A 56,820-nucleotide genomic window follows, 5' to 3' on the forward strand; every position below is an offset into this window, starting at 1 on the left:
AGGTCGCCCGGCCGGACCGGCACCCTGTCGCGGAACACGGCGCGCACCGTATCACTGCCGATGGCGCCATAGACGTGTGTTTCCGAGCCCGTCGGCTCGACGACATCCACTTTGAGCGCCATGGCGTCGGCGGCCTCACCAATGATGAAGTGCTCAGGCCGAATACCGGCCTCCACGGCGCTGTCCGCCGGTACCGCCTTGCCGGCAAGCGCGAGCCGGCCGCCGCCGGCCGACTCGAACCAGGTTTTGTCAGACGTCGACTTGAGGGCCCCGGACACAAAACTCATCGACGGCGAGCCGAGGAAGCCGGCGACGAACTTGTTGGCCGGTTTGTCGTAGAGCTCGAGCGGTGCTCCGACCTGCTGGATCCGGCCGCGGTCCATCACGACGATGCGGTCGGCCATGGTCATGGCCTCGATCTGGTCGTGGGTGACATAGACGATCGTCGATTTCAGCCGCTGGTGCAGCGCCTTGATCTCGGTGCGCATCTGCACGCGCAATTGCGCGTCGAGGTTGGACAGCGGCTCGTCGAACAGGAACACCGAGGGCTCGCGCACGATGGCGCGGCCCATGGCGACACGCTGGCGCTGGCCGCCCGATAGCTGGCGCGGATAGCGGTCGAGATAGGAATAGAGGTTGAGGACGCCGGAGGCCTTCTTGACCTTCTGGTCGATCGCCGCGCGGTTCTCGCCACGGATTTTTGGGCCGAAGCCGATATTGTCGGATGCCTTCAAATGCGGGAACAGCGCATAGGACTGGAACACCATGGCGATGTTGCGCTGCTGCGGCGGCAAATCGTTGGCGCGCGTGCCGCCGATCAGCAGATCGCCCGAACTGATCGTCTCCAGGCCGGCCAGCATACGCAGCAGGGTCGACTTGCCGCAGCCGGACGGGCCGACCAGCACCACGAACTCACCGCTCTTGATGTCGAGGCTGATGTTTTCCAGGATCTTGTGCTGCCCGAACGATTTCGACAGGTCGCGAAACTCGACGTCGGTCATGATCACGCTCCCAATATGTCGTCGATGAACGGCAGGCAGCCGGCGGTCAGCCCCGCATCCACGGGCATCACCACGCCTGTTATGCCCGATGCGCGGTCCGAGGCAAGGAAGGCCACGGCTTCCGCCACTTCCGCGGCATTGACGATGCGGCCGAGCGGATAGAGCCGCTTGAGCTTGCCGAGGATTTCCGGGTCCTTGGCCAGGCGATGGTCCCAGGCGGCGGTGCGGATCGATCCGGGGCAGACAACATTGGCGCGCACACCGCTGCGGCCGAGCTCGACGGCGATCGACTTGGCATAGGCGTTGATGCCGGCCTTGGCCGCGGCATAGGCAGGGTTGCCGAAATGGGCGATGGCGTTGACGGAGGAGATGAAGACGACGCTGCCTGAGCCGCGCGCCGCCATCGCCTTCGCAATTGGGTCGGTGAACATCATCACCCCGGTCAAATTGAGGTCGAGCTCGTGCTTGATCTTGTCGGCGTTGAGCGCGGAAATCGTCTCGGCGCGCGTCCAGCCGGCATTGTTGATCAGGATGTCAGGCACGCCGTCCTTCTCGATCACAGAAGCGATCCCCGCCTCTATCGAAGCCCGGTCGAGAAGGTTGAAGACATGGCGCAAGGCAAGGTGCGGGCTTGCCAGCGCCTCCTGCGACTGGTCGCAGCCGACCACCCGTGCGCCTCTGCCGGCCAGCAGTGCGACGATCGCCGAGCCAAGGCCGCCGCCGGCGCCGGTGACAACGACAGTGCGGCCCTCGAATTCGGCTTTCGAAACCACGGCGCTCGCTCCTCCGGCAGGTCAGGCAGATGTCGGCAGGCTAATGAATGGAATGTAATTAAGCAACATGATAATCTGCTTGCATGCCGTAAATTCCTCGATAATGTAGGAAAGTCACATAAATCTTGCGCCAGCCATCGGCACAAGGAGCGCTAATGCGCGGAACAATGGGAGAGTTAAGATGAGCCTTGCCAAATGGACTGTCGGCCTGATGGCCGGAATGAGCATGCTGGCCTTCGCCGCGCAGGCGAATGCGGGTGAAGTGCGCGTCACCGTCGCCGAATACAGCGCCAAGACCGGCCCGTATTTCGAAGCGGTGAAGAAGGAATTCGAAGCCAAGAACCCCGGCATCACCGTCAAGTTCGAAGTCGTGCCGTGGGATGTGCTGTTGCAGAAGCTGACCACCGACATCACCGCCGGCACCAATGCGGATCTCTCGATCATCGGCACGCGCTGGCTGATCGACTTCGTCCAGCAGGATGTTGCCGAGCCGCTCGACGGCTATATCACGCCTGAATTCAAGGGCCGCTTCATCGACACCTTCCTGTCGCCCTCGATCATGAGCGGCAAGACCTACGGTCTGCCGATCGCCGCCTCGGCGCGCGCCATGTACTACAACAAGGAGCTGTTCGAGAAGGCCGGCATCGCCAAGCCGCCGGCAACCTGGACCGAGCTGCAGGATGATGCGCGCAAGATCAAGGCGCTGGGATCCGGCACCTTCGGTTTCGGCCTGCAGGGCAAGGAGATCGAGACCGACGTCTATTACTACTATGCGATGTGGTCGCAGGGCACCGAGATCCTCAACAAGGACGGTACGTCGGGCCTTGGCACGCCGGGTGCGCTCGAGGCCGCCAAGCTCTACAAATCGATGATCGACGAGGGGCTGACCGAACCCGGCGTCACCTCCAACAACCGCGAGGACGTGCAGAACCTGTTCAAGCAGGGCAAGGTCGGCATGATGATCACCGCGCCCTTCCTGTCCAACCAGATCAAGGATGAGGCGCCGACCCTGAAATACGGCGTCGCCGCCATTCCGGCCGGCCCGACCGGCGCGCGCGGCACCTATGGCGTCACCGATTCCATGATCATGTTCAAGAACTCCAAGAACAAGGATGAGGCCTGGAAACTGATGGACTTCCTGTTCACCACCGAGCAGCGCGCCAAGTTCACGCAAGGCGAAGGCTTCCTGCCGGTGAACAAGGAAGAGGCCAAGATGGATTACTACGTCAACAACGCCGATCTGGCCGCCTTCACCGCACTGCTGCCCGACGCCCGCTTCGCGCCGGTCATTCCGGGCTGGGAAGAAGTTGCCCAGATCACCTCGGACGCGATGCAGAAGATCTATCTCGGCGGCGACCCCGAGGCAGGCCTGAAGGAAGCGGCGGCCAAGGCCAACGCGGTCCTCAAGAAATAGGGCGTATCTCCCTGCGCCCGTGGCGCGCCCCAGACTCAGGCGGGGCGCGCCACTCCCTTGGTTTCCCGCCCGGTGCGGTGGATCCGAAATTCGCATAGAAACTTCTGATCCACGCGCCGAGGCGCAGGCCAGCCGATGCAAAATCGCTTCTTGCCCTATCTCCTGACCTTGCCGAGCCTGTTCCTGGCGGCGGTCGTCATCTTCTGGCCGGTCTGGGACCTGATCCAGATCTCGACGCATGACGTCAACCGCTTCGGCCAGTTGCGCGAGTTCAGCGGCCTTGCCAATTTCGCGGCACTTGCCGCCGATCCCGACTTCGTCGCCGCACTCTGGCGCACCGGCCTATGGACCGTGCTGGTGGTCGGCGGCGCGCTGCTGCTGTCGGTGCCGGTGGCAATGATCCTCAACACCGACTTTTACGGGCGCGGCATCGCTCGTGTCATCATCATGCTGCCCTGGGCGGTGTCGCTGACCATGACGGCGGTGGTCTGGCGCTGGGCGCTGAGCGGCGAAAGCGGCATGCTGAATTCGGCGCTGCTTGGCCTCGGCATCATCGACCACAACATCCAGTGGCTGGCGCAGGCCAGTACCGCGTTCCCGATGCAGGTGCTGATTGGCATATTGGTGACGGTGCCGTTCACCACGACGATCTTCCTCGGCGGCCTGTCGTCGATACCGGACGATCTCTATGAGGCGGCGGCGCTTGAGGGCGCCACGCCGCTGCAGCAGTTCCGCGAGATCACCTTTCCGCTCTTAAAGCCGTTCATCAACATCGCCATCGTGCTCAACACCATCTACGTCTTCAACTCGTTCCCGATCATCTGGGTGATGACGCAGGGCGGGCCGGCCAACTCGACCGACATCCTGGTCACCCACCTCTACAAGCTCGCCTTCCGCATCGGCAAACTGGGCGAGGCGTCTGCGGTGTCGCTGGTGATGTTCGCCATATTGCTGGTCTTCACCATGATCTATGTTCGCCTCGCCATGCGGGAGCAGCGCGCATGACAAGCAAACTCAAGCGCACGGTCATCGCCTGGCTGCTGCTGGCGCCTTTGATCGTGGTGACGATCTTTCCCTTTGCGGTGATGTTCCTGACTGCGGTCAAGCCGCGGCAGGAGGTGCTGTCGCCGACCTGGTGGCCGAGCGAGTTCCGCTGGTCGAATTTTGCCGACATGTGGGTCGCGACCGGCTTCGGCCAGGCGCTGGCCAATTCGCTTTACGTCTCGATTATCGCTACGGTCGGCGCCATCCTCATCTCTGTGCCGGCGGCCTACGCCATGTCGCGCTTTCGCTTTGCCGGCTATGGTGCCTTCCGCCAGTTCCTGCTTATCTCGCAGATGATCTCGCCGATCGTGCTGGTGCTCGGCCTGTTCCGGCTGATGGCGGCCTGGGGGCTGGTGGAAAGCACTACGGCGCTAGGCTTCATCTACATGGCCTTCAACGTCGCGTTCACCGTGTGGATGCTGCAGAGCTATTTCGACACCATCCCGCGCGATCTCGAGGAGGCCGCATGGATGGAGGGCGCCGGCCGCTGGCTGACGCTGCGAAAGGTGTTCCTGCCACTCTGCCTGCCGGCGATCGCGGTGACGGCAATCTTCACCTTCATCAACGCTTGGAACGAATTCGTCGTCGCGCTCACCATGCTGCGCAGCCAGGAGAGCTACACGCTGCCGATCCAGGTGTTCTCGCTGGTCGCGGGCCGCTACACGATCGAGTGGCATCACGTCATGGCGGCGACACTGCTGGCGACCTTGCCGGTGGCGATCCTGTTCATCTGGTTGCAGCGCTATCTGGTCCGCGGGCTGGCGCTCGGAGCCGTCAAATAGCCGTTACATCTTTGGAGCTTTCATGCGCATTTTCACCGCCTCGCTGGCGACGGAAACCAACACCTTCTCGCCGGTGCCGACCGACCGGGCCTCGTTCGAGATGGCCTTCTACGCCGGGCCGAGCAAGCATCCTGAGACGCCCACGCTGTGTTCCTCGCCGATCGTCGCCTTGCGCCGGCGCGCGGCAAAGGAAGGACTGACCGTGATCGAGGGCACCGCCACCTGGGCGGAGCCCGGTGGCCTGGTGCAGCGGCAGACCTATGAGGCGCTGCGCGACGAGATTCTCGAGCAGCTCAAGGCGGCACTGCCGGTCGATGCGGTTATCCTGGGCCTGCATGGCGCCATGGTGGCGCAAGGCTATGACGATTGCGAAGGCGATCTGCTGGAACGTGTGCGCGCAATCGTCGGTACTAAAGTGGTGATCGCCTCCGAGTTCGATCCGCACAGCCATTTGACGCCGAAGCGCGTGGCGGCGTCCGATATCATGGCCTACTTCCTCGAATTCCCGCACACCGACTTCTACGAGCGCGGCGAACATGTCGTCGAGCTTGGGCTGGCTGCCGCGCGCGGTGAGATCAAGCCTGTCATTTCGACCTTCGACTGCCGCATGATCCAGGTGCTGCCGACCAGCCGCGAGCCGATGCGCTCCTTCGTCGACCGCATCAAGGCGCTGCACGGCAAGGACGGCGTACTGTCGGTCTCGGTCATCCACGGCTTCATGGCGGCCGATGTGCCGGAAATGGGTACGCGCATCCTGGTCGTCACCGACAATGATGAGGCCAAGGGCGACGCGCTGGCGGAGCGGCTGGGACGCGAACTCTATGCCTTGCGCGAAAAGACGGCGATGACAATGCTGAGCACCGAGGCCGGTATCGATCGTGCCTTGGCCGTACGCGCCGAAAATCCGAGCAAGCCGGTGGTGGTCGCCGACATCTGGGATAATCCCGGCGGCGGCGTTGCGGGCGACGGTACGGTCGTGTTGCGCGCCATGCTGGAACGTGGCCTGAACAATGTCGGCATGGCGACGATCTGGGATCCGATCGCCGTGACCTTCTGTCAGGCGGCGGGCGAGGGCGCCGTCATCGATCTGCGCTTCGGCGGCAAGGCCGGGCCGTTGGCGGGCGAGCCGATCGACGCGCGCGTCAAGGTGTTGAAGGCCGTTCCGGAGGGCTGGCAGAGTTTCGGCCCGAGCCGGGTGACGCTCGGACCGACCGCGCTGGTCCGCATCGAAGGCACCGAGGTCGATATCATCCTCAACACCAACCGCACGCAGACCTTCGAACCGGATATCTTTTCCAATATCGGCGTCGATCCGATGAGCAAGGATATCCTGCTGATCAAGTCGACCAACCATTTTTATGCCGGTTTCGAGCCTATCGCCGCCGAGATCATCTATGTCACCGCGCCGAGTTCGTATCCGAGCAATCCGGCGGTAACCGATTATAAGAAGCTGACGCGGCCGGTGTGGCCACGGGTGCCGGATCCTTGGAAGCTGCCAATCTCCCCCCTTGTGGGGGAGATGCCCGGCAGGGCAGAGGGGGGCGCGAAGGATCGCGACCTCTCTTAGTTTGGATGAGCAAGGATATTCGACGGACCGGAGGGATTGTCATCGACTGACAGGCCAGCGGGACAGCGCCCCCCTCTGGCCTGCCGGCCATCTCCCCCACGAGGGGGGAGATCGGCTAATCACACCAATCCCCGCTTCACCATCATCGCTTCCGGCGACGGCATCTTGCCGCGAAACGCCGTGTAGAGCTCTTCGGGGTCCTTCGAGCCGCCGGCGGCGTAGATGTTCTTCCTCAACCGTTCGGCCAGCGCCGGGTTGAAGGGATCGCCGGTCTCCTCGAAGGCAGCGAAAGCGTCGGCGTCGAGCACTTCCGACCACATGTAGGAATAGTAGCCGGCCGAATAGCCGTCGCCCGAAAAGACATGGCCGAAATGCGGGGTGCGGTGGCGCATGGCGATGGTGTCGGGCATATCGAGTTTTGCCAGCGTTTCGGCTTCGAAACGAAGCGGTTCAGCCGGAGCGTCGGGCCGAGCGTGATAGGCCATGTCCATCAAGGCGGAGGAGGTGAATTCGACCGTGGCGAAGCCGGCGCCGAAGGTGCGCGTAGCCAGCATCTTGTCGAGCAGCGCCTTCGGCATCGGCTTGCCGGTCTTGACGTGCAGCGCATGCTTTTCCAGCACCGCCGGCACCGTCAGCCAGTGCTCGTAGAGCTGCGAGGGCAGTTCGACGAAATCGCGGCTGACCGAAGTACCCGCAACCGACGGCCAGGTGACGTCGGTCAGCATGCCGTGCAGCGCGTGGCCGAATTCATGGAACAGCGTTTTCGCCTCGTCGACCGACAGCAGTGCCGGCTCGCCTGCCGGCGGCTTGGCGAAGTTCATGATGTTGTAGATCACCGGCTTCGAGCCGCCACCCAGTCTGTAGCCGGACTTCAGCGCGCTCATCCAGGCGCCGGAACGCTTGGAGGGCCGCGCGAAATAATCGGCGAGGAACAGGCCGCGCTCGCTGCCGTCGGCATTTTTCACCACGAAGACACGCGCGTCGGGGTGCCAGGCGGCAATACCCCTCTTCTCCTCGAAGGTGATGCCGAACAGTCTGGTTGCCACGTCGAAGCAGGCGTCGATGACGCGGTCGAGCTGCAGATAGGGCTTCAGCTCGGCCTCATCGAAGGCGAATTTTTCCGCGCGCAGCTTCTCCTGGTAGAAGCGCCAGTCCCAGGCGGCGAACTTTTCGTTGCTGCCGGCTTCCGCCGCCAGCCGTTCCAACTCCTTCTGGTCGGCGGCGGCCTTTTCAAGCGCCTTTTCCCAGACCGGGTCGAGCAGGTCGTGCACCGCCTTCGGCGTCTTGGCCATGGTGTCGTCGAGCTTCAGCGCAGCGAAGGAGGCGTAGCCGAGCAGTTTGGCCTTTTCGGCGCGCAGCTTCAGCATGTCGCGCACAACTGACGTGTTATCGGTGGCGCCGCCATTCTGGCCGCGCATGGTGAAGGCTTTGAAGGCGATCTCGCGCAGGTCGCGGCGTTCCGAGAAGGTCGAGAACGGCTCATAGATCGATCGCGACAAGGTGACGGCGTAGCGGCCCTTCTGGTCGCGCATTTCGGCCGCTTCCGCCATCGAGCTCTTGACGAAGTCGGGCAGGCCGACAAGGTCCGCTTCGTCGAGGAACAGCGCCCAGTCGCGTTCGTCGGCCAGCACGTTCTGGCCGAAAGTCGTGCCGAGTGAGGACAGCTCTTCGCTGATCTTCGCCAGCCGCTTCTTGCCGTCGGCATCGAGCTTGGCGCCGGAACGGACGAAACCCTTCCAGGTCTTCTCCAGCACCCGCAGTGTCTCCGCGTCGAGGCCCAGGCTCTGGCGGCGCTGGTAGAGGTCGTCGATGCGGGCAAACAGTCTCTCGTTCATCGAGATCGCCGAGAAATGCCTGGACATTTTTGGCGAAATATCGCGCTCCAGCGCCTGGATAGTGTCGTTGGTGTAAGCGCCGGCGCGGCACCAGAAGATCGACGAGACGTGATCGAGCGCCTCGCCACCGAGTTCCAGCGCTTCAAGCGTGTTCTCGATGGTCGCTGCATCCTTGTTGCCGGCGATCGCCTCGATCTCGGCCTCATGCGCCTTCAGCGCCGCATCGAAGACCGGGGAGAAATCGTCGTCGCCGATATGAGCAAAGTCGGGCAGGCCGAGCGGCCCTTGCCACGTGGTCAGCGGATGGGCGGCGAGATCGATGGCTTGTTTGGAAGTCATGAGCTGTCTTTCGAATATGACGGCGAGGGGAAGGGTGGTCACCACCGATGTAGGGCGCTGGTTTGCCGCGCGCAACAGCGCCGGTGGTCAGGCTTTCGTCAGTAGCCCTCGCAGTTTTCGGCGATTGCCGCCTGCGAGCTGGCGGTGATGCGGTTGTCGGTCACCGCGAAGGTTTCCTGCATCAGCATGTCATTGTTGGGGAAGTCGTAGCAGGCGATCACCGTGGTTACGCCGCCCTCGCTCTTCTCGATGCGGTGGCGGATCGCAGCACCGGCAACAGCACCTTTCCATTCGTCGAGCGAGGCGATGAATTCCTGCTTGCTTTGAACGACGCCGAGGTCATCGAGTTTGATGCGGACATCGTCGGCAAGCAGATCTGCGAGTTCGGTGCGGTCGGCGACGAGCAGCGCCGAATACCAGCGGCTGATGATGGCGCCGTCATCGGCGCGGGCGGCAATGATCGCTATCAGCAGCGCGGCCGCCGTGAAAACGACCGAGCGGACGTTCATCACCTGGCGCGCCTTGCCGTTCATTCCAGCACCGGCCGCTCGAAATCGCCGGTTTCCTTGTTCATCACCCAGAGCTCGCCGGTCGAGATGTCGAACCAGGCCCCATGCAGCGACAGCCGTCCCTTGCCCTCGAGGATCGAGACGCAAGGAAAGGTCCTGAGATTGGCGATGGAATAGCGGATCGAGATGCGTTCCAATGCCGTCTGGCGCTCCGTTGCCGTCATGAAGGTGCTGGAGGAGACGGTTTCGGCAGCCGGGGCGATCAGGCTCATCCACTTGCCGATGAAGTCGCCGGGAGACAGCGGCGCCGAATTGGGGTCGAGCGCGGCGCGGATGCCGCCACAGCGGCCGTGACCCATGACGACGATGTTCTTGACCTTGAGGCTCTGCACCGCGAATTCGAGCGCGGCCGAGGTCGAATGGAACTCGCCATCCGGCTCGTAGGGCGGCACCAGATTGCCGACATTGCGCAGCACGAAGAGCTCGCCTGGCCCGGCGTCGAAGATCGCTTCGGGGGCCGATCGGGAGTCACAACAGGCGACGATCATGGTTTCCGGGGCCTGGCCCTCCCGGGCGAGCTCGCGATAGCGGCCGCTCTCGGTGAGGTAGCGGCCATTCATGAAATTGCGGTAGCCGGCGAGGAGGTGGTCGGGAAGATGAGGCATGGGCGGCTTTCCAGGTTGGAGGCGGCAGCTCTTTGCGGTCGAGAAAGGCTCTAACGGTAAAAGCCTGTTACGAGCAATGCAGAATTGCGGGGGCTGGCCATAAATGCCATGCGCCAAAGCGGGAGGTCCGCCGACTCTGTCACGCCCAGATGGCGACCGGTATGCCAAAACCGTCAGCGCGTGGCGGGTCCGGAAACGGCATGGCCTGGCCGCCGGCGATGCGGCCGGCGATCAGCATCATGACGGCCGCATCGAGGAAATCGTCGGCGGCCGCGCCACGCGGGGGCGGCTGATCGAGGAAGTCCATGTCATAGCCGTGCCGGTACAGCAGCGCCTTGCGCTCCGCCATGCCGGCCGGATTGACGCTGCCCTTGATCTTCTTCGGCAACTGCATCGCCTGATCGCCATTGAGGCGGCAGAAGGCGACCTCCGGATGCGATTCGAAGATGCGGCCACGCAAATCGGGCCGCGCGATCAGCAAGGTGTCGATCTCGCGGATTTTCGAAAAAATGCCGAAGGCCTGGATGGAAACGCTGCGCGGCGGGTCGGATGTGGTTTTGGCCACGTCGCTCGCCCGGCGATGCGCAGCGTACCAGGCTTCGACGGTGGTGAAGTCGCTGGTGTCGGCATAGAGCGCGGCCCGGGACGGGATCGAAAAGACGCTGGACTGGCGTGTGCCGAGCAGTGGCCTGACCAGCGCCTCCGGCCCGCGCCCGCCTTTGCTGGAAAATTCGGGCAGGCCGATTGGCATGTCGACGGCGACAATCGCATTGTCGGGAATTGCCGAAAGCAGCGCTGCGAAGCTGACGAAGACCTCGACCGAAGGCATCGAGCCTGGAGCGCGTCGCACGGCGATCCAGCCGGCCTTGCAGCCGTCGGCGCCGACCAGGACGACTTCCGTCGAGGTCACGCCCGGCGGTCCCGCCCCGGATGCGTGAGGTGGCGCAGCTGCACCATGGCCATCGGGTGCGACAGGCTCTGCGCGTCGGTTTCGAGCTGCAGCTCGTCGCCGCCGCGTTTTGCGGTGCGCGCCAGGATTTCGTAGACCGCCGCCGTGGTCGACTGCAGCGCCTTGATCGGCGGCTGGCCGGAGAGGATGCGGGCAAGGTAGACGGCCGCCGTCAGATCGCCCAGGCCATTCGGCGGCTTGTCGATCAGGCGGTGTTCGGCGAGCAGCGCCTGGGTGCCGTCGAGCAGCAGGTTGCCGGTGCCGCCAATCATCATCGACTGTGCCGAGGTGACCAGCATGGTCGACGGTCCGGCGTGGAGTGCGGCCGAGATCACTGATTTCAAATCGGGCAGCGGCGCGCCAGCCATCCATTCCAGCTCGAAACGGTTGGGGGTGGCGATGTCGGCGATCGGCATCAGCCGGTCGCGCATGGCGACGGCGGTTGTTTCAGGCACGTAGAGGCCGCCGGAATCGCCCATCACCGGATCGCAGATGTAGACGGCATCAGGCGTCCTGGCCTTGACGGCGGCGACCAGCGAGGCGACGGCCTCGGCCTGGCCGGCTTCGCCGAGATAGCCCGACAGCACGGCGCCGACCTCGCCCAGCCATGGCGCGCGCTCGAGATCGGCCATCAGCGCCTTGAACTGGTCGAGCGGCGGCACGATGCGTGTCGCTCGCCCATGGCCGGGATGCCAGGGCAGCGTGACCGTGGGCACGGCCCATACCGGAAAGCCCAGCGTTTCCAGCGCAAACACGGCGGCACGGTTGCCGACCGAACCGCGCACGACATGGCTGGAAATGACGATGACCGCACGCGGCGCGTCGGTTTGCTCGGCGCTCATTGTTCTTTGATTCCTAACTGCCCCGGATGACGTAAAGCACAAGCCAGACCATCAGGCCCAGCGTCAGAAGCAGGCCGAGTGTTCGGCCAATGCGGGTGCCCCAGACTTCGATCGGATCGTCGCGGTCGGCATCGGCCGCGGAGACGTGGTCGCGCACGCCTTTCGTGGTCCGCGCCACAAACGAGGTGCCGGACGGATCCGTCTCGCGCGCAACGCGCTCGAGGATGCGGCGCGATTCGCTCTCGCTGTCGTGGCGTTCCGCCATGATGATGTCCCGTTTCGACCGGACCTTATCGCGTTCGCGCGGCCAATCACAGGGCCTTGCGACAGGGCAATGGATGCCGGGCCTGCTCAAGAGGTAGAGGCCGTTTTCTTGCGCGCTGATTGTGGTAATGCTTCGCATGCAACTTCTACCGAGGAACCCCATCATGCTTGCCCAGCGCCTTGCCAGACCATCGACATTCCGCACGCTGCCCGCCTTCCTGATGATGGCAATCGTGCTGCCGCTGCTTGCCGGCTGCGGCTACAACACGATCCCGACGGCGGAGGAAAACGCCAAGGCGGCCTGGAGCGAGGTGCTGAACCAGTACCAGCGCCGCGCCGATCTCATTCCCAATCTGGTCGAGACGGTCAAAGGCTATGCCTCGCATGAAAAGGACACGCTCGACGCGGTGGTCGAGGCACGCGCCAAGGCGACCCAGATCACGGTGACGCCGGAAACGCTGAAGGATCCCGAAGCCCTCAAGAAGTTCCAGGATGCCCAGGCCGGGCTGACCAGCGCGCTGTCGCGGCTGATCGCGGTGTCGGAGGCTTACCCCGACCTCAAGGCCAACCAGAACTTCCTGGCGCTGCAGGCGCAGCTCGAGGGCACCGAGAACCGCATCGCGGTGGCACGGCGCGACTACATCCAGGCGGTCAGGGACTATAATCTGACGCTGAAGACCTTCCCGTCGGTGCTGTGGGCGACCTTCTGGTTCCGCAGCAACGAGCCCTACGCCAATTTCACCGTCGACGAAGACAAGATGCAGCCGCCGAAGGTCGATTTCGGCACGAAGCAGGGCGGGTGATCGCCGGAGCCAAGCGTCGTGATGTTGCAGGCCGATGAGGGGCGGCACCGCATTCGCGTTCTCGCGTTTGCGCTCCTCATCCTTTTCCTCCCTCTAACCGCCTTCGCCGCCGATCTCCCGGCGCTCACGGGCCGTGTCGTCGACAATGCCGGTATCATTGATGCCGCGACCGAGGCGGCGCTGACGCAAAAGCTTGCCGACTTCGAGGCAAAGGGTTCCGACCAGATCGTCGTCGCCACGATTCCCAGCCTAGACGGCGAGGAGATCGAACCCTATGCCACCCGGCTGTTCCGCTTATGGAAACTCGGCCAAGCCAAGGAGAACAACGGCGTGCTGTTGCTGGTGGCGCTGAACGATCGCAAGATGCGCATCGAGGTCGGCTCTGGTCTGGAAGGCACGCTCACCAATCTGCAGAGCAAGCGGATCATCGAAAACGACATGGTGCCGGCTTTCCGCGCCGGCGATTTCTCCGGCGGCATTTCCAAAGCCGTTGACGACATTGTCATGGTGCTGGGAGGCAGCGGGTGACGACATGACCGCCTCCATCATCAGCCCCTCCCGGCACAGCCGTTTCGTGACCCTGACAGGCGCTGCCTTGTTGGCCATGGCGGTCTTGCTCGTCGGCTTCACAGCCTTCGCCGCGGACCTGCCGGCGCTCACGGGCCGCGTCGTCGACAATGCCGGCATCATCGATGCCGGCACCAAAGCGGCGCTGACGCAAAAACTCGCCGACTTCGAGACCAAGGGCTCGGACCAGATCGTCGTCGCCACCATCCCCAGCCTCGACGGCGAGGAGATCGAGCCCTACGCCAACCGGCTGTTCCGCTTCTGGAAACTCGGCCAGGCCAAGGAGAACAACGGCGTTTTGCTGCTGGTCGCGCCGAACGACCGCAAGATGCGCATCGAGGTCGGCTACGGGCTGGAAGGTACGCTGACCGACCTGCACACCAAGCTGATCATCGAAAACGATATGGTGCCGGCCTTCCGCGCCGGCGACTTCTCCGGCGGTATCTCGAAGGCCGTCGACGACATGGTCATGGTGCTGGAAGGCAATCCTGAGGAATTGGTGGCGCGCGGCGAGCGCAACCAGAAAGCACCGTTCAATACCGACAATCTGTTCTTTGCGGTGTTCATCGGTATCTGGGCGATCATCTTTTTCGGTAGCATGGCAGCCTCCATCCTGCCGCCGATCTTCGGCCAGAAGCTCGGGCCTGGACGCTATCGCTGGCTCGGCATGACCTTCGAGCCTGGCCGGCGCTCCTCAAGTGGCGGCTGGTCTTCTGGCAGTTCCGGCGGTGGCTGGTCTTCGGGCGGCGGTGGCGGTGGGTTTTCCGGCGGCGGCGGTTCGTCCGGCGGTGGCGGCTCCTCGGGAAGCTGGTGACGGCATGACGGCACGCAGCAACAGCCTGTCGAGGCCCGGCCATTTCACCCCGGCGATCCATGCTCTCCTGGCCGCGCTGGCGCTGCTTTCGTCCTGCTTCGCTGTTTTCGCCGCCGAGTTGCCGGCACTGACCGGCCGCGTCGTCGACAATGCCGGCATCATCGATGCCGCGACCAAGGCGGCGCTGACGCAAAAACTCGCGGATTTCGAGACGAAGGGCTCCGACCAGATCGTCGTGGCCACCATCCCCAGCCTCGATGGCGAGGAGATCGAACCCTACGCCAACCGGCTGTTCCGTTTCTGGAAACTCGGCCAGGCCAAGGAGAACAACGGCGTTTTGCTGCTGGTCGCGCCGAACGACCGCAAGATGCGCATCGAGGTCGGCTACGGGCTGGAAGGCACGCTGACCGACCTGCACACCAAGCTGATCATCGAAAACGACATGGTGCCGGCGTTCCGCGCCGGCGATTTCTCCGGCGGCATCTCGAAGGCCGTCGACGACATGGTCATGGTGCTGCAAGGCAATCCCGAAGAGCTGGAAGCGCGCGGCAAGCGCAATCCCGCCGACAGCAGCACCCCCATCGACCCGATCGTCGCGGTGTTCCTGATCCTGTGGGGCACGATGTTCTTCGGCGGCATCGCGATGGCGTTCCTGCCGCCGATGTTCGGCACCAAGCTTTCGCCGGGCGTGTATAGATGGCTGGGCATGACGTTTCGTTACGGTCGGGGGCCCAGCGGTTCGTCTGGCAGCAGCGGCTGGACAACGGGTTCGTCGGGCGGCGGCTGGTCGTCGGGAAGCTCCAGTAGTGGCTGGTCGTCCGGGTCAAGCAGCAGCGGCGGTGGGTTTTCGGGCGGCGGCGGCTCGTCCGGTGGTGGCGGTTCTTCAGGAAGCTGGTGAGACAATGGCAACACGACCGATCAGCCCGCAGGATCATGAGCGCATCGCCGATGCGATCCGCACCGCTGAAACCAGGACCGATGGCGAGATCTACTGCGTCGTCGCGCATGCCAGCGATGGCTATTTCGCCCCCGCCGCCTTGATGGCGACGCTTGGCATGCTGGTCGTCAGTCTCGCCGTTGCCTACGGGCTGGAGGCTTGGTGGCTCACCATCCGCCTGCCGCATTTCGTCATCGCCCAATTGCTGGCGCTGGCTTGCGTGCTGGCCCTGTTGTGGGCGTTGCCCGGCCTGCGCATCCATATGGTGCCGCGGCGCCTGCGCTATCAGGCGGCGCACGCCAATGCGATCAAGCAGTTCCTTGCCCGCAACGTCCACCGCACCACGGCGCGCACCGGCGTGCTGGTGTTCGTCTCGATCACTGAGCGCTACGCCGAGGTGGTCGCCGATTCGGGCATCGACGCCAAGGTCGGCCAGCATGTCTGGGACGGTGTGGTGCGCGATCTCACGGCGCACGCCGGCGACGACCGGCTTGCCGACGGCTTCGTCAAGGCGATCGAGCAGGTGGGGGCGGTGCTGGCCGAGCATTTCCCGGTTACCTCGGGCGATGCCAACGAGTTGGACGACCATCTGGTCGAAATCTGAAAAGCCTGCCTGCAAACGCTGCTCAGCCGGGCGCCTGACGCGGCTTTCTGCGCTTCCGATGCTCACGGACCCAAAAGTCCGCTGCGCTTCGGTTCTCGAAAGCCACGCCATCGGCCTCGGCTGAGCGCGTTTTCAGGCAGGCTTTCGCACGATGTCAGCAGTGTCATGATCGGCTGTGAGAAAGCGGTCGGCGAGCCGCCCGGACTCTTGCAATCGGGCGATGCGGGTTTATGGTTAACAAATCATGAATACGCTGACGATCGACATCCGAAAAGCCGACCCGCGCGACGCTGGCGCCATCGCCGAGGTGCACCTGGAAGCCTGGCGCGGCGCCTATTCCGGCATCATTCCGCACCGCACGCTGACATCGATGATCAACCGTCGCGGCGCCGATTGGTGGGCGAATGCGATTCGCCGCGCCGCCACCGTTCTGGTCGTCGAAATCGGCGGCACCATCGCCGGCTATGCGACGATCGGCAAGAACCGTGCCCGGGAGCTCAAGCAGCAAGGCGAGATCTACGAATTGTACCTGCGCCCGGAGTATCAAGGCATCGGTCTCGGCCGTCGCCTGTTTTCGGCAGCCAGGGCGCGCCTCGCCGACCATGGCCTGAAGGGCATGGTGGTCTGGGCACTGGAAGACAATCAGAATGCGCTGGCCTTCTATGAGGGTGCCGGCGGCCGCGATGTCGCCGAGGGTGTCGAGATCTTCGAGCAGAAAGCGCTGAAGAAGGTCGCCTTCGTCTGGGAATGACAGCTTGGGGATGATCGCGGAAGCCAAAGCCGATACGCCGTGCGTATCCCAGTGAAATCACGACGCTGAAACATCTTGTGCCGATGATTGAACGCGTCGGATGGCATCGCGTCTCGCCTGACGTCTTCGAATACGATTCGCCGCATTGCGCCATTCTGCGCCGCCCGCTATCTCCTCCCCAACCGAGAGAGGGACAAAACCATGCGCATCGAAGCCATAGCCATCGGAAAGAATCCGCCTGAGGACATCAACGTCATCATCGAAGTGCCGATCGGCGGCGAGCCGATCAAGTACGAGATGGACAAGGAGGCCGGCACGCTGTTTGTCGACCGCTTCCTGCACACCTCGATGCGTTATCCCGGCAATTACGGCTTCGTGCCGCACACGCTGTCAGGTGACGGCGATCCGATCGACGTGCTGGTCTGCAACACGCGCGCGCTGGTGCCGGGCTGCGTCATCAATGTCAGGCCGATCGGCGTGCTGGTGATGGAAGACAATGCCGGCCAGGACGAAAAGGTCATCGCGGTTCCGTCGCCGAAGCTGACGCTGCGCTACGAAAACGTCACCGAATACACGCATCTGCCTGAAATCACGCGCCAGCAGGTGCAGCACTTCTTCGAGCACTACAAGGATCTCGAGCCCGGCAAATGGGTCAAGATCGAAGGCTGGCACGATTCCAAATATGCCAAGAAGATGATCGTCGACGCGATCGCACGGGCGAAGGCGAGCAAGTAGCGCTCAATTATCGACCCGGCCGAAAGGCGGCACATTGCCGATGACGGTGTGCCGGTCCTTGCCGCAGGCGAAGGTTCGCGCCTTCTCGTCGGCAAGTTTTCGCGCCTGGTCGTTGGCTTGCGGGTTGCCGGTGGCCAGGACAAGGCCGACCGTGCAGCTTTCTCGCGCATCCATCTGGCCGACCTTGGCGACAAGCAGCACGTCGGTCGATTTGTTCGCGTCCTCGCCATTGCTGATTGAGCGGCGGTGGATGACCGCGAAGGGCACGGCCTTGTCGCCTGTGGTTTCAATGCGCCATTCGACCTTGGTTCCGGACGAATTGAAGCCTGAAAAACTCTCCCACGCCGACGTCATGTCGCCACCGGGCGGAAACCCGTAGAACAGCGATTCACGGGCGTCGTCATAGGCGATCAGCACCGGATAACCGCGATAGCCCGAGCAGGCTAGCTCGGCCCAGTCACCGTCGCCTTCCTCGGCCTGCGCGTAGGTCACGCAATCCTTCTTCGAGTCGAGATCGGTGTAGGCGCTGGATATGTCGCCGGCGTGCGCCACCTGGCAGAGACCGGCGAGGGCAAGCGGGATCAGAATGGCACGCATGACGGACACCTCCGGTTCGGGCCGGAGCAGCGTACCGCCAATTGCTATTTCTTCAAACTCGCTTCGATCAGCAGATCGGCGTTGCGGGCCACCGACTGCGCCGGTCCGCCGAGGCCGAACAACTGGCCGCTGATATAGGCGCCTTCGATGAGGAGCAGCAGCCCGTCACCCAGCGTGTCTGCGTCTTCCGCCCCCATCGCGGCGGCCATGGCGCGCAGCCGGCGGCGCAATTCCTGCTTGTTGGCCTCGCTGACGACGCGGGCCGGATGGCTGTGTTCGGGATACTCGACCGCTGCATTGGTCATGCCGCAGCCGCGATAGTCGGCCACTTGCGTGCGCTTGCCGATGCGGGTCAGGAAAGCCTTGATCTGCGTGCGCGGGTCGCCGGGATGGGCTTCCACCGCCTCGTCGAAACGCTCCCAGTATTCAAGATCGTATTGCCGGAGATAGGAAGCGGCCAATTCGTCCTTGGAGGGAAAGCTTCGATAGAGGCTGGGTTTGGTGACGCCGGCGCGCTTGACGATCTCGTCGACGCCGATCGCCCTGATGCCGCGCCGGTAGAACAGGTCATAGGCGACATCGAGGATCTTCTTGGCGGCCTTGGGTGGCGCCGATGCATGACCTTCGCTGATGGTTAGTTCAATATTTTTGTCCGTTGGCATCATGTGACTCGATTGACGTGTACCGATCGGTACGTGTACACGTTCCCATCTTGCAACGTACCGGTCAGTAACATGATAGCTCAGTCCCGTCCCTTTGGCCAGCGCTACGCGTTCGTCGTGGTCGGCGTCATCTTCCTTTGCCTGCTGGTCGCGGCCGGGCTGCGCTCCGCACCCTCGGTCATGATGCTGCCGCTCGAAAACAGCTTCGGCTGGCGGCGCGACATCGTCTCGCTGGCCGCCGGCGTCGGCATCCTGCTCTATGGTCTGACCGGTCCATTCGCCGCCGCGCTGATGGAAAGGATCGGGCTGCGCCGCACGCTGCTTGCCTCGCTGGTGATCATGTCGGGCTCGACGGCGCTCAGCCTGCTGATGACCAAGCCCTGGCATCTCTTCATCACCTGGGGTGTGTTTTCCGGCATCGGCTCCGGCGCGGTCGCCAGCGTGCTTGGCGCCACCATCGTCAATCGCTGGTTCAAGACCAATCGCGGTCTCGTCATGGGGCTGATGTCGGCCTCCAGTGCGTCGGGCATGCTGGTGTTCCTGCCTCTGATCGCTGCTTTGGCGCAATCGGGCGGCTGGCAGCCGGTTGTCATTGCGGTCGCGATCGCCACTGCAGCCATGATACCGCTGGTCTGGCTGCTGGTGCCGGAGCGGCCGGCCTCGATTGGTATGGTGCGTTATGGCGCCGAGGCCGATGACGTGCCGCCGACATCGCCGGCATCGCAAGGCAATTTCCTCGCCCACACGCTCAACACGCTGCGCCGCGCCGCCGGCACAAGGGTGTTCTGGTATCTGTTCGCCACCTTCTTCGTTTGCGGCTTCACCACCAATGGGCTGGTCGGCACGCATCTGATCGCCTTCTGCGGCGATATGGGCATCGGCGAGGTGCAGGCCGCCGGCCTGTTGTCGATGATGGGCATTTTCGACCTGATCGGCACGACATTGTCGGGCTGGCTCACCGACCGTTTCGATCCGCGCAAGCTGCTCGGCGTTTATTACGCCATCCGCGGCCTGTCGCTGATCTACCTGCCCTATTCCGGCTTCTCGGCGACCAGCCTGATCATCTTCGCCGTGCTCTACGGCCTCGACTGGATCGCCACCGTGCCGCCGACACTGCGGCTCGCCAATGAAGCATTCGGCGACCGCAGCGGCCCGATCGTGTTCGGCTGGATCGTTGCCGGCCATCAGGTGGGTGCGGCCACGGCTGCTGCCTTCGGCGGCACCATGCGCGAGCTGCAGGGCAATTACGAACTGGCCTTCCTGATTGCAGGCATGACGGCGATCGCCGCGGCCTGTATCTCGCTGCTGATCAACACCAGCCGGCCGGCCTTCGATCCGGAACCGCAGGCGGCTTGAGGCGCATCAATATTCAGGTGAGGCCGGCCTGCAAACGGCGGCTTCCCTGCGCTTCCGGTGCTCACGTACGAAAAGTACGCTCCGCTCCGGTTCTCGGAAGTCACCGTTTTCGACTCGGCCTGACCTGAATCTCAACGCGCCTCAGCGTGTAAGCACAGGCGCGAGGCGTCTCAATCCGGGTAGCAGACCATCGGAATGTTCGGCCACACGGCGCTGTCGCAGTTGGCGCTGGCTTGTCTCTGCTTGAAGGCGGTACTGACCGGTCCCGTAACCATCGGGTCAACGCCATCAGGCGCATCGGCATAGGCCTGTTCGGCGGTCTGGGTGTCGGCCTGCCCAACAGCGCGCGCGCCCTTCTGCGTCGCGGCAGCCGACTGCGCAGCGTTGGCCGCCAGCAGTAAGGCAAAGGCCACGGATGCGATGAGTGGCCAAAATCGGTTGAGTTTGTCGGTCATGATGGTCGAACTGCCCGGGCCCTCAAAGGTTCCCGCCTTGGTTAACAAAATCATCTCACACGCAGATGCTTAAGATTTGATGAGTATTTGGTGTCGCGCGTCCTCTTTCGCAACTGCGAAAAACCCTGTATGAGCCGCGCAACCGAAAGAGGCAGCGCCTTTTGGCCTGCTGCCTGCAACGCTTCCGAGACCAGAACATGAAAATTCGTAATATCGCGATCATCGCGCACGTCGACCATGGAAAAACCACCCTCGTCGACCAATTGCTGCGGCAATCCGGCTCCTTCCGCGACAATCAGCGCGTCGCCGAACGCGCCATGGATTCCAACGACCTCGAAAAGGAACGCGGCATCACCATCCTGGCCAAGGCGACCTCGGTCGACTGGAAGGACACGCGCATCAACATCGTCGACACGCCCGGCCACGCCGATTTCGGCGGCGAAGTCGAGCGCATCCTGTCGATGGTGGATTCGGCCATCGTGCTGGTCGACGCCGCCGAAGGGCCGATGCCGCAGACCAAGTTCGTCGTCGGCAAGGCGCTCAAGGTCGGCCTGAAGCCGATCGTCGTCATCAACAAGATCGACCGTCCGGACGCCCGCCATGTCGAGGTGGTCAACGAAGTGTTCGACCTGTTCGCAGCGCTCGACGCCACCGATGACCAGCTCGATTTCCCGATTCTCTACGGCTCGGGCCGCGATGGCTGGGTCTCCGAGAACCCGGAGGGCCCGAAGGATCAGGGCCTGGCGCCGCTGTTCGACCTCGTCATCAAGCATGTGCCGGAGCCGACCGTTCATCCCGGCCCGTTCCGCATGATCGGCACCATCCTGGAAGCCAACCCGTTCCTTGGCCGCATCATCACCGGCCGCATCGAGAGCGGCACGCTGAAGTCGAATCAGGCGGTCAAGGTGCTGCACCATGACGGCACCCAGATCGAAACCGGCCGCATTTCCAAGATACTTGCCTTCCGTGGCCTCGAGCGCCAGCCGATCGAGGAAGCCCAGGCGGGCGACATCGTCGCCATTGCCGGCCTGTCCAAGGGCACAGTCGCCGATACGTTCTGCGACATGGCGGTGACCGAGGCGCTGCATGCGCAGCCGATCGATCCGCCGACCGTGACCATGTCCTTCCTCGTCAACGATTCACCGCTCGCCGGCACCGAAGGCGACAAGGTGACCAGCCGCGTCATCCGCGACCGCCTGTTGCGCGAAGCCGAAGGCAATGTCGCGCTGAAGATCGAGGAATCGCCCGACAAGGATTCGTTCTTCGTCTCCGGCCGCGGCGAATTGCAGCTGGCCGTGCTGATCGAGACGATGCGCCGCGAAGGTTTTGAAATCGCCGTGTCGCGTCCGCGCGTCGTCATGCAGAAGGGCGAGAACGGCGAATTGCTGGAGCCGGTTGAGGAAGTCGTCATCGACGTCGACGAGGAGCATGCCGGCATCGTCGTGCAGAAGATGTCGGAGCGTAAGGCCGAGATGGTGGAACTGCGCCCCTCCGGCGGCAACCGCCAGCGCATCGTCTTCCACGCGCCGACACGCGGCCTGATCGGCTACCAGTCGGAACTGTTGACCGACACTCGCGGCACCGCCGTGATGAACCGGTTGTTCCACGCCTATGAACCGTACAAGGGCGAATTGCCGGGCCGCACCAATGGCGTGCTGATTTCCAACGAACAGGGCGAGGCTGTGGCCTACGCCATGTGGAACCTGGAAGACCGCGGCCCGATGGTCATCGATCCGGGCGTCAAGGTCTATCAGGGCATGATCATCGGCATCCACTCCCGCGACAACGACCTTGAGGTCAATGTCCTCAAGGGGAAAAAACTGACCAACATCCGTGCCGCCGGCAAGGACGAGGCGGTCAAGCTCACCCCGCCGATCCGCATGACGCTGGAACGCGCGCTGGCCTGGATCCAGGACGACGAGCTGGTCGAGGTGACGCCCAAGACCATCCGTCTGCGCAAGCTCTATCTCGACCCGAACGAGCGCAAGCGTTTCGAGAAGTCGGCCAAGGTGGTCGGCGCGGCGTAAATTTTCTGACTTCTGATTGTGTATGAGAGGGGCGGAGCATTTGATGCTTCGCCCCTCTCTCGTTCACCCGCCGGCCGCGCATATGATGGCTTGGTGATCCGGCTCGCCAGCCAGATCGATGCGGATCGTTGTTCTGGTGCGGGCCGGCTTGCGCAAGGCTTTGGCTCCTTCCGGATCGACGGCCAGCAGGTGCCGCTCCTCCAGCGCCTGAAGCCGCGACCGCGAAATGCCGAGTTCATTGGCAAGCAAGCGGTCGAGCCGGAGTGATGTCGGCATTTCCAGTCCAAGCTGGAGTTCCAGAACCGCCGCGCTTTCCCTGGCGCCGAGCAACCGCTTATGCACGGAGACATCGGCAAACTCCTCGACCCGCCCCACCTGGTTGCGCAAGGCGACGATGTCGAAGGCGTGGCGCCGCGCCAGTCCCGGATCATTGCTTTCGAGCGCCTGCAGCAGCGCCGGCTCGATGTCGCGGCGGTTGCAGCGTTCGAAAATGCCGAGATTCCAGGAATTGTCACAGTCGACGCAGCGATAGATGAGCCAGACGTCGATGCGCTTGCCGTTGGCGTTGACGCGGAATTTTCCGCTGCAGCGATAGGCCTTCACGCCGCCGCAGCGATTGCAGTTGATCAGGGGTTGAGGTGCGATTGCAGGCGTGATCGCCCAGTGGATACGCAGAATAGAAGACATGCCGGTAAGCCCTTCCCGTCGGGAAGTTCATCAGGTCGGCACTATCGAGATGCCCGTGCAGGCGCGGCGTGGCGGTAGGCTGCGGAGATTGTGACGTCAGGTGTCGCTGGCGGAAAGCGCGCGACAGCGGTTCAGCAGTGCCAAACCGGTCTCGAACCGCCGCCCAGAAGAACACATGAACATGAAACAGGCACCACGAATGCGGCGCCATGCAAGTGTGTCGGGGGAGTTGACGAGACCGGCGGTTACTGGGGCAAAGTGAAGCTCGAAATTGTTTCGCGGCGGGTCTTCTAGCCGCGAGATGCAGTGTCTGCAAGGGGACTTCGCAAGCCCTGGGTTCCTCACCCCACGGGAGTGGGGGAGAGGTGGCTCGGCGAAGCCGAGACGGAGAGGGGGAAGGCTCGGTGTTCACAAGAATTCGGAGCAGACTCACCAGCGCCGCAGCCCCCTCTCCGACCGCTTCGCGGCCACCTCTCCCCCGCTTTGCGGGGGCGAGGCACCCAAGCCTTGGTGTGTCAGCGCCAATGGTCCGTATCTGGTTGCCTTTGCCAGAGCCGCAGCTGTCGAGTATTTGTGGTTGATCGAGCCCTGACGCAGAGACCCCCGCCATGCACCTCACCTCGCTGCTGATCTTCGCCGCCGCCTTGTTCGTCGCCGCCGGCTCGCCTGGTCCATCGATCGCCGCACTCGTCGCCCGTGTCATCTCGAAGGGCTTTCGCGACGTGTTTCCGTTCCTGCTCGCCATGTGGATCGGCGAGGGCATCTGGCTGTCGCTGGCGGTGTTCGGCCTGGCTGTGGTGGCGCAGACTTTTCACTTCGCCTTTGTTGTCGTGAAATGGGTGGGTGTCGCCTATCTCGCATACCTCGCCTGGAAGATGTGGACGGCGCCTGTCGACGCGAAGGAAGGCGAGATGCCGCGCGAAGATTCGGCGATCAAGCTGTTTTTCGCCGGCATGGCCGTGACGCTCGGCAATCCCAAGATCATGATGTTCTATCTGGCGCTGCTGCCGACCATCATCGACCTCGCCTCGGTCAGCATCGTCGGCTGGGTCGAGCTGACGGCGACCATGGCCGTGGTGCTGATCGCCATCGATCTCGCCTGGGTGCTCGCCGCCTCGCAGGCGCGCAAGCTGTTGAAGAGCAAGCGCGCCATGAAGATCGCCAACCGGATCAGCGCCACGACGATGGCGGGTGCTGCGGCGGCGATCGCGGCACGATCCTGAGGCGAAGCGTCAGCCCATCATATTGATGATCGGCGCGATCTCGACGTTGCAGTTTGGCATGGCCAGCATCGGGCAGCCTTTGGCCTTCTCCGCGGCATCGTCGATATCCCTGGCTTCGATGATCGAGTAGCCGCCGGTCGGGTTGCTGCCGCCATTGTTTTCTATCTTGCCACCGGGCAGGACGGTCTTCGACATGCCGACCGGATTGCCCGGGTCGACAACAGCCGAGCCCAGTTGTCCAAACCAGCCGGTCCAGGCGTCCGTCATCGCCTTTCGCTCGGCATCGCTCGTCGGCATCTTGCCGGAGCCGTGATAGACGTAGAGAAACTGCGCCATGTTCTCCTCCCTTGATGAGCGGCATTGAACCGGCATGCGGTCATGCCGCGCACCGATCATCGGACCAAACTGGCGGAGAAGCAACGAGAATGCGCGACTGCTAATATATGGTGCGTCGAGCGGTAGCTGCGATCCGCTACCTTGCCATGGCGTGGTATTCGTCGTTCGGCCGCATATCGATTGCCGCCGCCACCCGGTTCGACATGTTGAAGAAGGCTGCGGCCGAGGCGATGTCCCAGATGTCGCGGTCGGTAAAGCCGGCTTGACGCAGGGCGGCCCTATCAGCTTCAACAATCCTGGCGGGCTCCTCGGTCAGCTTGACGGCGAATTCGAGCATTGCGGTCTGTTTCGGTGACAGATCGGCGGCGCGGAGATTCATAACCATCATCTCGCCGAGGGCCGGATCGCCGGACAGTTGGCGCACCGCCGCGCCATGCGCGGTCAGGCAGTAGTAGCAATGGTTGATCGAGGAAACAGTGACCGCGATCATCTCGCGTTCCAGCTTCGACAGGCCTGATTCACCCAGCATCAAATCATTGTACATGTCGGTGAAGGCGCGCAGCTTCTTGTCGTCGAAGGCGTAGGCCTTGAGCACGTTGGGAACCAGGCCAAGCTTCTCCTCGCATTTGGCGAAATAGGCCTTTGTTGCGTCACTCAGCTCTCCTGAGGCCAGATTGAGCGCGGTGATTTTGCCGGTCATGGGTCGTTTCTCCTCTTTGGGCGGTGGCTTGTCGTCGAATTCCGATAATTCTTGGCAAGCCGTCAAACCTTTGTCGCCAAACAGCGGTCATCTGCTACGATAGTCGTAAAAGCATTCGACGGGAGGGAATAGCGTCATGGCCAGCGTGAAATCCGCAGCTAAGCCGAAGAAAAAAGCCACAGCAGCATCAAAAGCGGAGGAAAGGCCAGCCAGGCTTGCTGACTACCTGCTCGCCCGTGCGCCGGCGGAAGACATCGCCACCTATGAAGCGGCCGACCTCGAACGCGCCGCCGAACTCGCCGGCCGGGCGGTCGCCGCCCACAAGAAGGGCGCGTGCGTCGTTGCCGTCGAGACCGATTCGGGCGTTGTCCGCGAGGGCCGGCCGGTCACGGTCATCACCGTCGTCAACGACAACATGCCGTTCCTGTTCGATTCCATCCTCGGCGAGATCACCGAGACATCAGGCGAACCGACCCTGGTCACCCACCCGGTCATCACCGTTCGCCATGGCAAACGCGGTGTCGAGGAAATCCTCGGCGACGGCAATTTCGCCAAGGACGACAGCAATCACGACCGGCTGAGCGTCATCCACGTCCATATTCCGCGGCTGACGGCGGAGGCGGCGAACGGCTTGACCGAGCGGTTGCGCAAGATGCTCGGCCAGGTGCACGCCGCCGTCCACGACTGGAAGCCGATGCTGGCCCGGCTCGACCAGGCGATCTCGGAGTTCCGCTATTCGGCGGTGCCGCTCGACAAGAACAGCGTTGCCGAGGCGATCGCCTTCCTGGAATGGCTGCGCGACGACAATTTCACTTTCCTCGGCATGCGCGAGTTCAAATACTCCGGCGGCGAGGAAAGCGGTAATCTGGAGCGCGCCGACAAGCCCGGCCTTGGCATCCTCAGCGACCCCGACGTGCTGGTGCTGCGGCGCGGTACCGAAGCGGTGACGACAACGCCCGAAATCCGCGCCTTCCTGCATGGGCCGGAGCCGCTGATCGTCACCAAGGCCAACGCCAAGTCTTCCGTGCACCGCCGCATCTATCTCGATTACATCGGCGTCAAGACCTACACCCCTAAGGGTGCGCTTGCGGGCGAATTGCGCATGGTCGGCCTGTTCACCTCGACCGCCTACACGCGTTCGGTGATGAAGATCCCGTATCTGCGGTCAAAGGCCGAAACCATCATCGCCAAATCCGGCTTCGACCGGCACGATCATTCCGGCAAGGCGCTGATCAACGTGCTGGAGAGCTATCCGCGCGACGAACTTTTTCAGGTGCCGGTGCCGATCCTGCGCAAGCACGCCGCGGCCATTCTCGGCCTGGTCGAACGTCCGCGGGTGCGGGCTCTGGTGCGCGCCGACCAGTTCGACCGTTTCGTCTCGATCCTCGTCTTCGTGCCGCGCGACCGTTACGACAGCGTCGTGCGCGAGAAGATCGGCGCCTATCTGAAAACCGTGTTCGAGGGCCGGCTGTCGGCCTATTACCCGGCCTTCCCTGAAGGCGGGCTGGCGCGCGTGCATTTTATCATCGGCCGCTCCGGCGGCAAGACGCCGAAGGTCGAGCAGATGACGATCGAGGCGGCGATCCGCGACATCGTGCGGACCTGGGAAGATGCCCTTGCCGACGCGGCGGACGCCGGTGGCGGCGATCAGGCGCTAAAGGCGATTGCCGCAAGGCTGCCGGAAAGCTACCGCGACTCGTTCAGCGCCGCGGTGGCGCTGACTGACGCCGGGCGCATCGCCAAAATCAGCGCGGCCAATCCGATCGCCATCGACTATTATCGCCATGCCGAGCAGAAGCCGCATCAGGCGGCGCTGAAGATCTATCATCATGGCTCACCGGTGGCGCTGTCGCGGCGTGTGCCGGTGCTGGAAAACATCGGCTTCCGCGTCATCAGCGAGCGCACCTTCGAGGTCGGCGACGAGCAGTCCGGCTTGGTCTTCATCCACGACATGGAACTGGAGAACAGTTACGGCAAACCGATCGACCTTAGCGATGGCGGCGCACTGTTCGAGGACGCGTTCCTGTCGGTCTGGCGCGGCGACGTCGACAATGACGGCTATAACGGCCTTGCCCAGACGGCTGGCCTGTGGTCGGGCGAGATCACCATCCTGCGCGCCTATGGCCGCTATCTGCAGCAGGTCGGCATTCCGCAAAGCCAGGATTTCATCGCCGCGGCGCTCAACCGCTATCCTGACATCGCGCGCGGCCTGCATGCGCTGTTCATCGCAAGGCTTGGGCCGACGGCCGAGGGCGAAGGCGTGGTGGCGGCAAAGCATCTCAAGGCCAAGATAAGGGATGCGCTGGAGGATGTGCCCAATATCGATGACGACACCATCATCCGCCGCTACCTCAATCTGATCGAGGCCTCGCTGCGTACCAATCATTTCGTTGCCGATACGAAAGCGAAAGGCCAGTCGCTGGCGATCAAGCTCGAATCGCAGGCGGTCGAAGGGCTGCCGGCGCCGCGACCGTGGCGCGAGATTTTCGTCTACGGTTCTGAAGTCGAGGGCCTGCATCTGCGCTTCGGCCCGGTGGCGCGCGGCGGCCTGCGCTGGTCGGACCGGGCCCAGGACTACCGCACCGAGGTGCTTGGCCTGGTCAAGGCGCAGCAGGTCAAGAACGCCGTCATCGTTCCGGTCGGCGCCAAGGGCGGCTTCTTCCCCAAGCGCCTGCCGGCGGGCGGCAGCCGCGACGCGATCTTCGAGGCCGGCACCTCGGCCTACAAGAACTTCGTCTCCAGCCTGTTGTCGATCACCGACAATATCGGCCTGGACGGCGTTATCCCGCCGGCCGGCGTGGTGCGCCGGGACCAGGACGATCCCTATTTCGTCGTCGCCGCCGACAAGGGTACGGCGACCTTCTCCGATACCGCCAACGCCATCTCCGAGAAGCATGGCTTCTGGCTCGACGACGCCTTCGCCAGCGGCGGCTCGGCCGGCTACGACCACAAGAAGATGGGCATCACCGCCAAGGGCGCCTGGGAAGCGGTCAAACGGCATTTCCGCGAGATCAACCGCGACATCCAGACCTCGCCCTTCACCGTCGTCGGTGTCGGCGACATGTCGGGCGACGTGTTCGGCAACGGCATGCTGTTGTCGCCGCAGACCAGGCTGATCGCCGCCTTCGACCATCGCGACATCTTCATCGATCCCGATCCGGATCTGGCGGCCTCGATGGCCGAGCGCGAGCGCATGTTCGCTCTCGCCCGTTCGAGCTGGCAGGACTATGACAAGTCGAAGCTGTCGGAAGGCGGCGTCATCGTCTCGCGCAGCCAGAAGTCGATCACCTTGCCTGCCGCGGCAGCGGCGGCAATCGGCCTTGCCAAGACCACCGCGACGCCGGCCGAGATCATGACCGCCATCCTCAAGGCGCCGGTCGACCTGTTGTGGTTCGGCGGCATCGGCACGTATCTGCGGGCATCGACCGAAACCAACGCCGAGGTCGGCGACCGCGCCAATGATGCCATCCGCATCACAGCGCTCGACGTGCGCGCCAAGGTGATTGGCGAGGGCGCCAATCTCGGCGTCACGCAGCGGGCGCGTATCGAATTCGGGCTGGCCGGCGGCCGCAACAATTCCGACGCCATCGACAATTCGGGCGGCGTCAATTGCTCCGACGTCGAGGTCAACATCAAGATCGCGCTGGCGTCGGCGATGCGCAAGGGGTCGCTGACGCGTCCGGCCCGCAACAAGCTGCTGGCCGAGATGACCGACGAGGTCGGCGGGCTGGTGCTGTCCAACAATTACGAACAGACGCTGGCGCTTTCGATCGCCCGCAAGCGCGGCCTTGCCGACATCGCGCATCAGAGCCGTTTCATGACGGCGCTGGAAGCGCGCGGCCTGCTCGACCGTGTGGTCGAGACGCTGCCGTCACCGTCCGCACTCGCTGAGCGCGAGGCGCGTGGCGAGCCGCTGACCCGGGCCGAACTCGGCGTGCTGCTCGCCTATGCCAAGATCGTGCTGTTTTCCGACATCGTCGCCAGCGACGTGCCGGACGATGCGCATTTCGACCGCGACCTGATGGGCTATTTCCCGGACCGGATGGCGAAGAAATACGCCGCCGAAATCCACGGCCACAGGCTGCGCCGCGAGATCATTGCCCGCGTCATCGCCAATGATCTGGTCAATCGCGGCGGCCCGTCCTTCGTCAACCGGCTGCAGGAAGCCACGGGGCGCACCGCCGCCGACGTGGTGCGCACCTTCGCCGTGGTGCGTGACGGCTTTGCGCTGCCGGCGCTCTACCGCGAGATCGACGCGCTCGACAACCAGATCGACGGCCAGGTGCAGCTCGATCTCTACCAGATGGTGAGCCGGCTGATCTACGTGACCAGCGGCTGGTATCTGAAGAACGACGCCGGCACGGCCCCACTCGGCCAGCGCATCGCCGAACTGCAGGACGCCCGCAAGGCGCTCGAGCCGAAGCTCGCTTCGCTGCTGCCGGCCTTCTCGCGCGAGCGGATCGAGGAGAAGCGGCACGGGCTGTTCAAGGCCGGCGCGCCCGAAAAACTCGCCGAGCAGCTGGCGCTGAGCGAGGTGGCGGAATTGATCCCCGACATCGCGCTGACCGCGCGGATGGCAAATGCCGAGATCGTCGCCGCGGCCAAGGCGTTCTTCGCCGTCAGCGATGCCTTCCGCATCCCGCGTGTCGAGGACGCGGCACGCTCGATAACGCCATCGGATTATTATGACCAGCTGGCACTGTCGCGGGCGACCGACACGATCGGCGCGGCGCGGCGCGGCATCGCGGTGGCGGCACTCACCGGCCATGCCAAGACGGCGGACCCGGTGGCAGCCTGGCTGGAAGCCGGCGGTGAGAGGGTGGCACGCATCCGCGAGCGGCTGCAGGCGCTGACCGAAGGCGGCGACATCACCGTGTCGCGGCTGTCGGTGGCGTCCGGGCTGATGAGCGATCTGACGGGGATGTGAGGCTCGAACGCTTGGGTTCCTCGCCCCCGCCAGAGCGGGGGAGAGGTGGCCGCGAAGCGGTCGGAGAGGGGGCTTCGTAGGGTGAAGACCTTTCTTCAGGATAGGACGGCGCATTCCCCCTCTCCGTCTCGGCTTCGCCGAGCCACCTCTCCCCCACTCCCGTGGGGGCGAGGAACCCAAGAGCAATGAACGGCGGCGCGATGCTTGTCATTTGCATGCGTATCGGAAACATGCAGACATGGCGCCCGATGCGGGGGCGGGCGGGGGAATCATCATGGCGGTAGAAACAGTGCAGCGTGCGTCCGGGCGCGGCATCTGGGGATGGATGTTCTTCGACTGGGCGGCGCAGCCGTTCTTTACGGTCGTCACCACCTTCATCTTCGGTCCCTATTTCGTTTCGCGCATGGCGAGCGATCCCAACACCGGCCAGGCCGTCTGGGGTTATGGTATTGCCGCGGCCGGGTTGGTCATCGCGATACTGTCGCCGATCCTCGGCTCGATCGCCGACCAGACCGGGCCGCGCAAGCCGTGGATCGCCTTCTTTGCCGCGATCAAGATCTGCAGTCTCATCCTGCTGTGGTTCGCCGCCCCGGGCTCGAACCTGTTCCTGGTCGTGGCGCTGTTCTCGCTGGCCTCGGTGGCGGCGGAATTCTCCACCGTGTTCAACGATTCCATGATGCCGCGGCTGGTGCCGAAGAGCGAGATCGGCCGCATCTCCAACACGGCTTGGGGCCTCGGCTATCTCGGTGGCATGATCGCGCTGATCTTCGTCGTCACCTGTCTCGCGGGCTCACCGGAGACCGGCAAGACGATCATCGGCATCGACCCGCTGTTCGGGCTCGACCCGAAGCTCGGCGAGGATGCGCGCGCCACCGGGCCGCTGTCTGCCGGCTGGTACTTCCTGTTCATCCTGCCGATGTTCTTCTTCACCCCGGACGCCATCAAGGGCATTCCGATCGGGCCGGCGGTGCGCGAGGGCCTGTCGGAATTGAAATCGACACTGGCGGAGGTGCGCAAACGCGGCGGCATCTTCCGCTTCCTGGTTGCCCGCATGATCTACCAGGACGGCGTCAACGCGCTGCTGGCGCTCGGCGGCACCTTCGCGGCCGGCATGTTCCACTGGTCGATCACCGAGATCGGCATGTTCGGCATCATCCTCAACGTCGTTGCCATCTTCGGCTGCTGGATCGCGGCCCGGCTCGACACCGCGCTTGGCTCCAAGGCAGTGGTGATGATTTCGCTTGTCTTGCTGTCGATCGCCACCGTCGGCGTCGTTTCGACCGGCCCGGGCTTCACGCTGCTCGGCCTGATCCAGCTCTCGACCACCGACTCGGGCGGCCTGTTCGGCACGGCGGCCGAGAAGGCCTACATCATGTATGGGCTGCTGATCGGGCTCGCTTTCGGCCCCGTGCAGGCGTCGTCGCGCTCCTACATGGCGCGCAGCGTCACGGCGGCGGAATCGGGCCGCTATTTCGGCATCTACGCACTGGCCGGACGCGCGACCAGCTTCCTGGCGCCGTTCATGGTGGCGACCATCACCGCGCTCAGCGATTCGGCGCGGCTCGGCATGGCGGTGATTATCCTGTTCTTGGCGATCGGCATGGCGATTTTGGTTCGCACTCCGTATCCGGCGGACCAGCCGGTGGAGTAGCGCTTCTTCCCTTCCCCCCTTGTGGGGGAAGGTGTCGCCGAAGGCGACGGATGAGGGGTGTTCCAGGGAACACCAACGCCTCACTCCGCTGGAACACCCCTCAACCGTCTCGGCGCTGCGCGCCGATCCACCTTCTCCCACAGGGGGAGAAGGAAGGAGCCTAATGCCTGAAGTGCCTAACCCCCGTAAACACCATGGCGATGCCATGTTCATCGGCAGCGGCGATGACGTCCTTGTCGTTCATCGAGCCGCCGGGCTGGATCACGGCGGTGGCGCCGGCTGCGACTGCGGCAAGCAGGCCATCGGCGAAGGGGAAGAAGGCGTCGGAGGCGACCACCGAGCCCTTGGTCAGCGGCTCAGCCATGCCGGCCGCTTCTGCGGCATCGAGCGCCTTGCGGGCGGCGATGCGGGAGGAATCGACCCGGCTCATCTGGCCGGCGCCGATGCCGACGGTGGCGCCGTCCTTGACATAGACGATGGCATTCGACTTGACGTGCTTGGCGACGCGGAAGGCGAATTTGAGATCGGCCATTTCGGCCGGTGTCGGCGCCCGCTTGGTCACCACCTTCAGCTCGAGATCGTCGACCACGGCATTGTCGCGGCCCTGGACGAGCATGCCGCCGGCGACGGATTTGACCGTCGTGCCGGGCGAGCGCGGATCCGGCAGGCCACCGGTGACCAGCAGACGCAGGTTCTTCTTCGCCGCAACGATTGCCGCCGCCTCGTCGGTCGCGTCGGGCGCGATGATGACCTCGGTGAAGGTTTTCACGATCTCCTGCGCTGCTTCCGCGTCGAGGGTGCGATTCACAGCGACGATGCCGCCGAAGGCTGACACCGGGTCGCAGGCCAGCGCCTTGGCGTAGGCAGCCTTGAGCGAGGTGCCCTCGGCGACGCCGCACGGGTTGGCGTGCTTGATGATGGCGACAGCGGCGGAGCGGGCAGGATCGAACTCGCCGGCCAGTTCGAAGGCGGCGTCGGTGTCGTTGATGTTGTTGTAGGACAGCTGCTTGCCCTGCAGCTGGCGCGCGGTGGCGACGCCCGGCCGCTTGTCGCCATTGACGTAGAAGCCGGCGCTCTGGTGCGGGTTCTCGCCGTAGCGCATCACCTCGGTCAGCCTGCCGCCGAAGGCGCGCCAGGTCGGATGCTCGATCTCAAGCGCCTCGGCGAACCAGCCGGAAATCGCCGCGTCGTAGCTGGCGGTGCGGGCAAAGGCCTTGGCCGCCAGCTTCTTGCGGAAATCCAGCGACAGCGAGCCGATGTTCATTTCCAGCGCGTTCAGCACCGAGGCATAGTCGCTTGGGTCGGTGACGATGGCGACATAGGCGTGGTTCTTGGCCGAGGCGCGGATCATCGCCGGGCCGCCAATGTCGATGTTCTCGACGATCGCGGCATAGTCGGCGCCGGAGCGACGGACTTCCTCGAACGGATAGAGATTGGAGACGAGGAGATCGATCGGCTCGATATGGTGTTTGCGCATCGCCGCGGCGTGTTCGGGGTCGTCTCGCACGCCGAGCAGCGCGCCGTGCACGGACGGATGCAGCGTCTTGACGCGGCCATCCATGATCTCGGGAAAGCCGGTGAGCTCGGAGACGTCGCGTACCGCCAGCCCTGCCTCGGCGATCGCCTTGGCGGTGCCGCCGGTCGAGACCAGTTCGACACCGGCCGCGGCCAATGCCCTGGCGAAGTCGATGAGGCCGGTCTTGTCGAAAACGGAGAGCAAGGCACGGCGGACGGGAACGAGATCCGGGGCGGGAATGTTCTTGGCGGCGACGGCCATGGGCTGGCGGCCTTTCACGGCTGGAGGGGCAAGCCCGCGCCGTAGCACATGACATCGGGAAATCAAACCGGCCGCAGTGTCAGCTCAGTTGTTTTCGGGATAACCGGCGATGCTGGTTCGCGTCAGCTGCCAGTGGACTTCGGACACGTCGGAGGCCTTGAAGGCAAGCACGATCTGCCGGCTGCGGCGCGGGCCGCCAAGGCCGGCGAAATAGATCGATTCCTCGACTTCCGGCACCACTTCGCCTGCAGTGAACACCCAGCTATCGGCCTGGTCGGCGGTCAGCACCAGGCGGTCGTGCTCGTCCTGCAAAAGGGTGATGTCGGGATGGACATGGAAGCGCACGGTGATGAAGTCGCGGCCATTGTTGCGGATCGCGGCATTGCCGGGGCGCTGGAACCGGTCCCTGCCGGCCAGCACATTGCCGTCCGACGACAGCTTCAGCTCGCGCTCATGCAGGAAGCCGAAACGCGGGACATAGCCGTCATGCCGGGCGATGAAGCCGTGAACGCCCTTCTGGTCGATACGCTTGCACTGCACATGCTGCGGGCCGCCGATCAGCGGCGAGCCGAGCAGGTCGTTGACCCGTATCGAATGGCTGAAGCGTGCCGAAGAGGTGTCGTTGATGGTGGCTGTCGAGTGCGCGGCGGTGGCGCGGGCCAGCGGCCGGAACTCGGCGGCGCCGTAGGTGTCGATGCCGGCATTGACGATGTAGTGCTGGCGGCCGGACGACAGTTCGAAGGCAAGGCAACCGGCGTGCGCGGCGTTAGAAACGTCGACCGGCGGCGGCAGGCCGGTGTCGGCGATGACGGTGACGCCGCCCATCGACAGCCGTTCATAGCCAGAATGCGGCGCGTGCAGCAGCGGCGCGCCGGCGGTGTCGTCATGGCGCAATATGGTGGCGATGCGGTCATGGATGGTGGCGCCCATGCCGTTGAAGCGGGCAAGGCTGCCGTCCTGGTGGCGGAAGAAGCGCAGCGCCGGCAACATGCGGTCGATGGCGCCGATCAGCGCCTGCGGCGGGGTTTCCGCCTGGTTGGCGTAGGTCTGGCGCAACGGAAGCAGATCGGCGAGGATTTCCAGCACCGCCATCGGATTGCGTGAGATATGGCCGCCATCGGCGAGGATCTGGCGGTTGAGTTCCTCGGCAAGGTTGCGGGTGGCGCCGCGCAGCGCCGAAGCCGGCGCCGGCAGGGAAAGCGCGGCGAAGGCCAGCGCGATGCGGGCACGCAGCCGGTCCTTGCCGTCGGGCATTTCGCGCGCCATCGACCTGAGGTAGCGGATCTGGACGGCCAGCGATTTCAGGAAGGCGCGATAGAAGGGGAATTCGGCACCCTGCAGCACCACGGAGGAATGCTGCAGCCAGGCGATGATGCGCTTGGCCGTCGTGCCGGGCTCCCAGGCGACACCGGCAATGTTGTTGCCATGCATGGCGATCCAGTCGGACACCAGCGCGCGGGCGTTTGCGGCGGCAAGCTCGGTGCCGGCGGCGCGCATGTGGCGAAGCCAGCGGAAGCCGTGCAGCGTCTTTTGCCAGCCATGATTGGGCACGTTGATCTGGAACGGCGATTTTCCGCCGGTCTCGACCAGATGCCCCGACAGGGGATAACGGCCGTAATAGATCTCAAGTGCGATCTGTGGGTCGGCGAGGCGCAGGTCCGGCGGGGCGATCAGGACTCGTTCGGGCGTGCGGCCGGAATAGCGCCAGCGATAGACCGGCCCGGCACGCAGGCGCCGGCGCGTCTTGCGCCAGAACTCCTTCGCGACAAGCGTCCAAAGACGCGTCGTGTTGCTGGCAACGAGTGCCAAAAGCCCTCCTGGTCGTCCTCTACCCCGGCGCCGAGTTTACATGATTGAACGACTCGTGCGAAGGCGAATTCCGGGGAATGGGTCCGGTGCCCCATACCCTCCCTAAAAAAGTCAGCAAATCCTGTGAGTTAAGTGGTTAGTCGGCTCGTCGTATGCGGGCGGCGAAGAAGCCGTCCAGACCCGAGCGCTCCGGCGCGCCGAGGTCGAGATCGGCGGGCGTGGTGCGCAGCGTGCCTTGCGCAGTCAGGAACGAATCGATGCCGGCGATCTCGCCTTGCCGCAGCGGATCGTCAACGGCCGCCGGCGTCCCTTTGAGGAAAGCGCGATAAAGCTCCTCGCCTTCGAGCGGGTCGAGCGAACAATTGGAAAAGACGATGCGGCCGCCGGGTTTGACCAACGTGACGGCGCGGGCGAGCAACCGTTTTTGCAGGTCGGCGAGCTTTTCGACATCGGCGGCCGTCTTGGTCCATGGCACGTCGGGATGCCGACGCACCGTGCCGGTCGACGAGCAGGGCGCATCGAGCAGCACGGCGTCGAACAGTTCCGCTGGCTCGTATTTGAGCAGGTCGGCCTGGACGATGTCTGCCGACAGGCCAAGACGCTCGAGATTCTGCGCCAGCCGCGCCAGCCGGTTCTTCGAGGTGTCGACGGCGGTGACCTTGGCGCCGGCGAGAATGAGTTGGGCGGTCTTGCCGCCCGGTGCGGCGCAGAGATCGGCGACGCGCAATCCGCTGACATCGCCGAACAGCCGTGCGGGCAGGCTGGCCGCGGCATCCTGGACCCACCAGGCGCCTTCCGCGAAGCCGGGCAGTTCGGTGACGGCGCCGGCAAGATTTTCCACGCGCACCGTGCCGGTCGGCAGGATGATGCCGCCGAGTTTTTCGGCCCAGAGTTCGGGGTCGGCCTTGACCGAGAAGTCGACCGGCGCCTCAACGCGATGCGCTTCCAAGATCTGTCTGGCCTTCTCGTTGCCGTAGGTGGTCTTCAGCCGGTCGGAAAACCATTTTGGTGCTTCGTCGGTGGCGGCAAGGGCCGCAGGCAGCTCGGTTTCCTTGGCACGCGCCAGCGTGCGCAGCACGCCGTTGACGAGGCCGGAAAAGCGCTGCGTGCGCGGATCGGACTTGGCGTGCGTCACCGCCAGGTCGACGGCGGCGCTGTCGGGAATGTCGAGGAACAGGATCTGCGCCGCCGCCACATGCAGTATGTGCGACAGCGCAGTGGCGTTGGGCGGCAGCGGCTTCTCCAGCCTGCGCGCCAGCAGCCCTGTGATGGTCATGCGGAAGCGTAGTGCGGTGACCAGGATGGCGCGCACCAGGCCACGGTCGCGCAAATCGAGCGCCTTGTATTGCGGGTGGCCGTTCTCGTGGTCGGTCAGGCCGTCGAGCGGCGTCCTGGCATCGATGACGGCGGCAAGCAGCCGCGCCGCTGCCTTGCGGGCGGCAAGACCGGCGACGAATTCACCGCCGTCCCTATGGTCCTGATCGCCTGAGCCTGGGCGCCGAGGTGCCGCCACGCTCACGACCACCGGCCCTTAGGCCCGGTCGGGTTGCGACCCCACGGATTGGCCCTCGGTTCGGCCGGTTCGGCCGGCTGCTCGGGCTGCGCTGCCTGGCCCCACGGGCCGGACGGCTGCTGTTGTTCCGCCTGCGGTTGCATTGGCGTCTGGCGCGGCGCCGTCCGCGATGCACCGTCGCCCATCTGTCGCGCCATCTCCTGCAACGCTGCGATGCGGTTGTCGGTGCTCGGGTGGGTGGAGAACAGACTGTCCATGCGCTCGCCGTGAAGGGGATTGATGATGAAGAGATGCGCCATCGCCGGATTGCGCTCCGCATCGGGGTTCGGGATGCGTTCTGCTCCACGGGCGATCTTGTCAAGGGCGGATGCCAGCCACAGCGGGTGTCCACAGATTTCGGCGCCACGCCGGTCGGCCTCGTATTCCCGGGTGCGGCTGACCGCCATCTGCACGACCATGGCGGCAAACGGCGCCACGATCATCGCCGCCAGCACGCCGACAAAGCCGAACGGGTTGTTGTTGCGGTTGCCGCCAAGGAAAAAGGCGAAATTGCCGAGCATCGAGATGGCGCCGGCAAAGGTGGCGACGATGGTCATGGTCAGCGTGTCGCGGTGCTGGACGTGGGCGAGCTCGTGCGCCATCACAGCCGCGACCTCTTCATGGGTCAGCCGCTGCAACAGGCCGGTGGAGGCGGCGACCGCCGCGTTCTGCGGGTTGCGGCCGGTGGCGAAGGCGTTGGGCTGCGGATTGTCGATCAGATATGTTTTCGGCATCGGCAGCCCGGCCTGCTTGGCCAGCGCCTGGACGATGGCGTAATATTCCGGCGCGTTCTTCTCGTCGACCTCGACGGCGCGGTTCATCGACAGCACCATCTTGTCGGCGTTCCAGTAGCTGAACAGATTGGTGCCGGCGGCGACCACCAGCGCGATCATCATGCCGCCCGAACCGCCGATCAGAAAGCCGACGCCCATGAACAGCGCCGTCATCGCGGCAAGAAGCATGGCGGTGCGCAAAGTGTTCATCGTCTGCTCCTGTCCAGATCGCGGTTAAAGGGGGTCGATCCCTGTCGGTTCATGGCTATATGATGGGAAACGCCTGCCCCTGTTTCAATCCGATTGAGATATCGCATGAACGACGAAACCAGTAAAACGCCTGCCGGCCCGGATGACGCGCCGCCAAAGGAGTTGACGCTTGCCGCCCGCCGCGCGCTGGCGGAAGCGGAGGCAAGGCGCACGGATTATCGTAAAAAGGAAGCCGCGCTGCCGAAGGAGATCGGCGGCCGTGGCGGCAAGGAGCCCGGCCGCTACGGTGACTGGGAAGTCAAAGGCCTGACCAGCGACTTCTAAGGTATGTTGATATTCAGGTGAGGCCGGCCTGCAAGCGTTGGTTCCCTGCGCTTCCGGTGCTCACGTACTTTAGTACGCTCCGCTCCGGTTCTCGGAAACCATCGCTTTCGACTCGGCCTGACCTGAATCTCAACACACCTTTGGACGGGCGTTGCCTACATCGTTAGGCAGCGTTGCGCTGTGCTTCGAGCGCCAGCCAGCCGCGCTCGTCGATGGTGATGCCGACATTGTCATAGCCCGCGATCGCGGCATGCGGCGTTTGCATCGGGTGTGCGTGAGTGGCGTTGATCACCATGACCGAAGCTTGCGCGGCCTCGGCTGCTGCGATACCGGCCGGGGCATCCTCGAACACCAGGCAGTCGCGCGCATCGACGCCGAGCCGTTGTGCGCCAAGCCGGAAGCAGTCGGGCGCCGGCTTGCCACGGGAAACGTCTTCCGCCGCAACGATGACCGCAGGGACAGGAATGCCGGCAGCCTGCATGCGTGCAAGCGCCAACGAACGTGGTGCCGAGGTTACGATCGCCCAGCTTTCGGCCGGCAGCGCCTTGAGAAACGCCACGGCGCCGGGGATCGGGAGAATGCCATCCAGATCGGCGGCCTCGGCCTTCAGCAGCAGGTCGGCCTCATGCGCCGGGTCGACGCCGGGAAGGGCTAGGTTGGTGATGGTCTCGATCGCCCGCACGCCGTGGATGGTCGGCAGGAAGGCGGCGACGTCGAGGCCGTGCCGGCGTGCCCAATCGCTCCACACCCGCTCCGCCGAGGCGATGGAATTGATCAGGGTGCCGTCCATGTCGAAAAGAAAGGCGGCGAATTTTCTGCCAGCAAACATGATTTTCCTTGAAATCCGGGGAGTGTGTCGAGGGAGGATGCAACCGTAACGTCAAGGCGCTGACATGGAAAGGCACGAGGCGTATTTTGGGACGATCCAGGGAACCACGGCACAGCTGCGACGTTTGAGCAAAACTATTTTCCATGGAGATCGAAGGGGACCTGCAATGCTGATCCGGCTCGGCTACGAAATAGCCATCGAATGTATCGAAGCCACTCCGGTGATTTCGCTGCTCGAGATCCACAAGGACAGGCAGGCCGACATCAAGCGGCAGACGCGGGTGCTGACATCGCCTTCGGTGCCGACCAAGCTCTACCAGGACCTGCATGGCAATGGCTGCCGCCGCTTCACCGCACCTGCCGGCACCTTCCGTATCCTCTACGATGCGGTGGTCGAAGACAGTGGCGAGACGGACGCGGTCAACACACTGGCGAGGGAAGTGCCGGTGGCTGAATTGCCCGACGAGGTGCTAGGCTATCTCCTTGGCAGCCGCTATTGCGAGACCGATCACCTCAGCAGTCTCGCCTGGCAGTTGTTCGGTCATCTTCCCTCCGGCTGGGCGCGGGTGCAGGCGATCGTCGACTATGTCCACAACCGGCTGTCGTTCGGCTACGGCTATGCCCGTTCGACCCGCACAGCGGCGCAGGCGCATGAGGAACGGGTCGGCGTCTGTCGCGACTTCGCCCATCTGGCGATCACGCTCTGCCGCTGCATGAACATTCCGGCGCGCTATGTGAACGGCTATCTCGGCGACATCGGCGTGCCGGTCGATCCGGCGCCGATGGATTTCTCGGCCTGGATGGAAGTGTTCCTCGACGGCAAGTGGTACACGTTCGATCCACGCCACAACCAGCCGCGGACCGGCCGCGTCGTCATCGCGCGCGGCCGCGACGCCACTGACGTGCCCTTGCTACACAGCTTCGGCCCGCACCGGCTCAGCCTGTTCAAGGTGTGGACCTATGAACAGCAAGGCAATCTGTTCAACCCGCCCCATCACGGCATCGACAGGACGGCCAGCGCGCAGATGCTGGCGTAGGGTGTGTTGATGTTCAGGGGATGCTGGTCTGCAAATGGCCTGATCCGATCCTGCGGGACAGATGGTCCGCTTCGGCACACAAGTGATGTGCCGCAACAGGACGTCGTCGGGTATGCCGCGATCCATGGGTCCAACATGGTAAGCGCTTCGTAAACGAAACTGCGTTGATGGTTTCGCATTTACCGGTCATTCACCTTCCTGCAGGCCGGAACCAAACAAAAACAATACATTAGCTGTTAACCGCCTGCTTTGTGAGGGCTGCGACGTCATCCGGCTGGAATCCTGCATTGCGTCTGTTGCGGCGACGAGGCCGAGGCAAGCGGAGGCAGTTGGAGATGCGAAATTACGGGGGTCTTGTTCACGCGGTCGGCGGGTTCACCAGAGATCGCGGTGGAAATTTCGCGGTCCTGTTCGGCTTTGCTGCCTCGGTCTTGGCGCTAGCGGGCGGCTTCTCGGTCAACATCTCACAGCTCTACAATGCCAGATCGAGCCTGCAGAGCGTGGTCGACGCAGCGGTGACATCGACAGCGCGCGACCTGACGACCGGGGTCATCAAGGAAGCCGACGCCAACAAGGCAGTGCAGAATTTTCTCGTGGCCAACAGCACGGCGGGCATTCTGCAGCCCGACCAGATCGTGCTCGACAAGCTGATCGTCGACAGGACCGCCAACACAGTGCAGGCGGACGTCCATGTCGATGTCGCCCTGTTCTTCCCGATCTTTGGGATGGGCGACATGAAACGCGTGACGGCGTCGACGACATCGCTTTATTCAGACAAGACCATCGAAGTCGCGATGATGCTCGATGTGACCGGATCGATGGCGGCCAACTGGTGGGCCAAGACCGACAAGATCGGCGACCTGCAAGCCGCCGCTTCGACGGCTGTCGAGAACCTGCTGGACAACAACATCGATCCAAAGAATCCACGCGTGCGTGTGGCGATTGTTCCCTATGCCGAAGCGGTGAATACGGGCGGCCTCGCGGACAGCGTTTTCGTCGAGCAGGCAGGAGGTTTGAACCTGCCGCCGCCAGTGGACACGCCGATCCCGGCGGGCTCATCGGCGCCCTCGCGGCCGGATAACTGCGCCACCGAGCGCAAGGATAAGGACGGCTATGCCGATTATTCGTCCGATGGGCCGTCGACGCCGCGCCTGAACAATCAGGGCAAGACCTATCTCGCCAAGGTCAACCGCGATGATCGCATGGGGATCTGTCCGAAGCCGGGGCTCATTCCGCTGTCGGCCGACAAACAGAAGCTGCTCGACACGATTGCCGGCTTCAAGGCGGCTGGTGTGACCGCAGGCGGCATCGCCGTGCAATGGGGCTATTACATGCTTTCACCCTCCTGGCGCTCGACCATCGTCGACGCCCGGCTGGGCGCCGGCCCCGCCAATTTCGACAACAGGAAAGTCGGCAAGGTCGCGATCCTGATGACGGACGGCCAGTTCAACACGGCTTTTGCCGGCGGGCGCGGCGCGCCCCGATCGCAGAATGCCGGCCAGATGTCACGAAGCAATGCCGAAAGCATTTGCGACAACATGAAGCGCGACGGCATCGAGATTTTCACCATCGGCTTCGACCTCGACGATCCGTCGATGACATCGACAGAGCGGGATCAGGCAAAGAGCGTGCTTCAGGATTGCTCGACCGCGGACACGTCTAACCTGAAACATTATTACGAGGCGGCCACGGGCTCCGAGTTGAACGAGGCATTCAATGCCATCGTCCAGAACATCGAGCGGCTGACCATCGCCAAGTGAATCTGGAACCGGATGGTCTTGGCGCCTCGGCGCAAAAGGAAAAGGCCGCCGCTTCTTTCGAAGCCGGCGGCCTTCCGTGTTTCCGTCCGTGGCGCGGCCTGTGGCGGCAACCCCTTGGGGTTACCCGCCGCGCATCTCGCGCCTTAACGGGAAGACTGCTTCCCGAAAGTGCAATCCTGCGAGGCCACGTTCTGGAAAACGAAATCACTCGACATCGGATCACCTCCTTTCGATTTGTTGAACACATAGACATGATGGGGTGCGTCGCAGCAAATGACAAGATGCCGGGCTGAAAAAGGCGCCCAGCCGAAAAATGCCGCCCAGCCGGGTCCGCGTGCCTCGGCTTGCGATCCACAGCCCAAACGGACAAGATCGTCCCATCGGGCCGTGGGGAAGGAGCATGGACGCAACCGAAAGAGCCGCGCGCATTGTCAGAACCGTGATCGAGGCGCTGAAGCCGGGCTTTGCCGTCAGGCTGTGGACCGGGGAACGGATCGGTCCCGCCAGTGGTCCTGTGCTTGCCATCAACGACCAGGACATCGTCTGGCAGTTGGCCCGCCGGCCGAATTTCTCGACGCTGCTCGAAATGTGGATTTCCCGGACGATCGACGTCGAGGACGGATCGCTGTTCGATCTCTACGCCTTGCCTTCAAAGGGCAAGCTGAGGTTGAAGGCTTTGCCGAAGCTGGCGATCCTTCGCGACCTGCCCGCCGTCCTGTTCTCACGACGACAGATGACGAAACGGGCCGATCTGGCCGGCCGCAATCCTTTCGTCAGCGGGTCGAACAAGCAGGCGATCGAACATCACTACGACATTTCGAACGCCTTCTACCGGCTCTTCCTCGATGAGCGCATGGTCTACACCTGCGCTTATTTCACCGATTTCGCCAATGGCATCGACCAGGCGCAGCAGGACAAGCTCGACCATATCTGCCGCAAGCTCAGGCTGAAGCCGGGCGACCGGCTGCTCGACATTGGTTGTGGCTGGGGCGCGATGCTGATCCATGCCGCCAAACACTATGGCGCGATCGGCCATGGCGTCTCGCTGTCGGAGGAGCAGACCCGGCTGGCGCGCGAGCGCATCCGCACTGAGGGGCTGGAGGACAAGATCACGATCGACATCAAGTCCTACACCGAGCTCGACGGCAGCTACGACAAGATTTCATCCATCGGCATGTTCGAGGCCGTCGGCCTCGCCAACCACGCGACCTATTTCTCGACCGTCCACCGGCTGCTGAAGCCGGGCGGCATCTACCTGCACCACGCCATCACAAGGCGCGGCAAGGGCGGCACGCGCAAGACGCTGCGCAAGGGCGCGGAATACAAGGCGCTGATCAAATACATCTTTCCGGGCGGCGAGGTCGACACGATCGGCATGACAACAGGCAATCTCGAGGCGCATGGTTTTCTCATCGCCGACGTCGAGAATCTGCGCGAACACTATGCCCGGACCTGCAGGCTGTGGGCCGAGCGCCTGCAGGCCCGCTTCGATGAGGCGATCGCCGAAGTCGGCGAACCCAAGGCGCGGCTGTGGCTGCTTTACCTGACCGGCTGTTCGATCACCTTCGACCGTGGCTCGGCGCAGATTTTCCAGACTGTGGTGACCAAGCGCGCGCGGGGCCCGAGCGGCCTGCCGCCGACGCGGGCGGATCTGTACCGGTAGCGCTAGCTCTCGCCTTACTCGGCGATACCAAGCGAGGCGATGTAAGCCGCCGAAGCGGGGATCTTGGACTTGTCCCTGATCTCGATGATGAGGCGCGGATTGCTTTCGAGTTTCGCCAGCGCGGCAAAGACCGAGCGCCATTGGATTGTGCCTTCGCCGAGGCTCCAGTGACGATCGGCGTAGCCGTCGGCATCCTGCAAATGGATGTGCTGCAGGCGGTTGCCGGCAGCATGCACATAGTAATCAACCGGCGGGGCACCGGTCGAGCCATGGGCATAGTAGGCGTGGCCAGTGTCTATCGATACGGCAACCGCGGGGGAGTTGAAGCTGTCGGCCAACGCCACGCGGATATGCGGATCCTTGTCCTCGATGTTCTCCAGAACCATCGTGCAACCGATGTCCTGCGCCCGCCTGACGGCATCGCGTAAGGTGAGCTGGCAATACTCGACGATTTTCTCGCGCTCGCCGGGATTGTTGTCGAGATTGTTATAGGACCAGGTCGTGTAGGGGCTGTGAACGACCATATGCGTTGCGCCGATGGCGGCGCAGACCTCGATACCCTGGACCAGGCGCTTGCTGACGACATCGCGAATATCGGGGTCCTGCGAGGCAATGGTGAAGCCCCAGAAAGGTCCGTGAATCCCGAGTCGACCCTGATGGCCGTCGAGAAGTTTTGTGGCGCGGGCGGCGAGCGGTGCCCAGTCGCCGTTGAGAACACTTGCCTCGGCAAAGCTCTGCAATTCCAGGTCGCGCTGCTTTTCGAAGAGCCAGTCGCGATGGATTTCGAGGTCGTCCAGGGTCATGGCGGCGCCAAGAACGGGCAGGGAAGTCATAGGCACTCCGATTGGTGTGATTTCAAGGTGTCGGGCGGCAAGACGGATCGCGCCGAGGGGCTGTATGACGCCGTTTTCTGTCATGCGTATTACACGCTGCGCCAAACCTGCCGCGAGGTGCAGGGATCATGCCGCAGCCATATGGCCTGGCGTTTGCGGTATGATTTAGACGAAGCGCATCGGCGCGCCGATCTCGACGCGGGCCGGCTGGTCTACCGTGCAATAGACGCCGAGATTGTGGGCGTTGTGACGGACCAGGTTGCGCAGGATACCGGGATCGGTGTCGAAGCCGTCCTGGCCGATGATGGTGAAGCCGCAGCGGCGGCATGGCTCGGAGATGGTCACCAGCAGGTCGCCAATGGCGAGTTTTCGGCCGATCCATTCGGTTTCCGGAAACGAGCCTTCGACCGCTGCCATGTCGACGACGATGTTGGGGCGGAAGCGGCGCGGGTCGGCGGCGCCATCCGGGTGCAGCGCCTTCAAGCGCGCCAGCGAGGCCGTGGTCAAGAGATGGATCGGCGCCTTGGTATAGCGGGCCGCGGTGACCGGACCGGCATAGGCCGGCGGCGCGTTCTCCCGGCCGAACGGCCGGATCGAGGCGGCGAAGCCGAGATAGGCCGATATGGCGCTGTCGCATTCGGCGCCGGGTGCGCTCAGCCAGTCGCCGTTGGGGATGGCGACCTCCAGGTCGCGGTCATTGGTCAGCCGGGTGCGGATGCGCGGCACCTTGTGCCATTTCGCCTCGCGGTCGGGTCGGGCAATCTCGTTGTCCGAGGTATCGACGAGGCCGTACATGCGGTCGCCCGCCATGCCCGCCGGTCCAACCACGACCGCATCCTGACGCTCGCCGGCGAGCGAACTCGCCGGATAGCGCCACAACTGGGTGACAGAGCCCAATGCCGCCTCGTCCCGCATCAGCCCTTCTTGTTCTGCCGGTTGGCGATGAGGTCGTCGACGACGGCCGGATCGGCGAGCGTCGAGGTGTCGCCAAGGGCGGCAAAATCATCCTCGGCGATCTTGCGCAGGATGCGGCGCATGATCTTGCCCGAGCGCGTCTTGGGCAGGCCGGGCGAGAACTGGATCTTGTCGGGCGAAGCGATGGCACCGATCTCCTTGCGGACATGGGCGACGAGCTCCTTGCGCAACTCCTCGGTCGGCTCCACGCCCTTCATCAAGGTGACATAGCTGTAGATGCCCTGGCCCTTGATGTCGTGGGGATAGCCGACGACGGCGGCCTCCGAGACCTTGTCATGGCTGACAAGTGCGGATTCGACTTCGGCCGTGCCCATGCGGTGGCCGGAGACGTTGATGACGTCGTCGACGCGACCGGTGATCCAGTAATAGCCGTCGGCGTCGCGGCGGCAGCCGTCACCGGTGAAGTATTTTCCCTTGTAGGTGGAGAAATAGGTCTGGATGAAGCGGTCGTGGTCGCCATAGACGGTGCGCATCTGGCCGGGCCAGGAATCGGTGATGCAGAGATTGCCGTCGGCGGCACCCTCCAGCACCTTGCCTTCGCCGTCGACCAGCTGCGGCTTGACGCCGAAGAAGGGCCGCGTCGCCGAGCCTGCCTTGAGGTCGGTGGCGCCGGGCAGCGGCGTGATCAGGATGCCGCCGGTCTCGGTCTGCCACCATGTGTCGACGATCGGCACCTTGCCGTTGCCGACGACGTTGAAATACCACTCCCAGGCTTCCGGGTTGATCGGCTCGCCGACCGAGCCGAGCACACGCAGCGACTTGCGTGAGGTCTTCGTCACCGGATCGTTGCCGGCGCCCATCAGGGCGCGCAGCGCCGTCGGCGCGGTGTAGAAGATGTTGACCTTGTGCTTGTCGATGACTTCCCAGAAGCGCGACTGCGACGGGTAGTTCGGCACGCCTTCGAACATCAGCGTGGTAGCGCCGTTGGCGAGCGGGCCATAAACGATGTAGCTGTGGCCGGTGACCCAGCCGACATCGGCGGTGCACCAGTAGATATCGCCGTCGTGATAGTCGAAGACATATTGGTGCGTCATCGAGGCGTAGACGAGGTAGCCGGCGGTGGTGTGCAGGACGCCCTTCGGCTTGCCGGTCGAGCCCGAGGTGTAGAGGATGAACAGCGGATCCTCAGCCTTCATCTTCTCCGGCTTGCACTCGGCCTTCACCGTTGCGACTTCATCATGGTACCAGAGGTCGCGGCCGGGCGCCCAGCCGATCTTGCCGCCGGTGCGGCGCACGACGATGACGTTCTTGACCATCACATGCTGCCTGGCGGCGATGTCGATGGCCTTGTCGGTGTTTTCCTTCAGCGGGATCGGCTTGCCGCCGCGCAGGCCCTCGTCCGATGTGATGACGAAGGTCGATTCGCAGTCGACGATGCGGCCGGCCAGCGCGTCGGGCGAGAAGCCGCCGAAGACGATCGAATGGATGGCGCCGATACGCGTGCAGGCGAGCATCGCATAGGCGGCTTCCGGGATCATCGGCATGTAGATGGTGACGCGGTCGCCCTTCTTGACGCCGTGCTTCTTCATCACATTGGCGAGCCGGCAGACATGCTCGTAAAGCTCGTTGTAGGTGATTTTCTTGTCGTCGTAGGGGTTGTCGCCTTCCCAGATGATGGCGGTCTGGTCGCCGCGCTTCTTCAGGTGGCGGTCGATGCAGTTGTAGGAAACGTTGGTCAGCCCGTCCTCGAACCATTTGATCGAGACCTTGCCGTCGAAGGAGGTGTTCTTGACCTTGCTGAAGGGCTTGAACCAGTCGATGCGCTTGCCGTGCTTGCCCCAGAACTTGTCCGGATTCTTGATGCTGTCGGCATACCATTTCAGGTAGGTCTCATTGTCGATCAGCGCTTTTTTCTTCCACGCCGGCTGGACGCGATGGACATGAACCTCGGACATTCCTGACTTTCCTCCCGAACCAATCCGCCAGCTTGAAACGCCGGCGGGATCGCGGCGACGCAGCCGCGAATTCGGCGGCATTATTACCAGTTCCGCCGTGACGGCAACATTAGACGTTGGATTCGCGCGGCGGGATGCCGCAGGGGCATTGTCATCCGTTGTCAGCACTCGGCTCAGCTCGCTGCTAACTGTATGTTTTCGCGTCGAAAAGCCTGTTTCGATCAGGAAAAATCAATAGACAGTTAAGCAACGGCGCGCACAATCTGACGTTGGGAGGAAAGGAGACTCAACCCGGGACCGCCCAAGGGGGCCACAATGCGCGACTATGCCGAAATGGACCTGATGCTCAAAGGCTATGGCCTGACCACGGCCAAGATTCTCTATCATTTTCCCGATCATCCGCATCTGCTGCAGAGCTTCATCTGGCAGGACTACGACCTCGCTCCGCAGTTTCCGGTACTGATCAAATTCATCGAATTCTGGAAGGCCAAGCTCGACGGGCCGCTGCATTCAGTCGTCTATACGCACCAGAAGCTGATCGCGCCGAATGAATGGCGCAAGGTGGATGGCGAGTTCGTGCTGCATTAAGGGCAGTAGTGCAGGCATTTTTATCGATTGCTAGTGATTGGCGGAAACGCCCATCGCTTCGTCATCCACGGGCGAAGCAAGGAGCGTAGCGACGCGGCGCAGACCCGAGGATCCATGCCGGGACTCCAACGCGTCACCACGCTGCGGAATTCTGCTCCGCTGCACTTTACGGTCAAGGTCGCGGCATGGATCCTCGGGTCTTCGCGACGCCGCTTCGCGGCTGCTCCGCCCGTGGATCACGAAGTTGAGGGGCTTCGGCTACTCCCCTATGTCTATAGCGGTCCCGGAGCATAGGACCGCGACTTAATCACACCGGCGGTGGGTTCAGCCGGGCAAAGCCTTCCTGCCGCCGATAGGGGAAGTACGGGTAGGGCGCTGTCACTTCGCTCGCCGCATCGAGTTTTTTCACCTGATCCGGCGTCAGCGACCAGCCGACGGCGCCGAGATTCTGGCGCAGTTGTTCCTCGTTGCGGGCGCCGATGATGACCGAGGAAACGGTCGGGCGTCGCAACAGCCAGTTGATGGCGATCTGCGACACGGTCTTGCCGGTTTCCTGCGCCACCGCGTCAAGCGCGTCCATCACACGGTAGAGATGTTCGTCCTCGACCGGCGGACCGAAATCTGCCGTGTCGTGCAGCCGGCTCTTTTCCGGCAGAGGCTGGCCACGGCGGATCTTGCCGGTCAGGCGGCCCCAGCCGAGTGGGCTCCACACCAGCGCGCCAACGCCCTGGTCGATGCCGAGCGGCATCAGCTCCCATTCATAGTCGCGGCCGACCAGCGAGTAGTAGACCTGATGCGCGGCGTAGCGCGGGTAGCCGTGCTTATCGGCTTCCGCCAGCGACTTCATCACTTGCCAGCCGGAGAAGTTGGAGACGCCGACATAGCGCAGCTTGCCGGCGCGCACGAGGTCGTCCAGCGTCGACAGCACCTCTTCGATCGGCGTACCCGCATCAAAGGCATGCAGTTGCAACAGGTCGATGTAGTCGGTGCCAAGGCGCTTCAGCGCGGCGTCGACGGACTTGATCAGACGCGAGCGCGATGAGCCGTAGTCGGCCGGTCCATCGCCCATCGGCAGCGAGGTCTTGGTCGAGATCAGAACGGCATCGCGGCGGCCCTTGATCGCTTCGCCGAGCACCTCTTCGGAAGCGCCGTTCGAATAGACGTCGGCGGTGTCGAACAGATTGACGCTGGCCTCCAGGCAGATGTCGATCAGCCGCCGCGCTTCGACGGCGTCGCTGTTGCCCCAGGCGCCGAACAGCGGGCCGGAGCCGCCAAACGTTCCCGCTCCGAATGAAAGCGCCGGCACTTTCAGGCCCGATGCGCCAAGACGCCGATAATCCATGGTTTTATCCTTTCAATTGCAATTCCAGGTCAGGTGCCGGTCTGCTCAGTTCCCGATCAGTTGGCCAAGGTCGATGGCCTCGGCCATGGCGCGGTTTCCCTTCTCACCCGGATGCAGATGGTCGCCGGAATCGAATTCCGGCAGCAGGCGTGCCGGATGCCTGGGATCGCGAAGCAGCGCATCGAAGTCGACGACGACGTCGAAGGCGCCACTGGTTCGGATCCAGTCGTTGACCTTCTGGCGCAAGGCTTCCTTCTCCGGTGTGTAGTAACCCTCGAGTGGAGTGCCGCTCAGCGCGCCCTCGAAAGGTGTCAGCGTGCCGCCGAGGATGATGAGATTGTGGGCGTGAGCCTGGGCGGCGAGCTGCTGATAGCCGTCGGTGAGTGCCGCCAATGACGGCAGGGATTTTCCAGACACAAAGGGCGTGCCGGGCCAGCTGATGTCGTTGATGCCGATAAGCAGCACCACCGCCTTGGCGCCGGGCTGGGCCAGCACGTCGCGTTCGAAGCGGGCCGATGCCTTCATGCCCATCGCGTCGTCGAGCAGCCGCGCGCCTGATATGCCCGCGTTGAGCACCGCAATATGCTTGGAAGCCAGGCGCTTTGCCAGGAAATCCGGCCAGCGATTGTCGGCGTCCAGCGTGGCACCATTGCCGTCGGTGATCGAATCGCCGATCGCGATCACCGCGCCATCATTTGCCGGCGCATCCACCAGGATTTCGCTCACCAGGATGCGCGCATCGGTGGTTTGCGCGGCGGCGATCGCGTGGGAAGCCGTCTGGTTGCCGTCACCGATGTAGGCGGTCTGCTTGCCGTCCCAGTGGAAGGTGGAGATCGGCGTTGCCTGAGGCAGATAGATCGATATGGACAGATGGCTCAAGGCGTCGAGGGGCAGGTCCACCGGATCGCTGACCAGAGGCGCGCCCGCCGGAACCATTGCCTTGGTCTGGCCGCCGAAGGTCACGACGTGGTCGGTGCCGGCGACGATTTTCGAACCCTCGCCAGCAATCGCGGCATGCGTTTCACCGATTTGGGTCGGTGTGTCGGTATATTCGTTCGACAGCACGATGCGGAATTGCTTGCCGCCAATGCTGGTGCGGACCGTCTGGCGTATGGTCTGGTTCTCAAGCTTCGGCGCTATCTTCACCGGCAAGGCGAAGTCGGGACCCCATGTCGGTTGCGGGCTGGCGGTCCAGGTGCCGACCCAGTCCTGTCTTTCGCCTGACATTGCGGGGTCGGCCATCAAAATGGTCGCCAAGACGAGCGCGGCGAGGGCCAAACGCTTTGCCGCAAAGGTGGTGATGGTACGGCGCATAGGATGTTTCATTGGGGCTCTCCTCTTGGGTTCTACCTTCCGTCATGCCGAAGGTAGGGTTCGGGCCTGCCGTCACTCTATGGATGCGGGGCGAGCAGCAGCCGGGACCAGCCGCTCTTCATGTCTGTCGAGACGCAGTGCCAATCCCGCCACGCCGAGCGCTGCGACCGGCAGCAAAGCGGCGACCCAGGTGAGGGAACCGAGCCCCATTCCATGGGCGATGACCGCGCCACCAAGCCAGGCGCCGGCGGCGTTGCCGAGATTGAAGGCGGCGATGTTGAAGGACGAGGCAAGGCTCTGGCCGGCCCCTTGCGCCTTGTCCAGCACCCACATCTGCAGCGGCGCCACGGTGGCAAAAGCGGCGGCACCGAGCAGGCCGACATAGATCACGGCCATGACCTGGCTGTGGATGGCGAAGCTCATGGTTGCGAGCACCAGGGCCAGCACGACGAGGCTGCCCAGCACGGCGGGCACCAGCCAGCGGTCGGCGACCTTGCCGCCGGCGAGATTGCCGGCGATGAGACCGCCGCCGAAGACGAGCAGAATCGGCGACACGGCGGCTTCCTTGAAGCCGCTGATCTCGGTCAGCAAAGGCGCGATGTAGGTGAAGACGGCGAAAACGCCGGCATAGCCGAGCACGGTGGTGGCGAGGCCGAGCAGGACGGGCGTACGGCGCAGCACGGCGAGGTCGGCGCGCAAATCACTCTTCTCGGGTGCCTCCTGGCTGCGCGGCACCAGAGCAAGGATGACGGCGAAGGCCGCCAGGCCGACCAGGGTCACTGCCCAGAAGGTCGCACGCCAGCCAAAGGCCTGGCCGAGCCAGGTGCCGAAGGGCACGCCGAGGATGTTGGCGATGGTGAGCCCGGTGAACATCAGCGCGATCGCCGAAGCCTTCTTGTTGGGCGCGACCAGGCCGGTGGCGACGACCGAGCCGACACCGAAGAAGGTGCCATGGGCAAAGGCGGTGATGACGCGGGCGCCCATCAGCGTCCAATAATCGGGGGCCAGCGCACAGGCGAGATTGCCCAGCGTGAAGATCGCCATAAGCGCCAGAAGCACGGTCTTGCGTGGCCAGTTGCCGGTGGCGATGGTCAGCAGCGGCGCGCCGATGACGACGCCGAGCGCATAGCCCGAAATCAGCTGGCCGGCGGCCGAGATCGAGACGCCGAGATCCTTGCTGACATCGAGCAGCAGGCCCATGATGACGAATTCGGTGACACCGATGCCGAAGGCACCGGCGGCGAGGGCGTAGAGAGCAAGAGGCATGGCTGTTTCCACTTCCAAGACGGCCCGTTAAGGCGACGAGCGCCTTGTCCAACCCGCGCCCCGACCCCTGAGATCGTGTCGCCATGCACTGTGAACCAGACTTGCATTGGGCACATTTTCTGTGAAATAGATTCACAGATGGCAAGATCCGACATCAACCGCTCCGGCGAGATCGAAGTTTTTGTCCGCGTCGTTGAGGCGGGCAGTTTTTCCGCCGCGGCGCGTGCGCTGCGTATGACGCCATCGGCGGTGAGCAAGCTGATCGCGCGGCTTGAGGCCCGGCTTGGCGCGCGGCTGGTCAGCCGGTCGACACGCAAGCTGCAGCTGACGCCGGAAGGGTCGGCTTTCTACGATAGCGGATTGCGCATCCTGGCGGACATGGCGGCGGCCGAGCGCGAGGCGGCGGCGGGTGCTGCACCTCGTGGGCGGCTGCGCGTCAACACCTATGTGCCGTTCGGGGTGCACCGGCTGATCCCGCTCTTGCCGCGTTTCCTCGAACGCTACCCCGAAATATCGGTCGATCTGGTGCTGACCGACAGCGTCATCGACCTGATGGCCGAACGCGCCGACGTTGCCATCCGCGCCGGTCCGCTCGGCGAATCACGGCTGGTGGCGCGCAAGCTCGGGCAGAGCCCGGTGGTGGTGGTTGCGGCACCCTCCTATCTCGAAACGCATGGCATACCGCTGGCGCCGGCCGATCTCGACAGCCACAACCGCATGGGCTTCGGCTTCGTCAGGCATATCGACGGCTGGCCGTTCCGCGACGCGGAGGGCCGCGCGGTCATGATCCCGATCACCGGCAACACGCTGGTCAGCGATGGCGAAGCGATGCGGCTGATGACGCTGGCCGGCGCCGGCATCTCCAGGCTGGCGCGCTGGCATGTGGCGGCCGATATCGCCGCCGGCCGGCTGGTGGCGCTGCTGGAGGAGTTCAATCCGGGCGACGAGGAGGCGACCCACGCCGTCTATGTCGGCCAGGGCCGGCACTTGCCGGCGCGGGTGCGGGCCTTTCTCGATTTCCTGGCCGAGAACGCGCGGCTCTGACGAAGCGCGGCTTTCAAGGTCTGTTCGACAACCCAATTGGGGCAGGATATGGAATCCCGTCCGGTTATTGCAGGCGCCTCGGCGCCCCGGCTCCGGGAGCGTTGGCAATTCAGGAGGCGTGAGTTGGTCCGCTTGTCCTTGGTCGCGGCATCCCTCCTTGCCATCGCGACATGGCTGCATGCCCCGACAATCTCCGAGGCCGCCGAGGTCGCCAAAGCAGCGGCACCTGCTGCAAACGCCAGCGATGACAACGTCAAGCAGCTCCTTTCCGTGGCTTTGGCTGAAACCGAGGATTTCTGGGGCGCCACCTTCAAAGCTGGTGGATCGACCTATGAGGAGCCCAAGCTGGTGCTGTTCACCGGCTTCATCGCTACCGCATGCGGTCCTGTTTCAGGGACATTGTACTGCGCGCAAGACCACAAGATTTATCTCGACCCGGCGTTCCCCGAGCTTCAACAGATCGGTTTGACGGGAGATTTCGCCAAGGCGTTGATTCTCGCCCGAGAGGTTGGGCATCATGTGCAGACCATCTCGGACGTTCCGCACGCCGCTGTCACCGACGGCGACCAGGAAGCCGCCATCGTCCGATCGGAACAGATGGAGCTCCAGGCCGATTGTTTTGCCGGACTATGGAGCCGCTATGTCCAGGACAAGGGGCTCCTGGAAGACACCGATCTGACTGAGGCCAGGCAATTGCTTCGATCTCTTGGAGATGATCAGCCCGCCAATGCCTCCAGAAATTCGACGGCAAATAGGTACGGCACCTCAGAACAGAGGATCCGCTGGTATGATCGCGGCCTTGCCGGAAAAGCGATCGCGGACTGCAATACCTCTGACAATCCGCTTTGATACCGAGCCCACCCATCGCCGGGTGAGCGCCATCATTGGCCGACGAGCCTCAATGCTGCCCTTATGTTCTCAATGACGGTGCCGATATCCGATCGCCCGGAGGTGTATTCTCCATCCGGGTCGTAATATGCGTCTCGCAGCCGCTCCAAACGAGAAATGACCGCGGCTCCATAGTCATGTGCCGTACCGGCGACAACGACCTTTTCAAATTCGCCTCTCGCGGCACTGACCGCGCCGACGCAGACCTTCCAATCGTAAGGGCTGGCAGAAGCCGCGGTTTGGCGAGCAGCCATGATCGCGACAATCCTGTCTCGAAATTCCTCGGCGGATGGTGCCATCATCGCCCCTGACATCCCGGCATGCTGCTCCGGCGGCATGATGGTAGCCGCGAAATCGTGTCCGGTACAAGGCGACCTTGCGGCCTTCATAAAGCGCGAAAAAGCCGCGCGCCCGAAGGGCACGCGGCTTTCCGGAATTCGCGTCGGAGACGGATTATGCCTTCGGCACGAAGGGCGCAGGGCGCCGGCCAGCCGCCTGGCGCTCGAGCATCCAGCCGGGATATTCGGCCGGCAGCGCGCTGACCTCATCGAGCTTGGCGAGATCGTCCGCATCGAGCTCCACTTCAGTCGCGGCGAGGTTCTGTTCGAGCTGATCCATACGGCTGGCGCCGATGATGACGCTCATCACGAAAGGCTTGGCCAGGACATAGCCGAGCGCCACCGTGGCGACGCTGACATCATGCTTCTTCGCGATCTCGCGCATGACGGCGACGGCCGCCCAGGCACGGTCCTCGTTGACCGGCGGGAAGTTGAAGGACGCGCGGCGGCCCTCGCCATTACCGGGCGCGCCGGGGCCGTATTTGCCGGAGAGCAGGCCGCCGGCCATCGGCGACCACACCATCAAGCCGAGTTTCTCCTCGTTGATCAGCGGCACGATCTCGCGTTCGAGGTCGCGGCCGGCGATCGAATAATAGGACTGGATGGTCTCGAAACGGGCAAGGCCCTTGCGGTCGGCGATGCCGAGCGCCTTGGCGATCCGCCACGCCGCCCAGTTCGACACGCCGACATAGCGGACCTTGCCGCTGGCAACGAGATCGTCGAGCGCTCGCAGCGTCTCGTCGATCGGTGTCACCGTATCGGTGCCGTGCAACTGATAGAGATCGATGTGACCGAGTTGCAGCCGTTCGAGGCTGGCATCGACCGCATCCATGATGTGGCCGCGCGACGAGCCGCGGTCATTCGGCCCGTTGCCCATGGCGCCATGCGCCTTGGTGGCGATCACCACGCTCGATCTGGCGACGCCGAGATCGCGAAGCGACTGGCCGAGCAGACGCTCGGACTCGCCGAAGGAGTAGACGTCGGCCGTGTCGAAGAAATTGACCCCGGCGGCGATCGAGCGGCCGACGATCTCGTTAACGCCCTTCTGATCGAGGCTGGCGATCAGGCCCCATTGGGCATTCTGGCCGGCGGCGCCGAAAGTCATGGTGCCGAGGCACAGTTCGGAGACGAACATCCCCGTATTTCCAAGCTGGTTGTAACGCATGGCGAAGGCTCCAGGAGACTATGTGATGACGCCAAACAAATAGGAACGGTACGTTTCGTTTCCAGTGGTGGTGTAGCCACCTTGCCAAACTGGACCAACACCTGCGGTTTGTTAGCGGCTCCCAAAAATCGCCGAGCCAACCCGCACGCTGGTGGCGCCGAAGGCGATGGCCGTCTCATAGTCGCCGGACATGCCCATCGACAGTTTTGCGACGCTGGCCTCACGCGCCAGTTTTTCCAACAAGGCGAAATGCGGGCCAGGATTCTCGTCGGCCGGCGGAATGCACATCAGGCCTTCGATGGCGAGGCCGTGGACATCGCGGCAGCGGGCGACGAAGGCGACGGCGTCGCGGGGTTCGATGCCGGCCTTCTGCGGCTCGGAGCCGGTGTTGACCTGGACATAGAGTTTTGGAGCGCGGCCTTGCCGGGCAATTTCCTTGGCGAGTTCGGCGGCGATTTTGTCGCGGTCGACCGTTTCGATGACGTCGAACAGCGCCACCGCTTCCTTGGCCTTGTTCGATTGCAGCGGGCCGATCAGATGCAGTTCGATATCGGCAACGGCCTGCTTCAGATCAGGCCATTTGCCTTGCGCCTCCTGCACGCGGTTCTCACCGAAGACGCGTTGGCCGGCCTCGATCACCGGCTGGATGTCGGCGGCGTCAAAGGTCTTGGAGACGGCCACCAGCGTCACTGCGTCGGCTTCGCGGCGGGCCTCCTGCTCGGCGGCGGCGATCTTCGCCTTGACCGCGAAAAACTGCTGAACGGTGTCACCCATATGCAAATCCCGCTGTTTTGACTCGCGTTTTTAGCCGCCGCGATACCCATATGGTTGACGGGTTTGCCAAACCATGGTGAACACCCGGACCACATTCCCTGAACCGCCGAGCTGTCGCCCGCGGTTCGCGCCTGCTTTTAAGTGAAAAACGTCCCATGGCAACCGAACGATACAATCCGCGCGCGTCAGAGCCCAAATGGCAGAAGGCCTGGGCCGAAAAGAAGCTGTTCGAAGCGCACAATGACGACCCGAAGCCGAAATACTACGTGCTGGAAATGTTCCCGTACCCGTCGGGGCGCATCCACATCGGCCATACCCGTAACTACACGATGGGCGACGTGGTGGCGCGCTACAAGCGGGCCAAGGGGTTCAATGTGCTGCACCCGATGGGCTGGGACGCCTTCGGCATGCCGGCAGAGAACGCGGCGATGCAGAACAAGGTCCATCCCAAGGAATGGACTTATCAGAACATCGCCACCATGCGCGAGCAGCTCAAGGTCATGGGCCTCTCGCTGGACTGGGCGCGCGAATTCGCCACCTGCGATGTCGACTACTACCACCGCCAGCAGATGCTGTTCCTCGATTTCGTCGAGAAGGGGCTGGTGACGCGCAAATCCTCCAAGGTCAACTGGGACCCGGAGGACATGACGGTGCTCGCCAACGAGCAGGTCATCGACGGGCGCGGCTGGCGCTCGGGCGCGCTGGTCGAACAGCGCGAGCTGACGCAGTGGTTCTTCAAGATCACCGATTTCGCACAGGACCTGCTGGATTCGCTCGACGGCCTCGACGAATGGCCCGAAAAAGTGAAGCTGATGCAGCAGAACTGGATCGGCCGTTCGGAAGGCCTGC

The 56,820-nt window shown here is 63.7% G+C and carries 51 protein-coding genes and 1 pseudogene (2 of these 52 cut by a window edge); 24 read left to right on the forward strand and 28 right to left on the reverse strand.

The features are described 5' to 3' along the window. Positions 1-1,001: the 5' portion of an ABC transporter ATP-binding protein gene (locus tag AC1DX4_RS17980; protein ID WP_477221575.1), read on the reverse strand. It extends 67 nt beyond the left edge of the window; 1,001 of the gene's 1,068 nt are visible here — the first part of the coding sequence; its start codon is at positions 999-1,001; its stop codon lies beyond the left edge, outside the window. A 2-nt stretch (positions 1,002-1,003) separates the two neighbouring features. Beyond that, positions 1,004-1,774: an SDR family oxidoreductase gene (locus AC1DX4_RS17985; RefSeq protein ID WP_477221576.1), complete on the reverse strand. Its 771-nt coding sequence runs from the start codon at positions 1,772-1,774 to the stop codon at positions 1,004-1,006. A 181-nt stretch (positions 1,775-1,955) separates the two neighbouring features. Between AC1DX4_RS17985 and AC1DX4_RS17990 the strand changes: the two genes are divergently transcribed. From AC1DX4_RS17990 to AC1DX4_RS18005, 4 genes are all read left to right on the forward strand, one after another. Further along, complete coding sequence (locus AC1DX4_RS17990; RefSeq protein WP_477221577.1) at positions 1,956-3,188, forward strand: ABC transporter substrate-binding protein; 1,233 nt, start codon at positions 1,956-1,958, stop codon at positions 3,186-3,188. 135 nt (positions 3,189-3,323) lie between these two features. Next, a complete protein-coding gene (locus AC1DX4_RS17995; RefSeq protein WP_475456000.1) occupies positions 3,324-4,193 on the forward strand; it encodes a carbohydrate ABC transporter permease in 870 nt (289 codons plus the stop codon). Beyond that, the gene (locus AC1DX4_RS18000; RefSeq protein ID WP_172222440.1) at positions 4,190-5,014 is read left to right on the forward strand and encodes a carbohydrate ABC transporter permease; all 825 of its coding nucleotides are present in this window, start codon (positions 4,190-4,192) and stop codon (positions 5,012-5,014) included. The genes AC1DX4_RS17995 and AC1DX4_RS18000 overlap by 4 nt, the downstream gene beginning before the upstream one ends. 22 nt (positions 5,015-5,036) lie before the next feature. Further along, positions 5,037-6,581 (forward strand): M81 family metallopeptidase, encoded by a 1,545-nt coding sequence (locus AC1DX4_RS18005; RefSeq protein ID WP_477221578.1) that lies wholly within the window; start codon positions 5,037-5,039, stop codon positions 6,579-6,581. A gap of 119 nt (positions 6,582-6,700) precedes the next feature. On the opposite strand, the gene AC1DX4_RS18010 is transcribed toward AC1DX4_RS18005, so the two are convergent. The 6 genes from AC1DX4_RS18010 to AC1DX4_RS18035 all read right to left on the reverse strand — a co-directional run bounded on the left by AC1DX4_RS18010 (position 6,701) and on the right by AC1DX4_RS18035 (position 11,985). Further along, positions 6,701-8,755: a M3 family metallopeptidase gene (locus AC1DX4_RS18010; protein ID WP_477221579.1), complete on the reverse strand. Its 2,055-nt coding sequence runs from the start codon at positions 8,753-8,755 to the stop codon at positions 6,701-6,703. Positions 8,756-8,853: 98 nt separating this feature from the next. Then, positions 8,854-9,288 (reverse strand): nuclear transport factor 2 family protein, encoded by a 435-nt coding sequence (locus AC1DX4_RS18015; protein ID WP_477221580.1) that lies wholly within the window; start codon positions 9,286-9,288, stop codon positions 8,854-8,856. Continuing rightward, complete coding sequence (locus tag AC1DX4_RS18020) at positions 9,285-9,929, reverse strand: carbonic anhydrase (protein WP_027060457.1); 645 nt, start codon at positions 9,927-9,929, stop codon at positions 9,285-9,287. Before AC1DX4_RS18020 ends, AC1DX4_RS18015 begins: the two co-directional genes overlap by 4 nt. Positions 9,930-10,068: 139 nt before the next feature. Continuing rightward, entirely contained in the window at positions 10,069-10,839 is a 771-nt protein-coding gene (locus AC1DX4_RS18025; RefSeq protein ID WP_477221581.1) for a DUF429 domain-containing protein, read from the reverse strand. Then, positions 10,836-11,720, reverse strand: a complete 885-nt coding sequence (pdxY, locus tag AC1DX4_RS18030; RefSeq protein ID WP_477221582.1) for a pyridoxal kinase PdxY — start codon at positions 11,718-11,720, stop codon at positions 10,836-10,838. The genes AC1DX4_RS18025 and pdxY overlap by 4 nt, the downstream gene beginning before the upstream one ends. A gap of 13 nt (positions 11,721-11,733) precedes the next feature. Beyond that, positions 11,734-11,985 carry a hypothetical protein gene (locus tag AC1DX4_RS18035; RefSeq protein ID WP_475456011.1) on the reverse strand — a complete coding sequence of 84 codons (252 nt, stop codon included), beginning with the start codon at positions 11,983-11,985 and terminating at the stop codon, positions 11,734-11,736. A gap of 163 nt (positions 11,986-12,148) precedes the next feature. Between AC1DX4_RS18035 and AC1DX4_RS18040 the strand changes: the two genes are divergently transcribed. The 7 genes and pseudogenes from AC1DX4_RS18040 (at position 12,149) to ppa (ending at position 17,195) form a co-directional block, all read left to right on the forward strand. Then, on the forward strand, positions 12,149-12,787 hold the full coding sequence (locus tag AC1DX4_RS18040) for a LemA family protein (protein WP_172222459.1): 639 nt from the start codon (positions 12,149-12,151) through the stop codon (positions 12,785-12,787). A 21-nt stretch (positions 12,788-12,808) separates the two neighbouring features. Next, a pseudogene (locus AC1DX4_RS18045) lies at positions 12,809-13,309 on the forward strand (TPM domain-containing protein); the annotation flags it as partial. Between the two features lie 10 nt (positions 13,310-13,319). Next, a complete protein-coding gene (locus tag AC1DX4_RS18050) occupies positions 13,320-14,168 on the forward strand; it encodes a TPM domain-containing protein (RefSeq protein ID WP_477221583.1) in 849 nt (282 codons plus the stop codon). A gap of 4 nt (positions 14,169-14,172) precedes the next feature. Then, positions 14,173-15,066: a TPM domain-containing protein gene (locus AC1DX4_RS18055; protein WP_477221584.1), complete on the forward strand. Its 894-nt coding sequence runs from the start codon at positions 14,173-14,175 to the stop codon at positions 15,064-15,066. A 4-nt stretch (positions 15,067-15,070) separates the two neighbouring features. Beyond that, positions 15,071-15,709: a TPM domain-containing protein gene (locus AC1DX4_RS18060; RefSeq protein WP_477221585.1), complete on the forward strand. Its 639-nt coding sequence runs from the start codon at positions 15,071-15,073 to the stop codon at positions 15,707-15,709. A 244-nt stretch (positions 15,710-15,953) separates the two neighbouring features. Continuing rightward, complete coding sequence (locus AC1DX4_RS18065) at positions 15,954-16,460, forward strand: N-acetyltransferase family protein (RefSeq protein WP_477221586.1); 507 nt, start codon at positions 15,954-15,956, stop codon at positions 16,458-16,460. Between the two features lie 201 nt (positions 16,461-16,661). Further along, complete coding sequence (gene ppa / locus AC1DX4_RS18070) at positions 16,662-17,195, forward strand: inorganic diphosphatase (RefSeq protein ID WP_172222467.1); 534 nt, start codon at positions 16,662-16,664, stop codon at positions 17,193-17,195. Positions 17,196-17,198: 3 nt separating this feature from the next. Here ppa and AC1DX4_RS18075 read toward each other — a convergent pair whose 3' ends face one another. Further along, positions 17,199-17,792, reverse strand: coding sequence for a hypothetical protein (locus AC1DX4_RS18075; RefSeq protein ID WP_477221587.1), 594 nt, complete (start codon positions 17,790-17,792; stop codon positions 17,199-17,201). A gap of 44 nt (positions 17,793-17,836) precedes the next feature. Then, positions 17,837-18,454 carry a TetR/AcrR family transcriptional regulator gene (locus tag AC1DX4_RS18080; protein ID WP_477221588.1) on the reverse strand — a complete coding sequence of 206 codons (618 nt, stop codon included), beginning with the start codon at positions 18,452-18,454 and terminating at the stop codon, positions 17,837-17,839. Positions 18,455-18,526: 72 nt separating this feature from the next. Between AC1DX4_RS18080 and AC1DX4_RS18085 the strand changes: the two genes are divergently transcribed. Further along, positions 18,527-19,810 carry an MFS transporter gene (locus AC1DX4_RS18085; RefSeq protein WP_477221589.1) on the forward strand — a complete coding sequence of 428 codons (1,284 nt, stop codon included), beginning with the start codon at positions 18,527-18,529 and terminating at the stop codon, positions 19,808-19,810. 170 nt (positions 19,811-19,980) lie between these two features. On the opposite strand, the gene AC1DX4_RS18090 is transcribed toward AC1DX4_RS18085, so the two are convergent. Next, positions 19,981-20,265 carry a hypothetical protein gene (locus tag AC1DX4_RS18090; RefSeq protein ID WP_477221590.1) on the reverse strand — a complete coding sequence of 95 codons (285 nt, stop codon included), beginning with the start codon at positions 20,263-20,265 and terminating at the stop codon, positions 19,981-19,983. 197 nt (positions 20,266-20,462) lie between these two features. Here AC1DX4_RS18090 and typA point away from each other — a divergent pair, with 197 nt between their 5' ends. Next, the gene (typA, locus tag AC1DX4_RS18095; protein ID WP_172222479.1) at positions 20,463-22,292 is read left to right on the forward strand and encodes a translational GTPase TypA; all 1,830 of its coding nucleotides are present in this window, start codon (positions 20,463-20,465) and stop codon (positions 22,290-22,292) included. Between the two features lie 63 nt (positions 22,293-22,355). On the opposite strand, the gene AC1DX4_RS18100 is transcribed toward typA, so the two are convergent. After that, positions 22,356-22,979 (reverse strand): DUF1062 domain-containing protein, encoded by a 624-nt coding sequence (locus AC1DX4_RS18100; RefSeq protein ID WP_477221591.1) that lies wholly within the window; start codon positions 22,977-22,979, stop codon positions 22,356-22,358. Between the two features lie 608 nt (positions 22,980-23,587). Here AC1DX4_RS18100 and AC1DX4_RS18105 point away from each other — a divergent pair. Then, positions 23,588-24,202, forward strand: coding sequence for a LysE family translocator (locus AC1DX4_RS18105; RefSeq protein WP_027060444.1), 615 nt, complete (start codon positions 23,588-23,590; stop codon positions 24,200-24,202). A gap of 9 nt (positions 24,203-24,211) precedes the next feature. Here the strand turns inward: AC1DX4_RS18105 and AC1DX4_RS18110 are convergent, their stop codons facing one another. Both AC1DX4_RS18110 and AC1DX4_RS18115 read right to left on the reverse strand, forming a co-directional pair. Further along, positions 24,212-24,538, reverse strand: a complete 327-nt coding sequence (locus AC1DX4_RS18110; RefSeq protein WP_477221592.1) for a YciI family protein — start codon at positions 24,536-24,538, stop codon at positions 24,212-24,214. Between the two features lie 136 nt (positions 24,539-24,674). After that, positions 24,675-25,238 (reverse strand): peroxidase-related enzyme, encoded by a 564-nt coding sequence (locus tag AC1DX4_RS18115; RefSeq protein ID WP_477221593.1) that lies wholly within the window; start codon positions 25,236-25,238, stop codon positions 24,675-24,677. Positions 25,239-25,374: 136 nt separating this feature from the next. On the opposite strand from AC1DX4_RS18115, the gene AC1DX4_RS18120 reads away from it, so the two are divergent. After that, positions 25,375-30,165 (forward strand): NAD-glutamate dehydrogenase, encoded by a 4,791-nt coding sequence (locus AC1DX4_RS18120; protein WP_477221594.1) that lies wholly within the window; start codon positions 25,375-25,377, stop codon positions 30,163-30,165. A gap of 274 nt (positions 30,166-30,439) precedes the next feature. Beyond that, entirely contained in the window at positions 30,440-31,816 is a 1,377-nt protein-coding gene (locus tag AC1DX4_RS18125) for an MFS transporter (protein ID WP_477221595.1), read from the forward strand. A 160-nt stretch (positions 31,817-31,976) separates the two neighbouring features. Here AC1DX4_RS18125 and purH read toward each other — a convergent pair whose 3' ends face one another. From purH to htpX, 4 genes are all read right to left on the reverse strand, one after another. Further along, positions 31,977-33,593: a bifunctional phosphoribosylaminoimidazolecarboxamide formyltransferase/IMP cyclohydrolase gene (gene purH, locus AC1DX4_RS18130; RefSeq protein ID WP_477221596.1), complete on the reverse strand. Its 1,617-nt coding sequence runs from the start codon at positions 33,591-33,593 to the stop codon at positions 31,977-31,979. Between the two features lie 84 nt (positions 33,594-33,677). Beyond that, the gene (locus AC1DX4_RS18135) at positions 33,678-35,402 is read right to left on the reverse strand and encodes a heparinase II/III family protein (protein ID WP_477221597.1); all 1,725 of its coding nucleotides are present in this window, start codon (positions 35,400-35,402) and stop codon (positions 33,678-33,680) included. 136 nt (positions 35,403-35,538) lie between these two features. Continuing rightward, positions 35,539-36,921: an RsmB/NOP family class I SAM-dependent RNA methyltransferase gene (locus AC1DX4_RS18140; RefSeq protein ID WP_477221598.1), complete on the reverse strand. Its 1,383-nt coding sequence runs from the start codon at positions 36,919-36,921 to the stop codon at positions 35,539-35,541. Further along, positions 36,918-37,937, reverse strand: a complete 1,020-nt coding sequence (htpX, locus tag AC1DX4_RS18145; protein WP_477221599.1) for a zinc metalloprotease HtpX — start codon at positions 37,935-37,937, stop codon at positions 36,918-36,920. The genes AC1DX4_RS18140 and htpX overlap by 4 nt, the downstream gene beginning before the upstream one ends. Before the next feature lie 105 nt (positions 37,938-38,042). Here htpX and AC1DX4_RS18150 point away from each other — a divergent pair, with 105 nt between their 5' ends. After that, positions 38,043-38,261, forward strand: a complete 219-nt coding sequence (locus AC1DX4_RS18150; protein WP_477221600.1) for a DUF1674 domain-containing protein — start codon at positions 38,043-38,045, stop codon at positions 38,259-38,261. Between the two features lie 163 nt (positions 38,262-38,424). Here AC1DX4_RS18150 and AC1DX4_RS18155 read toward each other — a convergent pair whose 3' ends face one another. Next, entirely contained in the window at positions 38,425-39,090 is a 666-nt protein-coding gene (locus AC1DX4_RS18155; protein WP_477221601.1) for an HAD-IA family hydrolase, read from the reverse strand. 166 nt (positions 39,091-39,256) lie between these two features. On the opposite strand from AC1DX4_RS18155, the gene AC1DX4_RS18160 reads away from it, so the two are divergent. From AC1DX4_RS18160 to AC1DX4_RS18170, 3 genes are all read left to right on the forward strand, one after another. Then, positions 39,257-40,126 (forward strand): transglutaminase-like domain-containing protein, encoded by an 870-nt coding sequence (locus AC1DX4_RS18160; protein ID WP_477221602.1) that lies wholly within the window; start codon positions 39,257-39,259, stop codon positions 40,124-40,126. A 335-nt stretch (positions 40,127-40,461) separates the two neighbouring features. Continuing rightward, entirely contained in the window at positions 40,462-41,886 is a 1,425-nt protein-coding gene (locus tag AC1DX4_RS18165; protein ID WP_477221603.1) for a pilus assembly protein TadG-related protein, read from the forward strand. A gap of 400 nt (positions 41,887-42,286) precedes the next feature. Next, on the forward strand, positions 42,287-43,549 hold the full coding sequence (locus tag AC1DX4_RS18170; protein WP_477221604.1) for a class I SAM-dependent methyltransferase: 1,263 nt from the start codon (positions 42,287-42,289) through the stop codon (positions 43,547-43,549). 14 nt (positions 43,550-43,563) lie between these two features. On the opposite strand, the gene AC1DX4_RS18175 is transcribed toward AC1DX4_RS18170, so the two are convergent. The 3 genes from AC1DX4_RS18175 to acs form a co-directional block, all read right to left on the reverse strand. Next, positions 43,564-44,382, reverse strand: coding sequence for a sugar phosphate isomerase/epimerase family protein (locus AC1DX4_RS18175; protein WP_477221605.1), 819 nt, complete (start codon positions 44,380-44,382; stop codon positions 43,564-43,566). Positions 44,383-44,547: 165 nt separating this feature from the next. After that, positions 44,548-45,297: an MOSC domain-containing protein gene (locus tag AC1DX4_RS18180; RefSeq protein WP_477221606.1), complete on the reverse strand. Its 750-nt coding sequence runs from the start codon at positions 45,295-45,297 to the stop codon at positions 44,548-44,550. Continuing rightward, positions 45,297-47,252, reverse strand: coding sequence for an acetate--CoA ligase (acs, locus tag AC1DX4_RS18185; protein ID WP_477221607.1), 1,956 nt, complete (start codon positions 47,250-47,252; stop codon positions 45,297-45,299). Before acs ends, AC1DX4_RS18180 begins: the two co-directional genes overlap by 1 nt. A gap of 315 nt (positions 47,253-47,567) precedes the next feature. On the opposite strand from acs, the gene AC1DX4_RS18190 reads away from it, so the two are divergent. Further along, the gene (locus AC1DX4_RS18190; protein ID WP_477221608.1) at positions 47,568-47,840 is read left to right on the forward strand and encodes an usg protein; all 273 of its coding nucleotides are present in this window, start codon (positions 47,568-47,570) and stop codon (positions 47,838-47,840) included. A gap of 307 nt (positions 47,841-48,147) precedes the next feature. Here the strand turns inward: AC1DX4_RS18190 and AC1DX4_RS18195 are convergent, their stop codons facing one another. Genes AC1DX4_RS18195 through AC1DX4_RS18205 form a run of 3 tightly spaced genes read right to left on the reverse strand, consistent with a single transcriptional unit; the run spans position 48,148 to position 51,762 of the window. Beyond that, entirely contained in the window at positions 48,148-49,182 is a 1,035-nt protein-coding gene (locus tag AC1DX4_RS18195) for an aldo/keto reductase (protein WP_477221609.1), read from the reverse strand. Positions 49,183-49,227: 45 nt separating this feature from the next. Then, positions 49,228-50,508: an SGNH/GDSL hydrolase family protein gene (locus AC1DX4_RS18200; protein ID WP_477221610.1), complete on the reverse strand. Its 1,281-nt coding sequence runs from the start codon at positions 50,506-50,508 to the stop codon at positions 49,228-49,230. 60 nt (positions 50,509-50,568) lie between these two features. Next, complete coding sequence (locus AC1DX4_RS18205; protein WP_477221611.1) at positions 50,569-51,762, reverse strand: MFS transporter; 1,194 nt, start codon at positions 51,760-51,762, stop codon at positions 50,569-50,571. Positions 51,763-51,900: 138 nt separating this feature from the next. Between AC1DX4_RS18205 and AC1DX4_RS18210 the strand changes: the two genes are divergently transcribed. Next, a complete protein-coding gene (locus AC1DX4_RS18210) occupies positions 51,901-52,806 on the forward strand; it encodes a LysR family transcriptional regulator (protein ID WP_477221612.1) in 906 nt (301 codons plus the stop codon). Positions 52,807-52,929: 123 nt separating this feature from the next. Further along, positions 52,930-53,655, forward strand: a complete 726-nt coding sequence (locus AC1DX4_RS18215; RefSeq protein ID WP_477221613.1) for a neutral zinc metallopeptidase — start codon at positions 52,930-52,932, stop codon at positions 53,653-53,655. 32 nt (positions 53,656-53,687) lie between these two features. Here the strand turns inward: AC1DX4_RS18215 and AC1DX4_RS18220 are convergent, their stop codons facing one another. The 3 genes from AC1DX4_RS18220 to AC1DX4_RS18230 all read right to left on the reverse strand — a co-directional run bounded on the left by AC1DX4_RS18220 (position 53,688) and on the right by AC1DX4_RS18230 (position 55,971). Beyond that, entirely contained in the window at positions 53,688-54,116 is a 429-nt protein-coding gene (locus tag AC1DX4_RS18220) for a hypothetical protein (RefSeq protein WP_477221614.1), read from the reverse strand. A gap of 31 nt (positions 54,117-54,147) precedes the next feature. Beyond that, positions 54,148-55,197 carry an aldo/keto reductase gene (locus AC1DX4_RS18225; protein ID WP_477221615.1) on the reverse strand — a complete coding sequence of 350 codons (1,050 nt, stop codon included), beginning with the start codon at positions 55,195-55,197 and terminating at the stop codon, positions 54,148-54,150. A gap of 111 nt (positions 55,198-55,308) precedes the next feature. Next, positions 55,309-55,971, reverse strand: coding sequence for a YggS family pyridoxal phosphate-dependent enzyme (locus AC1DX4_RS18230; RefSeq protein WP_477221616.1), 663 nt, complete (start codon positions 55,969-55,971; stop codon positions 55,309-55,311). A gap of 155 nt (positions 55,972-56,126) precedes the next feature. On the opposite strand from AC1DX4_RS18230, the gene leuS reads away from it, so the two are divergent. Further along, positions 56,127-56,820, forward strand: the start of a protein-coding gene (gene leuS / locus AC1DX4_RS18235; protein ID WP_477221617.1) for a leucine--tRNA ligase. 1,946 nt of this gene lie beyond the right edge of the window; only the first 694 of its 2,640 coding nucleotides appear in the window; the start codon lies at positions 56,127-56,129; its stop codon lies off the right edge, out of view.

The sequence above is a fragment of the Mesorhizobium sp. P3_A8 genome, assembly GCF_056402995.1.

Excerpts from the sequence above, each read along its gene's own strand:
- AC1DX4_RS17990 (WP_477221577.1), top strand. The coding sequence starts at position 1,956 with ATGAGCCTTGCCAAATGGACTGTCGGCCTGATGGCCGGAATGAGCATG.
- AC1DX4_RS17995 (WP_475456000.1), top strand. The coding sequence starts at position 3,324 with ATGCAAAATCGCTTCTTGCCCTATCTCCTGACCTTGCCGAGCCTGTTC.
- AC1DX4_RS18000 (WP_172222440.1), top strand. The coding sequence starts at position 4,190 with ATGACAAGCAAACTCAAGCGCACGGTCATCGCCTGGCTGCTGCTGGCG.
- AC1DX4_RS18005 (WP_477221578.1), top strand. The coding sequence starts at position 5,037 with ATGCGCATTTTCACCGCCTCGCTGGCGACGGAAACCAACACCTTCTCG.
- AC1DX4_RS18010 (WP_477221579.1), bottom strand. The coding sequence starts at position 8,755 with ATGACTTCCAAACAAGCCATCGATCTCGCCGCCCATCCGCTGACCACG.
- AC1DX4_RS18015 (WP_477221580.1), bottom strand. The coding sequence starts at position 9,288 with ATGAACGGCAAGGCGCGCCAGGTGATGAACGTCCGCTCGGTCGTTTTC.
- AC1DX4_RS18020 (WP_027060457.1), bottom strand. The coding sequence starts at position 9,929 with ATGCCTCATCTTCCCGACCACCTCCTCGCCGGCTACCGCAATTTCATG.
- pdxY (WP_477221582.1), bottom strand. The coding sequence starts at position 11,720 with ATGAGCGCCGAGCAAACCGACGCGCCGCGTGCGGTCATCGTCATTTCC.
- AC1DX4_RS18035 (WP_475456011.1), bottom strand. The coding sequence starts at position 11,985 with ATGGCGGAACGCCACGACAGCGAGAGCGAATCGCGCCGCATCCTCGAG.
- AC1DX4_RS18040 (WP_172222459.1), top strand. The coding sequence starts at position 12,149 with ATGCTTGCCCAGCGCCTTGCCAGACCATCGACATTCCGCACGCTGCCC.
- AC1DX4_RS18050 (WP_477221583.1), top strand. The coding sequence starts at position 13,320 with ATGACCGCCTCCATCATCAGCCCCTCCCGGCACAGCCGTTTCGTGACC.
- AC1DX4_RS18055 (WP_477221584.1), top strand. The coding sequence starts at position 14,173 with ATGACGGCACGCAGCAACAGCCTGTCGAGGCCCGGCCATTTCACCCCG.
- AC1DX4_RS18060 (WP_477221585.1), top strand. The coding sequence starts at position 15,071 with ATGGCAACACGACCGATCAGCCCGCAGGATCATGAGCGCATCGCCGAT.
- AC1DX4_RS18065 (WP_477221586.1), top strand. The coding sequence starts at position 15,954 with ATGAATACGCTGACGATCGACATCCGAAAAGCCGACCCGCGCGACGCT.
- ppa (WP_172222467.1), top strand. The coding sequence starts at position 16,662 with ATGCGCATCGAAGCCATAGCCATCGGAAAGAATCCGCCTGAGGACATC.
- AC1DX4_RS18075 (WP_477221587.1), bottom strand. The coding sequence starts at position 17,792 with ATGCGTGCCATTCTGATCCCGCTTGCCCTCGCCGGTCTCTGCCAGGTG.
- AC1DX4_RS18080 (WP_477221588.1), bottom strand. The coding sequence starts at position 18,454 with ATGCCAACGGACAAAAATATTGAACTAACCATCAGCGAAGGTCATGCA.
- AC1DX4_RS18085 (WP_477221589.1), top strand. The coding sequence starts at position 18,527 with ATGATAGCTCAGTCCCGTCCCTTTGGCCAGCGCTACGCGTTCGTCGTG.
- AC1DX4_RS18090 (WP_477221590.1), bottom strand. The coding sequence starts at position 20,265 with ATGACCGACAAACTCAACCGATTTTGGCCACTCATCGCATCCGTGGCC.
- typA (WP_172222479.1), top strand. The coding sequence starts at position 20,463 with ATGAAAATTCGTAATATCGCGATCATCGCGCACGTCGACCATGGAAAA.
- AC1DX4_RS18100 (WP_477221591.1), bottom strand. The coding sequence starts at position 22,979 with ATGTCTTCTATTCTGCGTATCCACTGGGCGATCACGCCTGCAATCGCA.
- AC1DX4_RS18105 (WP_027060444.1), top strand. The coding sequence starts at position 23,588 with ATGCACCTCACCTCGCTGCTGATCTTCGCCGCCGCCTTGTTCGTCGCC.
- AC1DX4_RS18110 (WP_477221592.1), bottom strand. The coding sequence starts at position 24,538 with ATGGCGCAGTTTCTCTACGTCTATCACGGCTCCGGCAAGATGCCGACG.
- AC1DX4_RS18115 (WP_477221593.1), bottom strand. The coding sequence starts at position 25,238 with ATGACCGGCAAAATCACCGCGCTCAATCTGGCCTCAGGAGAGCTGAGT.
- AC1DX4_RS18120 (WP_477221594.1), top strand. The coding sequence starts at position 25,375 with ATGGCCAGCGTGAAATCCGCAGCTAAGCCGAAGAAAAAAGCCACAGCA.
- AC1DX4_RS18125 (WP_477221595.1), top strand. The coding sequence starts at position 30,440 with ATGGCGGTAGAAACAGTGCAGCGTGCGTCCGGGCGCGGCATCTGGGGA.
- purH (WP_477221596.1), bottom strand. The coding sequence starts at position 33,593 with ATGGCCGTCGCCGCCAAGAACATTCCCGCCCCGGATCTCGTTCCCGTC.
- htpX (WP_477221599.1), bottom strand. The coding sequence starts at position 37,937 with ATGAACACTTTGCGCACCGCCATGCTTCTTGCCGCGATGACGGCGCTG.
- AC1DX4_RS18150 (WP_477221600.1), top strand. The coding sequence starts at position 38,043 with ATGAACGACGAAACCAGTAAAACGCCTGCCGGCCCGGATGACGCGCCG.
- AC1DX4_RS18155 (WP_477221601.1), bottom strand. The coding sequence starts at position 39,090 with ATGTTTGCTGGCAGAAAATTCGCCGCCTTTCTTTTCGACATGGACGGC.
- AC1DX4_RS18160 (WP_477221602.1), top strand. The coding sequence starts at position 39,257 with ATGCTGATCCGGCTCGGCTACGAAATAGCCATCGAATGTATCGAAGCC.
- AC1DX4_RS18165 (WP_477221603.1), top strand. The coding sequence starts at position 40,462 with ATGCGAAATTACGGGGGTCTTGTTCACGCGGTCGGCGGGTTCACCAGA.
- AC1DX4_RS18170 (WP_477221604.1), top strand. The coding sequence starts at position 42,287 with ATGGACGCAACCGAAAGAGCCGCGCGCATTGTCAGAACCGTGATCGAG.
- AC1DX4_RS18175 (WP_477221605.1), bottom strand. The coding sequence starts at position 44,382 with ATGACTTCCCTGCCCGTTCTTGGCGCCGCCATGACCCTGGACGACCTC.
- AC1DX4_RS18180 (WP_477221606.1), bottom strand. The coding sequence starts at position 45,297 with ATGCGGGACGAGGCGGCATTGGGCTCTGTCACCCAGTTGTGGCGCTAT.
- acs (WP_477221607.1), bottom strand. The coding sequence starts at position 47,252 with ATGTCCGAGGTTCATGTCCATCGCGTCCAGCCGGCGTGGAAGAAAAAA.
- AC1DX4_RS18190 (WP_477221608.1), top strand. The coding sequence starts at position 47,568 with ATGCGCGACTATGCCGAAATGGACCTGATGCTCAAAGGCTATGGCCTG.
- AC1DX4_RS18195 (WP_477221609.1), bottom strand. The coding sequence starts at position 49,182 with ATGGATTATCGGCGTCTTGGCGCATCGGGCCTGAAAGTGCCGGCGCTT.
- AC1DX4_RS18200 (WP_477221610.1), bottom strand. The coding sequence starts at position 50,508 with ATGAAACATCCTATGCGCCGTACCATCACCACCTTTGCGGCAAAGCGT.
- AC1DX4_RS18205 (WP_477221611.1), bottom strand. The coding sequence starts at position 51,762 with ATGCCTCTTGCTCTCTACGCCCTCGCCGCCGGTGCCTTCGGCATCGGT.
- AC1DX4_RS18210 (WP_477221612.1), top strand. The coding sequence starts at position 51,901 with ATGGCAAGATCCGACATCAACCGCTCCGGCGAGATCGAAGTTTTTGTC.
- AC1DX4_RS18225 (WP_477221615.1), bottom strand. The coding sequence starts at position 55,197 with ATGCGTTACAACCAGCTTGGAAATACGGGGATGTTCGTCTCCGAACTG.
- AC1DX4_RS18230 (WP_477221616.1), bottom strand. The coding sequence starts at position 55,971 with ATGGGTGACACCGTTCAGCAGTTTTTCGCGGTCAAGGCGAAGATCGCC.